Below are 57210 nucleotides of genomic sequence, written 5' to 3'. Positions count from 1 at the left end.
GACCGGCTGGCTACAAGCGGAGGCCGTCGCTGCCCGGATGAGCGAGGCGATAGCGCTGCTGGTGCCCAGCATCGTCGCCAAGGACGGTGACGCCGAAGGGCTGCCCAGCGTCGTCGCCGAGGCCATGGCACAGGGCTGTCCGGTCATCGGATCGGATTGCGGCGGCATTGCCGAGGCGATCCGGCCGGAGTGCTCCGGCCTGCTGGTTCCGCCAGGGGACGCGCTGGCACTGGCCGAGGCCATGCAGCGGATCGCACAGGACGCGGATTTGCGGCTGCGGCTTGGTGCGGCGGCTTTCAGCGATGCCGCTGTCAGGCTGAACGCGCGGATTCAATCGGCAAAACTGGAAGCGCTGCTGCTGCCATGACCCGGCCGTGTCAGGATTACCCCCGGGTCAGCCCTGGCGGCACTTCATGCGCGGGTTTCTCTTGTTGATCACGTAAACCCTGCCGCGGCGACGCACTACGCGGCAGTTCTTGTCGCGAACCTTAGCGGAACGCAGGCTGTTACGGACTCTCATGACACGCGCTATCTAAACCTGAACTGCCCGAGGACGGGGGTAACGGAAGGCGGGCTAGGTAGTTGGGCGTGCTGCCACTGTCAAGCGCAAGGGAACAGCGAGGGCGAGCCTGGGCGCCGGCCGCGGCGCTGCCGGCCAAGGCGCTGCCGGCAAAGCCGAGGGCGCGCGGGACGGTTCCTGGCGTCCTCTTGCTTTTCTCGCGCCGCGCCGCGAGGTTCTGATCCGCAACGGAGAGTGCGACACATGACAGCGCACAGCGCGATGGTCTTCATCGACGGTGAGTCCGGCACGACCGGGCTCGGCATCCGCGACCGGCTGGGCAGGATGCCCCGGATTACGTTGAAAAGCCTGGCGCCGGAGCGACGTCGCGACGCCGGCGCGCGGCGCGATATGATGGCGGCGGTTGACCTGATCGTGCTGTGCCTGCCCGACGATGCGGCGCGCGAGTCGGCTGCCATGGCGGCCTCGCTGGGCAACGCCGCGCCGAAGGTGTTGGACGCCAGTACCGCGCATCGGGTCGCGCCGGATTGGGTGTATGGTTTCGCCGAACTGGCGCCGGGCCAGGCGGAGCGGATCAGCGCCGCGCGCAAGGTGGCAAATCCGGGGTGCTATCCGACCGGCGCTATCGGGCTGATCCGCCCGCTGGTGGATGGCGGTCTGTTGCCGCCGGATTATCCGATCACGATCAACGCGGTCTCGGGCTACTCGGGCGGCGGCAAGGCGATGATCGAGGCGCACCAAGCGGCGCAGGGGCCGGCCTTCGAACTCTACGGCCTGGGGCTGGAGCACAAGCATATCGGCGAAACCGAACGCTATGGCGGGCTGACCCGGCGGCCGATCTTCGTGCCCTCGGTCGGGCACTATCTGAAGGGCATGCTGGTGTCGATCCCGCTGCACCTCGACACGCTGCCCGGCAAGCCGCGCGGCGCGGATCTCGGTGCCGTGCTGGCCGAACGGTATCGCGGCTGCGAGCTGGTGCGCGTGGTCGAGGCGGCGGCCGATGGCAAGCTGGAGCCGGAGGCGCTGAACGACACCGACCGGCTGGAACTGAGCGTGCATGCCAACGAGACGCACCGCCAGGCGGTGCTGGTGGCGCGGCTCGACAACCTGGGCAAGGGTGCCTCGGGGGCGGCGGTGCAGAACATCGCGCTGATGCTTGGTTTGCGTACCGGGGTCGGGGCACGGGAGATGGCGGATGCCTGAGCGTTACGGCAGCATTTTCTCATTGCACGGGGTCACCCCGAGGATCGCGGACGATGCCTGGATCGCGCCGACCGCGGCGGTGATCGGGGATGTGGTGATCGGGTCGCAGAGCGGCGTCTGGTTCCACTGCCTGGTGCGTGGCGATCTGGGCGCGATTCGCATCGGCGCGCGCACCAACATCCAGGACGGCAGCGTGATCCACATCGATTCCGGCGGACTGGACACCCATATCGGCGATGATGTCACCGTCGGCCACAACGCGGTGATCCATGCCTGCACGCTGAAAAACCGGGCGTTTGTCGGCATCAGCGCAACCGTGCTGGACGGCGCGGTGATCGAGGAAGGCGGCATGCTGGCGGCTGGGGGCCTGCTGACGCCGGGCAAGGTGATCGGCCCGAACGAGATGTGGACCGGGTCGCCGGCCAAGCTGCGCCGGGTGATGGAGGCCGAGGAACGGGCCAGGTTCGACCGCAACGCGGTGGTGTATCGGGATCTGGCGGAGCGGTTCCTGTCCGGACTTAAGGTCGTGGCCTGAGGCTGCGACGTGGCCTGAGGCTGCGACGTGGCCTGAGGCTGCGACGTGGCCTGAGGCTGCGACGTGGCCTGAGGCTGCGACGTGGCCTGAGGCTGCGAGGTGGCCTGAGGCTGCGAGGTGGTGGGCGGGTCATGTCACTGCGTCGCGTGGGGGTCGCAGGCCCGGTGTCAGCGGCAAGGCGGCGGCGCAGAGCACTGCCATGACCCAGAAGCCGGCGGCGCCAAACTGGGCATACAGCGTGCCTGACGCCACCGTCAGCAGCGCGGTCGCCGCGCCGACGGCCACCGTGCTGTAGAAGGCCTGGGCGGTCGAGGCCAATTCCGCCGGCACCAGGGCGCCGATCAGCCGCATGCAAGCGAGGTGCTGCAGGGCGAATGTCAGCCCGTGCAGCGGCTCGACCAGCGCCGAGGCCAGGATCGAGGTGGTCTCGGCCAGCACTGCCCAACGCACTACGCCAGCGGCGGCGGCCAGCATGGAGGCTCGGGCCGGGGTCAGCCGGTCGAGCAGCCAGGGGCCGATGAGCAGGAACACCACGACCTCGGCGGCGACCGATTCGGACCACAGCAGGCTGATGGTCGCATCGCCGATGCCGAGGCTCTCCCAATGGATGACGATGAAGCCGTCGTGCATCGCGTGGCTGCCCTGGATCAGCGCCGCCACCAGCATCAACCGGCGGAATGCCGGCAGCCGCAGCAGCAATCGGACTCCGCCGGACCGAGTTGGCGCGGCGAGCGGTGCTGGCGCCACGAGCATTGGGACCTGGGCGGGATCGGACACGCGATGCGCGCACCAGGCGGCGAGGCCGAGCAGCAGGCCGTTGAGCCAGATGATGGCGTTCAGCCCGAACCGGGCGACGGCGGGGCCGGACAGCAGCGTGCCCAGGATGAACGCCGCTGACCCGGCACCGCGGACCCAGCCGTATTCGAAGCGTCGGCGCGAGGGGTCGGGCGACCCTGGCTCCGGCGTCGGAACGCCAATGGGCGGCTGTGCGGTCCGGTCGTCGAGTGGTGTCACCGGCATCGGGTTGGGAGGTGCGGCTTCCGCCATCGGGTCGCCGACTGCCGCCGGTGCGGTCCAGTTGCCGATTGGGGCCACCGTCGGGCGGCCGATCGCGGCGTGCAGCGTCAGGGCGTCGGCGATCGGATTGATCGGCGCTAGCACCGAGGCGTGCGCCACGCTGACCAGCAGCAGCAGCCAGACGCCCTGCGCCGGCAAATAGAGGAACGCGATGCAACAGGCAGCGGTTATAAAACCCACCAGAACGAGCCGTGGCGCGGCCAGCCGATCGGCCAGCCGAGCGCCGAGCGGGCCGGCGAGCAGACGCACCGCGGTGCCGGCAGCGAGTACCAGGCCGATCACCTCTGGCCCGAGCGCTCGGCCGGCCAGGAACGCGGCGAAGAACGGCGAGGCCACTCCGAAGGCTGCGAACAAGGCGCCATACAACGCCAGGAAGCGCGGCAAGGCCCCGGCCTGGCGGGTCATGGCGACTGGCTGGTCATGGCGACTGGCTGGTCATGGCGACCGGGTGGTCATGGGGCTGGGTTGGTCATGCGGCAAGTGGGCGCATCGCGTGGCGGGCTCTGATCCGGGGACGGCGAGGCCGTTGCGAAGCCGCCATTGATTTCGTGGCACCGCGCACTGACATGGGAGGGCGAGAACGGAGATCGCCTGCATGGACTTCGCAGCCACCGGAAATGTCTTCACCGCGTCCGACACCGCCGCCCGACTGGGTCGGCTGCGTCGCCTGGCGTGGCTGATCGACGGCGCCTTCGGAGTGCCGGGCACTCGGTTCCGGTTCGGCCTGAACAGCGTGATCGGGCTGCTGCCGGTCGGCGGCGACGCGGTGCTGGGGGCGTTGTCGCTTTACATCATCTACGAAGCGGCCAGGCTTGGCTTGCCGAAGCACAAGCTGGCGCGGATGCTGGCCAATGTCGGCGTCGAGGTGTTGGGCGGCAGCGTGCCGATCATCGGCGACCTGTTCGACATGGCGCTGAAGGCCAATCTGCGCAATCTGGCGATCATCGAGGACCACTTGCGCGGGCCGCACTGGCGCTGACGCCAGGGAGCTTTCACGAGGCCGATTTTTCGCCGTTCTCGCCATACCTCATGCCCTCCAGCTTGAGACCGTCGGGGTCGAGAAAGAACACCGCGTAGTAATCCTCGTAGTATTCCCCGGCGGGATCCACGATCTCGGCCTTGAGGTCGTCGCGCAGGAACGCATCCAGGTCATCGACGTCCTTGCGGCTGCGCAGCCGAAAAGCGTAGTGATGCAGCCCGACCTCACCGATCTGATACTTCCGCTTGCGGGCGCTGGGCTCGGCCTGGCCGATCCAGAACAGGGTTTGGCCATTGGTCCATCCGGTGGCTTCGGGATAGTCCGCCTCGACCTTGAAGCCGAGAAACGTCAGCAGCCGGCCGTAAAACTGCTTCGACTTTTCGTAGTCGCTGACCCTGATCGACAGGTGATCGATTCCGACGACGCGTGCCATGTTCTGCCTCTTGCGGTTTGCCGCAAGCACAACGCCTGACCCGGCGGTCTGTTGCCGCGTCCCGATCATGGTGAGCCGGTTCGAGCCGGCAGGTTCGGATGTCTGGCGCTAGTATCGCGCGCCAGTGCGGCGCGATACGTCGCTGTTTGTTCGAGTATCCGATTCACGCGCCAAATTGCGGACGCTTCGCGTCTCGCGCTTCTCTGCAATCGGATACTAGGCGTGCCGGGCGACGGTGGCTGTCTCGGGTTCCCCGGCCAGTCGTTCGCCGGTCAGTCGCCCGACCAGTTCCTCGAGTTGGAAAAGGTCGCGGAACTGGATGCTGAGTTCGCCGCCGCCTTTGCGCGTGGTGCTGATCGTGACCCGGCTGCCGACCGCTTCGCTGACCCGGTGTTCCAGCGCGGCGACGTCGAGTTTTCTGGCCGGCGGCTGTCGCGGTTCACCCCGAGCGACGATGGCCTTGTTGACCAGTGCCTCGGTCTGGCGCACCGACATGCCGCGCTTGCGCACCTGCTCGGCCAGCGCCTCGGGGTTCGGGGCGTTGATCAACGCCCGCGCGTGGCCCGATGACAGCGATCCGGACCGGACATCGCGCACCACCGGTTCCGGCAGGCGCAGCAGCCGGATAGTGTTGCCGATATGGCTGCGCGACTTGCTGACCGCCAGACCCAGCGCTTCATGGGTAAGGCCGAAATCCACCAGCAGGCGCTGATAGCCCTCGGCTTCCTCGATGGCGTTCAGGTCCTGGCGCTGCAGGTTCTCCACCAGCGCCACCACCGCGGTATCGCTGTCGTCCATCTCACGCAAGATCGCCGGAATCTCGTTCAATCCGGCCTGAGTCGCGGCGCGGAACCGGCGTTCGCCGGCGACGATCTGATACCGGTTCGGTTCGGTGGGATGGGAGCGCACCAGGATCGGCTGCAAGACGCCCTGCACGCGGATCGATTCGGCCAGGCTTTCAAGCTCTTCAGGGTTGAAGTCGGCGCGCGGTTGGAATGGATTAGCATCGATCTGGTCGATCGGAAGAGTGGCGACCGAGACGGTCTTTTCGCCATTCACCGGCATCGCAACGTCGCCCAGCAGCGCGGCCAGGCCGCGACCCAACCTTGGCGGTGTGTTCTTGCTAGCCATCAGTGCCCACCTGGTCCGGCATTGCGATCTTTTCTTTCCTCAAAATCTCGGCTCCCAAATCGGTATAGGACAGCGCGCCCGCCGACTTCGGGTCGTAAACGATCACCGGAAGCCCGTGACTCGGAGCCTCGGAGACGCGGATGTTGCGCGGCACCGTGGTGTCGAACACCCAATCACCGAAATGGTCGCGCGCATCTTTTTCCACAAGGCCGGACAGGCTGTTGCGGCGGTCGAACATGGTCAGCAGGATGCCCGACAGCCGCAGGCCTGGATTGAATCGCCGGCGCACCGCCTCGATCGTGTGCATCAGGCTGCTGATGCCCTCCAGCGCGTAGAATTCACATTGCAGCGGAACGATCACGCCGCCCGAGGCGACCAGCGCGTTCAGGGTCAGCAAACCGAGTCCCGGGGGGCAATCCAGCAGGATGACCCGAAACGGCGCGAACGCCGGCAGCGCGGTCAGCGCGGCCTTGAGGCGAAATTCGCGCTTTTGTTCCGGCACCAGTTCGATCTCGGCGCCGGCGAGGTCGGAATCAGAGGCGATCAGCGACAGGTTGGGCAGCGCGGTGGGGCGCAGCGCATCGCCCGCCAGTTCGCCTTCCATTAAAAGATTGTAGGTGCCGCCATGACGGTCTGCCCGGCTGATGCCGAGCCCGGTGGAGGCGTTGCCTTGCGGGTCCATGTCGATCAGCAGGACGGCCAGCCCGGCATTGGCCAGCGCGGCGGCCAGGTTGACCGCCGTCGTGGTCTTGCCGACGCCGCCTTTCTGATTGGCGACGGCGAGAACGAGTGGCTTGGTGATGGCGGCCGCGGAGGTGTTCAGCGCACTGGTGTCCCGAGTCTGAGATCGTGCCGATTGAGATCGTGCCGACTAGGTGGCTGCCCGATTCGATGGCTGCGACGCGGCATTCGTAGCGCAATTTCGCGCGCTTCACCACGCATCGGCGTCGCGCGGCCGGGGAGCGGGCTGGCCGCCCTGATCATTCGGTCGAACCGACGACAGCGCCGGCTTCCAGCAGGGCAGCGATTTCGGACCGCGAATATCCGGCCTCGGCCAACACTTCCCGCGAATGTTCGCCCAGCCGTGGCGACTGCCGGTGGATGCCGCCGCGCGCGCGATCGGCGCCGAATTCAATCGGCAGCGCCGGCAGACCGACCTTCTTGCCCTCGGCACCGCCGATGCGGGAGATGAAGACATCGAGCAATCCGCCGGTCGCCAGCAGATGCGGGTCGGTGAACAGATCGCCCGGCTGACCGACCCTGGCCCAGGACACGTTGGCTCGCTGGCAGCGGGCTTCGACGACGGATTGGGGGATTTGCGACAGCACCTGGCGCAGTGCCGGAATCAGCCAGCTGCGTTCCCCCAGGCGAGCCAAGTTGGTGCCCAGGCGCGGGTCGGCGGCCAGTTCGTGCAGGGAGAATTCCTCGACGAAGCGCGCCCATTGTTGATCGGAGGTCACGCCGATGAACAGTTGGCCGTCGCCGGCGGTTTCGAACACCTCGTAGATTGCCCAGGCTCCGCGGCGGGCCGGCATCGGGCGGGCTTCCAGGCCGGTGGCGGTCATGCCGGCCATGTGGGTGCTCATGAGGAACGCCGCACTTTCGAACAGCGCGCTGCCAACGCGCTGACCCTTGCCGGTGTGTTCGCGTTCCCGCAGCGCGGCCTGGGCGGCGACCACGCCGAACACCGCGCCCAGGATGTCGATGACCGAGGCGCCGGCGCGCAGCGGCTGACCGACCGGGCCGGTCATGAACGCAAGACCGGTCTGGAACTGCACCACCTCATCCAACGCCGGGCGGTTTTCGTACGGGCCGGCGAGATAGCCTTTCAGCGCCAGATAGATCAGCCGCGGGTTCAGCGGCGCGAGCTGGTCGTAGCCGCAGCCCAGCCGTTCCATGGTGCCGGGTCCGTAGTTTTCGAGCACCAGATCGACGCTGGGCACCAGGCGGTGGATCACCGCCTGCCCGTCGGGGTGCTTCAGGTCCACCGCCAGGCTGCGCTTGTTGCGGCTGAACGCGGCGAAGAACCCGGCCGCGAAGCCGCCCAGGCCGCGGGTATGGTCGCCGTTCGGCGCGGGTTCGACCTTGATCACGTCGGCGCCGAGTTCGGCGAGGATCAGGCCGGCGGTCGGACCCATGACGGTGTGGCTGAATTCGAGCACGCGGAGGCCCGCGAGCGGCACCGCCGGCGTCATGGTTTCGTTACGGGATCAGGAAAGAACCGGTTCGGCGGTCTTGGCAACCCGAGGTTCTCCCGCAGGGTGCGGCCTTCGTATTCCTTGCGGAACAGACCACGGCGTTGCAGCTCGGGGACAACGAAGTTGACGAAGTCGTCGAGGCCGCCGGGAACATAGGGGAACATCACGTTGAAGCCGTCGCAGGCCTCGGTTTCCAGCCATTCCTGCATGCGGTCGGCGATCGATCCTGGTGTGCCGGTGAAGGCGAGCCCGCCATAGCCGCCGGCGATCTGGGCAAGCTGTCGCACCGTCAGATTGTCGCGCCTGGCACGATCGATCACCCGCTGGCGGCCGCTCTTGCTCTGGTTGGTTTCCGGGATCTCGGGCAGCGGACCATCGAGGTCGAAGCGCGAGGCATCGACACCGAGCGCGATCGACAACGAGCCGATGCCGCTGTCGGGATGGACCAGGCTATCGAGCAGGTCGCGCTTGCGCTGCGCCTCGACCATGGTGTCGCCGACGACGACCAGGGCGCCGGGCAGGATCTTGATGTGGTCGGGGTCGCGGCCCACTGCCCGGGCGCGCGCCTTGACATCGGCGTAAAAGGCCTGCGCGTCGGCCATTGGACCGCCGGCGGCGAATACCATTTCAGCGGTCTCGGCGGCGATCTGGCGGCCGGCCTCGGAGGCGCCGGCCTGGACGATGACCGGCCAGCCCTGTACCGGACGGGCAATGTTCAGCGGGCCGCGAACCGAGTAGTGCTCGCCCTTGTGGTCGAGCAGGTGCATACGTTCGGGATCGAAATAGATTCCGTTCTCGACGTCGCGGATGAAGGCATCGTCGGCCCAACTGTCCCACAGGCCGGTCACCACATCGTAGAACTCGCGCGCCATGGCGTAGCGTTCGCCGTGTTCGACGTGACTTTCCAGGCCGAAGTTGCGCGCCGCCTCGGGGTTCGAGGTGGTGACCAGATTCCAGCCGGCACGACCGTTGCTGATGTGATCCAATGAGGCGAATTTGCGGGCGATGTGGTACGGGTCATTGAAGGTGGTGGATGCGGTTGCGATCAGTCCGAGCCGTTCGGTCAGCACCGCGAGGGCGGGCAGCAGGGTGAGGGGATCGAACGAGGTGGTGGTCGCGCTGCGCTTCAGGGCGTTCATCGGCATGTTGAGCAAAGCCAGATGGTCGGCCATGAAGAAGGCATCGAACCTGCCGCGTTCCAACGTCTGAGCGAAGCGGGCGATGTCGCGGAAATTGAAGTTGGCGTCGGGATGGGCGCCGGGATAGCGCCACCACGCGGTGTGGATACTGACCGGGCGCATGAAGGCGCCCAGTCGCAATTTCCGCCGCTCGGTCATGGGTCCGGCTCCGATCTGTTACCCAGAGACTACCGGTTCAGCGCGCCGTTTCAAAGCCGGCGCACCCGGGGCATGATTTCGGCGGCAAAGCGTTCCATCTCGGCTTCGAACGGCTGGAACTGCAACATGAACAATTCGATGCCGGCGTCGGCGAATTGGCGGATGCGTAGGGCGACCTGATCGTAGCTGCCGACCAGGCCGGCGGCGGTGCCACCGTTGCTGCCCACCCGCGGGGTCTTCGACATGGTCCGTGCCATGACCGAGGCAGGATCGGTGTTGGCGCGCTGCAGCTCGCGGATCGGCGCGTCCAGTTTCGCCAGGTCGGCGAGGCGGACCAGCGCGGCCTGCGCGCGGGCCTCGGTGTCGCGGGCGATGACGAAGGCGGACAGCCCGAATTGCAGCGTCCGCCCGGTGCGCGGGCGCGCGCTGACATCGGCGATCAGGGTGCGCACATCGGCCAACGGCTGACCGTTGATGAACCAGACATCGCCATGGTCGGCGACCAGGGCGCGGGCCGGTTCCGATTCACCGCCGACATAAATTTTTGGTCGCGCGCGGAACGGATCGGCGGGACGCAAGGTGTAGTCATGGACGTTGAAATAGCGGCCGCGGAAGTTGACGGTCTCGCCGCGCATCAGCGGTTCGACCACCGCAATCCATTCCCGGCCGTAGCCGTAACGTTCGTCGTGCGGAGCGAACGGGATGCCGGCCTTTTCCAGCTCCGGCATGTTCCAGGCGTTGACCAGATTGAGCGCGAAGCGGCCGCGGCTGATGTGTTCGATCTGCAGCGCCATCTTGGCCAGCACGACCGGATGATAGAGATAGGGTTTGATGGCGGTTATGATCTCGATGCGGCTGGTCACCGCGGCCAGCGCGGCGGACGACGTCCAGGCCTCGAGCTGATCGTCCGGCGCGTGATGGGGGTTGATGGTGTGCTGCGCCACCAGCGTGCTGTCGAAACCCAGGCGCTCGGCCTGTTGGATCAGGGCCAGGTTGCGCTGCCAGGACGCGTCGTAGGGTTCTCCCGGATCCTGCAAGGCGCCGCGGCTGCCGTGAACCAGTGCCCAGATCCCGAAGCGCATTCCGCCGGCCTCCTGATTGGTCTGTAACCGAGCCGGGGCGGGCTGTCGAGCGAGCGGCGATGTGATAGGTCGGTGCGGTGCAGGAGGCGTTGCGATGGACCAGGAACTGCGACAACTTGCCGGCCTGATCGACGCCGCGGAGCGGATCGTGCTGTTCACCGGGGCCGGCATCAGCACCGAGTCCGGTATTCCCGATTTCCGCAGTCCGGGCGGCATCTGGACCAAGCAGACGCCGATCGATTTTGCCGATTTCATGGGCTCGGACGAAGCCCGCCGGGAGACCTGGCGCCGACGCTTCGCGATGCAGACGGTGCTGCGCCAGGCGGCGCCCAATCGCGGTCACCGCGCGGTGGCGGAACTGATCCGCGGCGGCCGGGCGGCGGCGGTGATCACCCAGAATATCGACGGGCTGCACCAGGATTCCGGCATCCCCGATGACAAGGTGATCGAGCTGCACGGCAACACCACCTATGCGCACTGCCTGGACTGCGGCACGCGTTACGAGATCGAGGCGTTGCGGGTCGATTTCGAAAGCGATCGGATCGTGCCGCATTGCGCATGCGGTGGCTGGGTCAAGATGGCGACCATCTCGTTCGGCCAGTCGATGCCGATCGAGGCGATGCGGCGGGCGGAGGACGAAACCCTGCGGGCGGATTTGTTCATCGCCATCGGGTCGTCGCTGGTTGTCTATCCGGCAGCCGGATTCCCGGAACTGGCGAAGCGCAACCGATCGGCCCTGGTGATCGTCAACCTGCAGCCGACCGGGCTGGATGATGTCGCCGACCTGGTGCTGAAGCGGCCGATCGGCGATGCGCTGGGGGCGGTCGTCGGGGTGGATTAATAGGACTTCGGCAGGTCCAGCACGCGTTCGGCCAGGTAGCTGAGGATCAGCTCGCGGCTGACTGGGGCGAGGCGCGGCAGCATGCTTTCGCGGAACAGGCGTTCGACGTGATATTCCTGGGCGTAACCCATGCCGCCATGGGTCAGCACCGCCTGTTCGGCGGCGTGATAGCCGGCCTCGGCCGCCAGGTATTTCGCGGCGTTGGCCTCGGCGCCGCATTCGCGCCCGGTGTCGTACAGCCAGGCGGCCTTGAAGGTCAGCAGATGGGCGGCTTCCAATTCCGCCCAGTTCTTCGCCAGCGGGTGCTGGATGCCCTGGTTCTGCCCGATCGGGCGATTGAACACCACGCGCTCCCGAGCATAGCGCGTCGCCTTGGCGAGGGCGGCGCGACCGATGCCGACGGCCTCGGCGGCGAGCAGCACGCGTTCGGGGTTGAGCCCGTGCAGCAGGGCGCGGAATCCCTCACCTTCCTCGCCGATGCGGTCCTCGACCGGGACCCGCATGTCCTCGAAGAACACCATGTTCGAATCGACCGCGTGGCGGCCCATCTTGTGGATCAGCCGCACCTCGGCGTGGGTCTTGTCGAGGTCGGTATAGAACAGTGTCATGCCGTGCGATTTGCGCTTCACCTTATCCAGCGGCGTGGTGCGCGCCAGCAGCAGGATCTTGTTGGCGACCTGGGCGGTGGAGGTCCAGATCTTGGTGCCGTTGATGCGGTAGTGGTCGCCGTGCAGGTCGGCCCGGGTTGTTATCTCGGTGGTGTTGAGACCGGCGTTCGGTTCGGTCACGCCGAAGCAGGATTTGTCCTTGCCCTCGATCAGCGGCGGCAGCATGCGCGCCTTCTGCGCCTCGGTGCCGAACACCACGACGGGGTTGAGGCCGAAGATGTTGATATGGATGGTGCTGGCCCCGCTCATGGCGGCGCCGGATTCGGCGACCGCCTGGGCCAGGATGGCCGCTTCGGTGATGCCAAGGCCGGCGCCGCCATAGGCCTCGGGCATGGCGATGCCGAGCCACTGGCCGGCGGCCATGGCGTCGAAGAAGGCGTCGGGGAAGGTCGCGGTGTTGTCGCGCTCCAGCCAGTAGGTGTCGTCGAACCGGGCGCACACGCGCAGCACCTGTTCGCGGATTTGCTGTTGCGCTTCGGTGAAGGCGAAGTCCATTGCGGCGACCCCTTTCAGGCTGCGTCGGCGAATGCGATCATAGCGCGCGACGTGATGTTTGGCGAAATTGGCGCGACGAAAGGAACCCGGGATGGGGCTGTTGGACGGATTGCGTGGCCGCGGCGCCGCGGCGTCATTCGACTGGGTGGAAACCGACGCGCTGCCCGCGCTGCTCGACAGTGCGTCCCCGCCGGTGCTGATCGACGTGCGGGAACCGGCGGAATTCAGCGGGCCGCTTGGTCATATCGAGACCGCGCGCAACATCCCGTTGAACGATGTCGCGGCGCGCACCGCCGATCTGCTAGCCGAACGACGACCGCTGGTGCTGGTTTGTCATACCGATAAGCGGTCCGCCGCGGCGGCGGAGCAACTGGTGCGGGCCGGGGCTACCAAAGTAGCGGTGCTGCGCGGCGGCATGGTCGGGTGGCGGTCTCGTCGGGCGGACTGATCGAGCGGCCTACTCATCGCCCAGCGCCGATCGCCAGTGCGCCAGACGGGCGTGCAATGCCTGGCGTTCCACGGCGGTCAATTTGCTCTGCGCGTCCCTGGAATAGGCCACCGCTTCGACCCGCCATTGGTTGCCGCTGGCGTGTTCCGCCGCGAGCGTCAGCCAGGTTGCTGCTTCCACCAGATCGTAGCTGCCGTCGAGGCCGATCATGATGGCATAGCCCAGCATACCGGCCGCCACCGGGTCCCCCGCCTCGGCTGCCTTGCGTTCCCACTGCAGCATCAGCGCATCGTCGGCTGGTGCGCCATCGCCGTTGGCGTAGGCGATGGCCAACTTGCGTTCGGCCGAGGCGATGCCGCGGTTGGCGGCGATGGCGTAATGTCGCACCGCCTCGGCGCGGTGGCGCGGCAGGACGGCGGAGCCCTGCCAGTAGAGGTCGCCGATCCTCTCCTCGGCCAGCGGTTCACCATGGTCGGCGGCCAGCCGATACCAGCGCAGCGCCACCAGGTCGTTGCGCGGCTGTCCCAGTTCGCCGTGTCTGGCGATGTCGCCAAGCCGCATCTGCGCGGCGGTGACGTTGCTGTTGCCGGCGAGTTGATACCAGGTCAGTGCCTCGTTGGCGTCGCGCGCCACGCCGGTTGCCTCGTCGTATGAACGGCCAAGCGCGAACCAGGCGGGCGGGAAGCCGAGTGCCGCGGATCGGCGATACCAGGCCAGCGCGTCCTGGCTGGATCGCTCGCCGACCCATCCGGTCGCGTAGCCTTCGGCCAGGTCGAACGCCGCCGATCCGACGCCGGCCGCGGCCGCCGTCCGATATAATTCTGTTGCGGTTACGTTATCGCGAGCTACGCCGTCGCCGCGATGATACATCCCGGCCAGTTGATTTGTAGCGAGGCCGCAACCATGATCCGCGGCGTGGCGCAACAGCGCGACCGCCCCGGCGGTGTCCCTGGCGAGGCCGGATCCGTGCAGCAGCAACATCGCAAGATGGAAGCGCGCGAGCGCCAGTTCGCGGCCGCGGTAGGTGGCGGGGTCCTCGGTCAGAAACGGCGCGTCTTTCCTGGCGGCGTCGATCGAGCCGCGTAGCCATTTCGCGGCCTCCGCCGGATTGGTGGCGACGGTCTCGATTCCCAGCTTTGCCGCGGCCAGCGCGTTGCCATGTTCGGCGGCGTCGAGCAGATAGTCGTGCGCCTGCCCAGGGTCGCGGGCCACTCCCCTGCCCTGGGTGTAGATTTCGGACAGCAGGTACATCGATTCGGCATCGCCATGGTCGGCCGAACGCTTGAGCCAGGCGGCCTGTTCGAGCGGATCGCGCGGCGTGCCGATGCCGTCGCCGAACGCCAAACCGAGCAGACGTTCCGCTATCGGGTCGTTCTGCTGGGCCGCCCAGACGTACAGGGTGAAGGCGCGGGCCGGATCGCGGTCGACGCCCAATCCCCGTTCATAGAGCAGGCCGAGACGGACCTGGGCCAAGGCGAAGCCATGATCCGCCGCCCTTCGGTACCAAGCCGCGGCCTGTGCCGGAGCCGCCGGCCCGGTTCGGCCGGTTTCCAGGAACAGCCCGAGATTGGCCTGTGCCCACGGGTTGTCCTGTTCGGCCGCGCGGCGCGACCATTCCACCGCCAGCGCCCAATCTTGCGGCAGTCCGTCGCCATAGGCATAGACCACGCCAAGTGCGGCCTCGGCCTCGGCGTCGCCCGCGTCCGCCGCCTGGCGCAGCAGCGACGCGGCGCGTTCGGGGTCCTTCTCGATGCCGTTGCCCCGCAGCAGCAACAGTCCGAGTTCCCGGCGCGCCGCGTCCGAACCGAGATCGGCGGCGCGGCCGAACCAGCGTGCCGCCTCCGCCGCGTCGGGCGGCGTGTCGATGCCGTCGGCGTACATCCGGCCGATCTCGGTCGCCGCCGCGGCGTCGCCGCTGATCGCCTGGTGCATCAGGTCGTTCCACTGCCGATAGACCACTGCCGGCCTTGGCGATTGCGGCAGCGCCGGGCCGCCGGCCGGTGAGGGGGATGCCAGTGCGGGGGAAGCCAGTCCGGCGGGGGCCCAGGCCGCCAGGGCGATGGCGACCGAGGCGCAGACGGCGCGATACATGCGTGATGACTCCTCACGATTTCGTGCATATCACCGCATGTTGGCACGAAAGTGAAGTTATTTCTGCCGCAAAATCGCCATCATCTTGGATACGTATCGTTACCGCTGGGCGAGCGCCGCCGACCAGGGCGAGGCGACATCGCTGATCCCGCAACGGGTTCCATCGGGTTCGACCACGATGACGTTCGGACAGGCGAAATTGATCGGCATGACGCCATGCTCGACCAGTTCGGTAGGGGCATCGGCGGCCAGCGCGGCGAGCACCTCGGGGTCCAGCCGCCGGTCTGCGGATACCCCGTCGGGATCGGACACATCGATGCGCGGGTGATGCGCGGCTTGTTGCGGATCCATGGCGAAATCGGTGAGGAACGCCAGCATCTGGCAGACCGAGGCGAGGATCCGCCGGCCGCCCGATGCGCCCCCCGCCAGGACCGGCCGGGCGTCGTCGCGCAGCAGGATCGGCGACATGTTGGTCAGCGGCCGCTTGCCGCCGGCGATCGAATTCGGCTGACCGGGGCGCGGATCGAACCACATGACGCCGTTGTTCATCAGCACGCCCGATTTGGGCAGCACCACCCGGCTTCCCATCGACGACAGCAGGGTGGTGGTCATCGCCACCATGGTGCCCTCGGCATCGCAGGTCGTCAGATGTGTGGTGCAGGTGTCCGCCGCTAGCGGATCGGCGTCGCCCAACCCTTCGAGGCGTTCCTTGTAGGCTTGCCTCATGGCCTGGGCGAAGGCCACGAACCACGCGGCATCCGGTTTGGCGCCGACCGGGACCGTGGCCATTTGCTCAAGCACGCGGATCATCGTCGGCGCCGCGGTCAGGCCGCCGGCGAGTTGCAGCGTGTGGTCGCGCCAGGGGAACTGGGTGGCCGGGCGCAGCACCGCCTGGCACGACCGCAGGTCGTCGGCGTCGAGCAATCCGCCCATCGCCTTGACGTCAGCGATGATCGCGCCGGCCAGATCGCCTTCGTACTGGTCGCGCAGGCCGTGACGGCCGAGATGGGCCAGCGTGTCGGCCAGCGCGCCGAGCCGGAAAAACCCCGGCGAGCCTTGATAGGGAGCCACCGGCGGCAGGCCGTCGGGCAGATAGATGCGGGCGCTTTCGGGGTAGCGGCGCAGCACTGATGCGGACGTGCCGACCTTCAAGGTGGTGTACCAGTCCTGCGGCAATCCGCGCCTGGCCAGGGCGATGGCCGGGGCGATCACCTCGGCCAGCGGCAGCTTGCCCCAAGTGCTGTGCATTTTCTCGTAGCCGGCGGTCGAGGACGGGATGGCGAAGCTGAGCGGGCCGTGGATGTTGGCGTCGTCCTGCACTTCCGGCCACGCGAACAGGTCGCGCTTGACCCGCCCGGTGAGCCGGAAGGCTGCCGGATCCAGCCGTCGCGGCGCGACGGGGCCGAAATCCACCACGTCGGCCATCGGCTGCCCGGCGCGATGCACCAGCGCGAAGCCGATGCCGCCGAGGCCGGAGTTCCAGGGCTCCACCGCCGCCAGGGCCAGCGCGGTTGCCACTGCGGCATCCACCGCGTTGCCGCCGGCGTTCAGGATCGCCACCCCGGCCTCGGCGGCGCTGCGCACCTGGGAGACGACGATGCCGCGGCGGCCGCGTGCCATCGGCTTCGAAACGATCCAATTCTGGGTGAAGTGGGGTGATGGGGCGTAGGTCATGCCTTGGGGCTCCGCAGGCGGTTGAAGGCGCGCATCCAGGGCAGCCGCCGGGTCGCGCCGAGTCAAGCCTGGGCGGCGGGGCATGCCGGCGGTGCAGGCCTGGCGGCGGGTTTGCCAAACCGAGGTCGCCTCGCCTATCCAGGCGCCGGCGCTTTTGCCGCAACCTGTTCAACATGCGCACGGCCAATGGCGCGCGTTGTCGCCCGGCACACCGGGTCTGGAAGTCCGCATGCGGCGTTTCGGTTCCGCGCATCTGCTATTGCCGTTCAGCCGCGCGGTCAGCCAGTTCGATGACCCAACGTTCCGCGGCGTGGTGGTGCTCAGCGTCGCCTGGTCGGTGGTGGGTTTCGTGGCCTTGCTGGCGGCCTCGATCGGGATCGTCCACCGCGTGCTGGCGCTGCATGGCTGGTGGGCCTGGGGCGCCGACGCGCTGGGTTCGATCGCCACCTCGCTGCTGGCGTTGTGGTTGTTTTTGCCGGTCGCGGCGGCGATCGGCACGCTGTATTTCGACCGCATCGCGGCCTCGGTCGAGCGTCGATTCTATCCGTGGCTACCGCCGCCGAACGGCGCCTCGCTGTTGGCCCAGGCCTGGGACGGCATCGCGGTCGCGCTGCGGGTGCTGGGGCTGACGCTGGTCGGCCTGGTGCTGGCGATCGGGCTGCCCGGCATTGGCCTGATCCTGGGTTGGATGGTCACCGCCTACGCTATCGGGCGCGGGCTGTTCGTCGCGGTGGCGATGCGACGGATGCCCCGCGAAGCCGCCGAGTCGCTGTATCGGCAGAATCGCGGCGTGGTGCTTTGCCAGGGCGCGATTCTGGCGCTGGCGGCCTATGTTCCGCTGGTCAATCTGTTGATCCCGATTCTTGGCGTGGCGGCCATGGTGCATGTGCTGGACATCGTGCTGACCGAGGCGGCGGCGTCCGGCCGATAATGATTCGCTACCGGTTTTATCGCACAACCCCTCATTGGATTGTTGTTTGCGCCGCATACACCATGCTAGGTATCGCGCTTCAATGATACGCGATACGTCGCTTTTTGTTTGAGTATCCGATTCATGCGCCGAATCGCGGACGCCCTGCGTCTGGCGTTTCCGTGGTCTGGCGCTTCCGTGCGATCGGATACGAAGCGAGGGTTGCGTCTCCAGTTTGGTAAGGTGCCGTGTTCAAACGTCGCAAACCCGACGAACCTGCTTCGGCAAGGATCGATGACCCGTTGCCGGCGGGACTGCCGGTCGGGCCGCAAGGCCCGATTGCAACAGATGCCGTGCTGATGACCGCGCCGCGACCGCCGCCAGATAGTGGTCTTGGTGTTCCTCCCTTCCGCCCCGCTCCGCCCGAGGATGCGCAAATCATGTCCCGACCGCCGTTTACACCTGCCCCCGCCACGCCCGCGACGCCCGCCGCCACGGCGCGACCCGCCGCGCCGACCGGGCGCCCCGGCGCGCGCGATGCGGCCGAACGCCGAACCCTGGTGGTGGGACGCGGCATCAGCGTGCAGGGCGTGGTGCAGGATGCCGAACGTCTTGTCGTCGAGGGCACGGTGGAGGCGACGATGATCCATGCCACCGAGTTGGCGATCGCGCCGGGTGGCATGTTCAAGGGCGAGGTCGAGGTCGAGGACGCCGAGATCGCCGGCACCATCGACGGCACGCTGACCGCGCGCGGCAGCCTGGTGGTGCGCAGCAGCGGCAAGGCGCTCGGCACCGCGCGCTGCCGGCGTCTGCAGGTCGAGGACGGCGGCCAGATCACCGGGCGGATCGAAATGATCACCGATCAGCCGAAGGCCGACCAGGCGCGGCCTGACCAGATGAGGACGGACCAGATGAGGACGGACCCAACCAGAACCGACGGGGCAAGAACCGAAGCGGCGAGGACCGACGGGGCGAGAATCGACGGGGCGGCCCGGCCAAGCTTCGAACCGGCGGGTTCGGTGTCTGTCGGTAACGGTTGAAACCGCTCACCAACCGGCGTGATCAGGCCATGACCGCCTGATACGCCGCGAGGCACGCCAGATCGACGATCTGGCTGGATGATGCATCCATCGCCACGATCTGCACCGGCTTTTCCATGCCCAGCAGCAGCGGCCCGATTGTCGATCCTGTTCCGATATGATTGGTCAACCGCGCGGCGATGTGGGCAGAATGCAGCCCGGGCATGACCAGCACATTGGCATCCCCGGTCAAGCGGCAGAACGGGTAAAGCGCGCGGATCGCGGGCTCCAGCGCGACGTCCGGACTCATTTCCCCATCGTATTCGAAATCCACTCCGCGCTGGTCCAGGATGGTGACCGCTTCGCGCATCGGCACGACCCGGTCATGCGGCGGGTCGCCGAACGTCGAGTATGACAGCAGCGCCACGCGTGGCTCATGCCCCAGATGGCGCGCCGCCGCCGCCGCGCCGACCACGATGTCGGCCATTTGCGTCGCGTCAGGCCGGAAGTTGACCAGTGTGTCCGCCAGGAAGATAGTCTTGCCGCGGGCACCCACCAGCAAGGTCAGGCCAAACGGAATGGCGCCCTTGGCCGGGCCGATCGCATGGCGGATATCGTGCAGGCAGACCGATGCCGAACGGGTCAGGCCGGTGACCATGGCGTCGGCGTCGCCGGTCGCCACCATGCAGGCGGCGAACACGTTGCGATCCTGGTTGACCATGCGCTGGATGTCGCGCTGCAGATAGCCCTGCCGCTGCAGCCGGCGATACAGGAAGTCCACGTATTTGCTGTTGGCGCTGGACAGCCGCGCGTTGTGGATCTCGATGCCCTCGATGTCGCCAAGCCCCAGGCCGGCCAGCGTGGCTTTGACCCGATCCTCGCGCCCGATCAGCACGGGTTGGCCGTAGCCGGCGTTGCGGAACGCCACGGCGGCGCGCACCACCTTCTGCTCCTCACCCTCGGCGAACACCACGCGGCGCGGGTTCTCGCGCACCATCTCCATCGTCGCGTCCAGCGCGTCGGCGGTCGGGTCGAGCCGCCCGGACAGGCTGCGGGCGTAGCGCCGCAGGTCTTCCAGCGGCTTGCGCGCCACGCCGGAATCGATCGTCGCCTTGGCCACCGCGGGCGGCACCCGCGCGATCAGGCGGGGGTCGAACGCGTTGGGGATGATATACTCCGGCCCGAAGCCCAGCCGGCGCCCGGCCGAGGCCGAGTGAACCTCGTCGGGCACGTCCTCGCGGGCGAGTTTGGCCAGTGCCTCGGCGGCGGCGATCTTCATCGCGTCGTTGATCGTGCTGGCGCGCACGTCGAGCGCGCCGCGGAAGATATAGGGAAAGCCCAACACGTTGTTGACCTGGTTGGGATAGTCGCTGCGTCCGGTGGCGATGATCGCGTGCGGGCTGGCGGCTCGGGCTTCCTCTGGGGTGATCTCGGGGTCGGGATTGGCCATGGCGAAGATGATCGGCTTGTCGGCCATCGAGGCGACCATCGGCTGGGTCAGCGCGCCCTTCACCGACAGGCCGAAGAACACGTCGGTGCCCTCCATCGCCTGGGCCAGCGTGCGGGCGCTGGTTTCGGCGGCGTGGGCCGACTTCCACTGGTTCATGCCGGCGGTGCGGCCGCGATAGACCACGCCCTTGGTGTCGCACAGGATCACGTTGTCCGGCCGCATGCCCATCGCTTTCAGCAACTCGACGCAGGCGATCGCGGCGGCGCCGGCGCCGTTGACCACCAGCCTGGTTTCCCGCAGCGACCGATCGGTCAGGTGGCAGGCGTTGATCAACCCGGCCACGGCGACGATCGCGGTGCCGTGCTGGTCGTCGTGGAACACCGGAATGTCCATCAGTTCGCGCAGCCGCTGCTCGATCACGAAGCATTCCGGCGCCTTGATGTCTTCCAGGTTGATGCCGCCGAATCCGGGGCCCAGGAAACGCACCGCGTTGACGAATTCGTCGACGTCCTCGGTGCCAACCTCGAGATCGATACCATCGACGTCGGCAAAGCGCTTGAACAGCGCGACCTTACCCTCCATCACCGGCTTTGACGCCACCGCGCCAAGATTGCCCAGGCCCAGCACTGCGGTGCCGTTGGAGATCACCGCGACCATGTTGCCCTTGGTGGTGTAATCGTAGGCCAGCGCCGGGTCGCGGGCGATGTGCAGGCACGGTTCGGCGACGCCCGGTGAATAGGCCAAGGACAGATCGCGCGCGGTGGCGATTGGCTTGCTGATGCGGATTTCCAGCTTGCCGGGCCGGCCGCTGGCATGCATGCGCAGCGCCTCTTCGGCCGAAATCCGCGCGGTTCTGGTGTCGATCGTTCCGTCGGCCATGGCCCGACTCCCCCCGGTTCGCGCGTTGTGTCGCGCGGCTTCGGAACGATTATGGGCCTGTCACGCGTGCAATGAAAGAGGCAGGGCCGCGGAAGGATGGGCGCGGGGCCATGGCGGGACGGCATGGTTCCGTGGCACAACGGGCGCCATGAGCACAGGGGCCATGAGCGAGCGGTTCGATGTCATCGTGGTGGGCGGCGGCCACGCCGGCTGTGAGGCGGCGGCGGCGGCGGCCCGGGTGGGCGCGCGCACGCTGCTGCTGACGCATGCGCTCCACACCATCGGGGAAATGTCGTGCAATCCCTCGATCGGCGGCATCGGCAAGGGCCATCTGGTGCGCGAGATCGATGCGCTGGACGGAGTGATGGGCCGCGCCGCGGATGCCGCCGGCATCCACTTCAAGCTGCTGAACCGCAGCAAGGGACCGGCGGTGCGCGGCCCCCGGGCGCAGGCAGACCGAACGCTATACCGCCGTGCCGTGCGCCGGTTGCTGCGGGAAACGCCGAACCTGACGTTGCGCGCCGGCGCCGCAATGGACCTGGAGATCGGCCGCGACGGGCGGGTCGCGGCGGTGATCGCCGAGGCCGGCCAGCGGATCGGCTGCGCCAGCGTGGTGCTGACCACCGGCACCTTCCTGCGCGGCGTCATCCATATCGGGGCCAGCCAGACCGCGGCCGGGCGCATGGGCGAGCCGCCGTCGGCCGGGCTGGCCCAGACCCTGCTGCGCCTGGGCTTGCCGCTGGGTCGGCTGAAGACCGGAACGCCGCCCAGGCTGGATCGGCGCAGCATCGACTGGGACGGCCTGGCGGCCGACCCCGGCGACGACCACCCGCAGCCGTTCAGCACGATGACCGCGCACCTGCTCAATCGCCAGATCGAGTGCCGGCTGACCCACACCACGGCGGAAACCCACGCGGTGATTCGCGACAATTTGCACCGTTCGGCGGTCTATTCCGGCCAGCTTGCCGGACGCGGGCCGCGCTACTGCCCCTCGATCGAGGACAAGGTCGTTCGCTTCGCCGACAAGGACCGGCACAACATCTTCCTGGAGCCCGAGGGCCTGGACGATGTCACGGTGTATCCGAACGGGATTTCGACCAGCCTGCCGCAGGAGGTGCAGGCGGCGATTCTGGCCACCATCCCGGGTCTGGGGCGGGCGCGGATGCTGCGGCCCGGCTATGCCGTGGAGTACGACTACGTCGATCCGCGCGCGCTGACCCGGGGGCTGCAGCTGCGGTCGCTGCCGGGGGTGTTCCTGGCGGGTCAGATCAACGGCACCACCGGGTATGAGGAGGCCGCCGCGCAGGGCCTGCTGGCGGGGGTCAACGCGGCTCGCGGCGCCGATGGGCAGGCCTCCGTTTGGGTTGATCGCACCGAGGGCTACCTTGGCGTCATGGTGGACGACCTGACCACCCAAGGGGTCGCCGAACCGTATCGGATGTTTACTTCGCGCGCCGAGTTCCGGCTCAGTCTGCGGGCCGATAACGCCGATCTGCGATTGACCGCGAAGGGCGTCGCCTGGGGCTGTGTCGGCAGCGCGCGGGGCCGAGCCTTCGGCGCGCACCAGGCCGCGCTGAACCAGGCAGTGCAGCGCGCTGGCAGCGAGACCCTGGCGGCGGCGGCGTTGGATCGGGTCGGTCTGGCGGTGTCGCTGGATGGGCGCAGCCGCACCGTGCTGGACCTGGCCGGCAACGACGAGGTCGCCTGGCCGCTGCTGTGCGCGGCGTTTCCGTGGCTTGCCGCGCTGCCCGCGCGGGCCGCCGAACAACTCCGCACCGATGCCCGCTATGCCGGCTATCTGCACCGCCAGCAGGCCGAACTGCGGCTGGTTCGGCGGGAGGAGGGCGTCGGCCTGGCGGGCATCCGGTTCGAGGATATCGGCGGTCTGTCGGCGGAAATTCGCGAGAAGCTGGCGAGCGCCCGGCCGGACTCGATGGGTGCGGCGGCCCGCATCCAGGGCATGACGCCGGCGGCGCTGGCCTCGATCGCCAGCTTCGCGCGCAAGCGCGCGGCGGCCCCGGCATGATCCTGGTGGGCACGATGGGGGCGGGCACGATGGGGGCGGGCAGGATCAGAGTGGGCATGATCGGGGCGCGCATGATGGTGGCAAGTGAAGCATCTGGCGGGGACAGGCGCATGGCCGCGGGCGGACCGTTCGGCGCGCGTGAACCATGCGACAGAACAATCCGCTAGAGCGTCCGCGGGGCGCCCAGGACCGCGCCGCACGTGGAGACCCCCAGACAGGCTTTGGCGCAAGCGCGGACCCGCCCGCCGATGCCGCCGGCGGGGTGGCTTCGGGCGGCGGGGTGCCCTCGGGCGCCGGGGCGACGCCGGCGATGGCGCAATGGTTCGCCGCCAAGGCCGATCACCCCGATGCCCTGCTGTTCTTCCGCATGGGCGACTTCTACGAGCTGTTCTTCGCCGACGCCGAGGCCGCCGCCGCCGCGCTGGATATCGCGCTGTCGCACCGCGGCGAGCACGCCGGCTCGCCGATCCCGATGTGCGGGGTGCCGCACCATGCCTCCGAGGTCTATCTGGCGCGGCTGATCCGGCGCGGCTTTCGCGTTGCCATCGTCGAGCAGACCGAGGACCCCAAGGCGCGCGATCCCAAGATCCGCGGTGGCAAGCTGCCGATCCGGCGCGAGGTGGTGCGCATCATCACCCCGGGCACGATCACCGAGGAGTCGCTGCTGGAGGCGGGGCGGCCGAACCTGCTGCTGGCGCTGGCCTTCGACAGTGCCGGCGGCCGTGCCGGACTGGGCGCCGCCTGGGTCGATGTCTCGACCGGGCTGTTTGAAACCGCCGCGCTGGCAACGGCGGAACTTCCGGCGCTGCTGGGCCGGCTGGAACCGGTGGAACTGCTGGCCCCCGACACGCTCGAGCTCGGCGAGCGTTCGGCGTTGCGCTCCCCGGCGCCGCTGGCGTCGCCGCCGCTGGTAGCCCGCCGCCGGCTGGCCGAGACGTTCGGCACCGCCAGCCTGGACGCCTATGGCGGTTTCAGCGACGCCGAGGCGGTGGCGGCGGCGCTGGCGGTGGACTACATCCGCACCACCCAGTCCGGTGCCCTGCCCCGGCTTGGCCGCCCCGAACCGCAGGGCCAGACCGGTGTGCTGCTGATGGATGCGGCCACCCGCTCCAGCCTGGAAATTCTGCGCTCAAGGGACGGCGGCACCGAGCACACGCTTCTAGCCGCGGTGCGGCACAGCGTGACCGCCGCGGGTGCGCGTCTGCTGGCGGCGTGGCTGTCGGCGCCGCTGACCGACCGCGCGGCGATCGCCGAGCGTCAGGATGCCTGGGGCTGGTGTGTGGCCGATTTCGAAGCGACCGAGCGGTTGCGGGCGATCCTGCGCGGTGCTCCGGATATGGCGCGCGCGCTGGGACGCCTGTCGCTCGACCGCGGCACGCCGCGCGACCTGGCGGCGATACGCGACGGGCTGAACGCCGCCTCGGCGATCGCCGGGATCCTTGTCCCGCCGCTGCCGAAGGCGCTGGCCCGCGTGAGGTCGGCGCTGCCCACCGATGCAGTGCCCGCCGATAAAGGGCTGGCCGTTACGGGGTTGGCCGTTACGGGGCTGGCAGATATCGGGCTGGCGCGGGCTCTGCCCGACGGGTTGGCGCGGGCTCTGCCCGACGGGCTGGCGCGGGCTCTGCCCGACGAGCTGGCGCGAGCCCTGGCCGACCCGGTGCCGGCGCGGCTGGACGATGGCGCCGCGATCCGCGCCGGGTTCGACGCCGAACTCGACGCGCACCGGACGCTGCGCGACGAAAGCCGGCGGGTGATCGCCGGGCTGCAGCTCGATTTTGCCCAGCGCTTCGGCGTCGCCAGCCTCAAGATCAGGCATCACGCGCAGCTTGGCTACATCATCGAGGCGCCGGCGGTCGCGGTGGAGAAGCTGCGCGGTTTCGCCGAACTGACCTTGCGCCAGGGGATGGCGAACGGGGCGCGGTTCACCACGGCGGAACTGTCGGAGCTGGATCAGCGAATCCGCGAGGCTGGCGAGCGCGCGGCCGGCCGCGAACGCCTGGTATTCGGCCATCTGGTTGGCGCGGTACTGGGTCAGGCCGAACGGATCGCGGGCTGTGCCGCGGCGCTGGCTGAACTGGATGCGGCGCAGTCCGCCGCCCGGCTGGCCCAAGGCGGGACCTGGGTGCGGCCGGTGCTGACCGATGCGGAAGACTTCCGCATCGAGGCCGGCCGGCATCCCGTGGTCGAAGCCGCTGTGGGCGGGCAGGCCGGCTTCGTGCCGAACCGCTGCGACCTGTCCCCCGAACAGCGGGTGATGCTGCTGACCGGCCCGAACATGGCGGGCAAATCCACCTTCCTGCGGCAGAACGCGCTGTTCGTGATTTTGGCCCAGGCCGGCCTGCCGCTGCCCGCCGAGGCGGCCGTTATGGGCATCGTGGACCGGCTGTTCAGCCGGGTGGGCGCCGCCGACGATCTGGCTCGCGGGCGTTCCACCTTCATGGTGGAGATGATCGAAACCGCGGCGATCCTGCACCAGGCCGGCCCGAAATCGCTGGTCGTCGTCGACGAGATCGGCCGTGGCACCGCGACGCTGGACGGCCTGGCGATCGCCTGGGCGGTGCTGGAGAGCCTGCACTCGGCGATCCGCTGCCGCACCATTTTCGCCACCCACTTCCATGAACTGGCCGAACTGGCCGACCGGCTGCCTCGGTTGCGGCCGCACACCATGCGGGTCAAGGAATGGAAGCGCAGCGTGGTTTTCCTGCACGAGGTGGCGGAAGGCGCGGCCGGCCGGTCGTGGGGGGTGCATGTCGCCGAACTCGCCGGCGTGCCGCACCCGGTGGTGCGGCGGGCGGCGGCGCTGATGGCGGCACTGGAACGCCATGGCGGCCCGCTTGGCAGAAGCGCCTCGCTGCAAGCGTTGCCGCTGTTCGCCGCGACCGCGGAGCAACCCGACCCGGTGGCGGCGGTGAACGAAGTCGACCCGCTGCATGACGCGGTTTGGGCAATAAACCCTGACGATTTGTCACCAAAACAAGCACTCGAGGCGCTTTATCGGCTCAAGATGCTGTTGCCGGGTTGCGCTGAAGGTCCCAGATAGTACGATCACCACGATGTTAACCCCGATCCCCTTGCCGCGCGCTCCGGAGGCCGCGGCGTCGCTGCTGTCGGACGCCCTGGCCGGCATTGCCGACGAAACCGGTTCGGTGTCGCGCGATGCCGCCGTCGGCGCGTTCCGGCGCCATCTGGCGCGCATTCAATCGTATGTGCAGCACGCCTTCGAGCACGAGCAGATCACCGGCCTGCAGGCGGCCCGGCTGCTGGGCGCGCTGATCGACGGCGTGGTGGCGGCGCTGTTCGAGCACACCACGACCAAGGCCGACCTGGGCGGGTTCGAGAACCTGAGCATCGCCGCGACCGGTGGCTACGGTCGCGGTGTGCTGGCCCCGTTCAGCGACATCGACCTGCTGTTCCTGACCGAAGAGCACCCGGCGCCGCAAACTCTTCGGGTGGTCGAATACATGTTGTATTTTCTTTGGGATCTTGGCCTGAAGGTCGGTCATGCGACTCGCTCGATCGGCGATTGCCTGACCGAAGGCGGCAAGGACACGACGATTTGCACGGCGCTGCTGGATGCCCGCTACCTGACCGGCGACAAGGCGTTGTTCGGTGATTTTCACCGGCGTTTCCGGGCCGCCTGCAAGCAGAATGGGGCGGCCGACTACATCGCCGCCAAGCAGGCCGAACGCGCGGTGCGGCACCGCCGCTACGGTGACAGCCCGTTCGTGGTCGAGCCCAACGTCAAGGAAGGCCGCGGCGGCCTGCGCGACCTGCAGACGCTGTATTGGATCGCGCGCTACATGTTCGATACCCAGACCATGGGCGAGCTCGCCGATCTGGGCGGCATCCTGACCCAGCAGGAAGCGCGCCACGGCAGGCGGGCGTGGGAGTTCCTGTGGACCGTGCGGTTCCATCTGCACTACGTCGCCGGCCGCGCCGAGGAGCGCCTGACCTTCGACCTGCAGCCGGTGATCGGCGCGCGACTGGGCTACACAAGGCACGGCCGCCAGGACGGCGTGGAACGTTTCATGCGTCACTACTTCCTGACCGCGCGCGAGATCGCCCGGCTGACCCGCATCCTGGAGCCGGCGATCCTGCGTTCGGCGCTGGGGCCGCCGGCGCTGGAGGCCGAGACCGATGACGCCCTGCTGGCGGCCGGGTTCGTGCTGGCGGAGGGTCAGTTGCTGCCGATCGCGGGACGCGACTTCGACGCCGAACCGATCCAGATGCTGCGCATCCTGCAGATCGCGCGCGATCGCGGGCTGGAGCTGCATCCGCTGGCGCTGCGGTCGTTCATCCAGAACGAACGCCGAGCGGTGTCGCTGCGCGGCGACCGCAAGGCGGCGGCGATCTTCATGGACCTGCTGTGCGGCAAGGAGCCTGATCGCCATCGCCCGGGCGGCCACGACCCCGACGGCGCGCACTGGCTTGGCATCCTGAACGAGACAGGGTTCTTCGGCCGCTACCTGCCCGACTGGGCGCGCATCGTCGGCCAGATGCAGTTCGACACCTACCATATTTTCACCGTCGATGAGCATACCATCGAGGCGGTGCGCATCCTGAACACGCTGGAGCGGGGCGAGTTGGCGGAGGTCGCTCCGATCGCCTCGGAACTGGTTGAGAACGTTCAGTCGCGGCGTTCGCTCTATTTGGCAATGCTGCTGCACGACATCGCCAAGGGACGCGGCGGCGACCACTCGGCGCTGGGGGCGGACGTCGCGCTGCAGGTCGGTCCGGCGCTGGGGCTGACCGACGAGGAGACCGAGACCGTCTCCTGGCTGGTGCTGCATCACCTGCTGATGAGCGCCACCGCGTTCAAGCGCGACATCGACGATCCGAAGACCATCCTGGACCTGGCCGACACCATCCAGTCCCCCGAACGGCTGCGGCTGCTGCTGATCGTCACCGTGGCCGACATGCGCGCGGTGTCGAGCAAGGTGTGGAACGGCTGGAAGGCGACGCTGCTGCGCGAGCTCTACGGCCGTGTCGCCGAGGTGCTGGCCGGCGGCCTGGCCACCACCGAACGCGACGTTCGGGTGTCGCGCGCCAAGCAGGCCGCGGGTGCGTTGCTGGACGGCTGGAGCGAACAGGAAATCGAGCATTTCGCCGCCCTCGGCTACGCCGGCTACTGGCTGTCGTTCGATCCGGAGACCCATGCCCGCCATGCCCGGTTGATGCGTGACGCGGAGCATCGCAACGCGCCGTTGACGGTCGATACCCAACCGCTGCCGGCGCGCGCGGTGACCGAGGTGACGGTGTACTGCGCCGACTACGCCGGGCTGTTCAGCAAGATTTCGGGTGCGCTGGCGGTGGCCGGCGCCTCGATCGTGGATGCGCGCATCCACACCATGACCAATGGCATGGCGCTCGATACGTTCTGGATCCAGGACACCGCCGGGGGCACCTTCGATGCGCCGCATCGACTGGCTCGGCTGTCGGTGCTGATCGAACAGGCGCTGTCGGGGCGGCTGCGGCTGGCGACCGAGATCCGCCGCGTCTCCAAGATCGTGCTGGGTCGGCGCATGCAGGCGATCCACGTGCCGCCGCGCGTGGTGGTCGATAACCGCGCGTCGAATACCCACACCGTGCTGGAGGTGAACGGCCGCGACCGCCCGGGGCTGCTGCACGACGTCACGGCTGCGATCAGCGGCCAGGGTTTGCAGATCGCCTCGGCGCACGTGACGACCTACGGCGTGCGCGCGGTGGACGTGTTCTATGTCAAGGATGTATTCGGGCTGAAGATCGAGAACGAGAGAAAGTTGAAGCAGTTGCGAAAGACGTTGCTGCAGGCGTTGGAGAATCCCGATGATGTCACTCCGCCAGTTGCCGTTACGCCCGTGAGGAAGCTGAAGCGTGCGGCCGGTTAAATACGGTCGTTCGGAGACGGGTTGGCATGATTGGTCCCGATGTTTCCGCTGATTTCTGGACTGGCGCGGGGGGGGGTGACGGGCTTGCGGGTGGGTGTGACCACGCCGGTTCAGGGTTGCGGTTCGCGCGCTTTTGGTATCAACACGAAGACACGATGACACGAGGTTTATGCCAGCCGGGCGGGTGCGGCGAGACTGCCGATATTCCTTTCTGACCTGGTTTGGACAGTGCGGCTTGCATCCGGCGCGGCCCTCGCGACGCTGAAAGGCAGGCCAGTGGTATCAAAATCGTGAGATCTTGTGGTTGCCGTTTCGCTTTCCTGCAAGCGATTGACAAAAAGACGCTATTTCGAGCAATCTGGCGCGCGCAACCGGAAGTGATCGGTTGGCGACGCGTTGGGCCAGCACCTGGATCGTTGTGGCGGAGTACGTCTTCAACCTCCCGAATGCCAATAAGGAGATCATAATGCTTAAAACCCGTTTGCTACAGGCGGTGTGCACCGTTGCAATGCTGGCGGCCGTGCCGGCGCTGGCGCAGACCACTGCGCCTGCCTCCACCGCCCCGGCCGATAGCACCGCGGCACCGGCCAGCCCGGGCCACGCCGCTGCAATGGAGGGTCACAAGATGCATCATTCGGCGATGGGTCACTCGCACGCCATGATGCACGGCCGCTCCGACACGTCACAAAACGCCGAGGTCGATCGGCTGAACGAGCAAAGCTATCAGGCGGCGCAGCAGGGTCAGACCTATGGCGGCGTCGGCGGCTCCGGCGCGATGATGGCGCCATCGAGCGGTGCGATGGCCCCCAGCGGATCGGGGATGATGCATAACAGCACCATGCCGAACAGCACGATGCCAAACAGCACCATGCCCAGCACAATGCCCAACAGCACGATGCCGAACAGCACCATGCCCAGCAGCACGATGCCGGCCGGCAGTGCCCCCGGCACCAAGCCGTAACGCCCATCCCGATGCGGCGTCGCCTCGCGCGGCGCCGCATCCCGCGGCCTTTTGCCGCCAGTGTAAGATGGATGCCAAGAGAAGGTGAATGACCGATGCCATCCGACGCGACGGATGGAGATCAATCGGTCAGCCCATCGTTGTTCCCGCCATCGTGGTGGGCGCGGATTTCGGGCCCAACGAACCGGCGTTGCCCACCCAACCAAGAACCGGAGGGAATACCAATGAAAGCGGCGATTTTTCACGCAGCCCACCAGCCCCTGACAATCGAGGACGTCGAAATCGAGAAGCCGAAGCGGCGCGAGATCCTGCTGCGCACCGCCTATGCGGGCCTCTGCCATTCCGACCTGCACTTCATGGAGGGCCTCTACCCGTTCCCGGCTCCGGCGGTGCTGGGGCATGAAGGCGCCGCCGTGGTCGAGGCGGTGGGTGAGGACGTCACCTACGTCAAGCCCGGCGACCACGTCATCACCTGCCTGTCGGTGTTCTGCGGCGAGTGCGAGCAATGCACCACCGGGCACACCAACCTGTGCGACAACCCCGAGGTCAAGCTGCTGCCCGGCGTCGCCCGCCGGCTGAAATGGAAAGGCCAGGTGCTGAACCAGGCGTTCCAGTTGTCGGTGTTCGCCGAACAGATGCTGGTGCACGAACATGCGGTGGTGAAGATCAACCCGGAGATCCCGCTGGATCGCGCCGCCCTGGTCGGCTGTGGCGTGATGACCGGCGTCGGCGCGGTGTTCAACGCCGCCAAGGTAGAACCCGGCAGCACGGTCGCGGTGATCGGCTGCGGCGGGATCGGACTGTCGGCGGTGAACGGCGCGGCGCTGGCAGGCGCATCACGGATCATTGCAATTGATACCAACGCCTCGAAGCTTGAGAAAGCCCGCGAGATGGGCGCCACCGAGACGATCAACGCGTCGAACGTCGATGTGGTCGCCGCGGTCAAGGACATGACCGAGGGTAAGGGCGTGCCGTATTCCTTCGAGGCGATCGGATTGAAGGCCACCGCGGAGCAATCGTTCTCGATGCTGCGGCCCGGCGGGGTCGCAACCATCATCGGCATGATCCCGCTGGGCACCAAGATCGAGCTGCACGGCGCCGACTTCCTGCGCGACCGCAAGATCCAGGGCACCAGCATGGGCGGCAACCGGTTCCGCGTTGATATGCCCCGGCTACTGGAACTGTGGCGGCAAGGGCGCTTGAAGCTGGACACGCTGATCTCGGGCCACGTCAAGCTGGACCAGATCAACGAGGGTTTCGCAATGCTAAAGTCCGGCGCTCCGGTGCGCAATCTTATCGACTTCGGCGTGGTCTGAACGCCGGGCGGGCAGCCCTGACGCCGGTCTTGGGCGGCCCCGCCGTTCGCCAAGCCGGCGGCAGCGCTGCATGCAGAACTGGGCCGACGCCCGGGTTATTCGTCTTCCAGCCTGAAGCCGGCTTTGATCGTCACCTGGTATTGCGCGACCTTGCCATCCTCGATGTGACCACGCACCTGGCATACCTCGAACCAGCCGAGATGCCTCAGGGTGACCGCGGCCTTGGCGATGGCGCTGTCGATTGCCTTGCTGACGCTTTCCTCGGAAGAGCCGACGAGTTCGACAAGCTTATAGACGTGGTCCGCCATTTTGGTTCTCCCCGCGATTGGTGGCACTGGGAGACAACGCAATGGCTGCGGCAATTCGATACCGCCTGGATGACACGAACGCGCGATCCCGATTCAGTCGAACTCGGTGGCCAGGCCGGGGTCTCGCCAATGCGCGAACATCCGACTGATCTGACTTGGCAGGGTGCGCCGCAGCGACAGCTCGGCCGGCACGTCGGCTTCGGCGAACCAGCCGATTTCGCTGGTTTCCAGGCTGGTGGTTGCCGATCCGCCTTGCAGCGCGCAGACGAAGAACATCCGCACCACCGAAAACAGCGTCGGCGGCTGCGCCTGGCGGGCGCGATCCCACACCGCGGCGAGCTTCACCGGGCGGACGTGGTAGCCGGATTCCTCGAACACCTCCCGGGTCACCGACTGGGCCGGAGTCTGATTGGTCTCGGCCCATCCACCGGGCAGTGTCCAGCGGTGGTCGTCGGCGGTCTCGCGCACCATCAGGATGCGGCCTGAGGCATCGAACACGGCCGCGCGCACACCGACCTTTGGCGTGGCGTAACCGGCTTCCGCGTCGAACAGGGTTTCGATCCGCCCGAGCTCGGCGCCGGTGTGTTCGGCCATGATCCGCACGGCGAGGCGGCGCAGCGTGGCAAAGCGGTCGAGGTCGTAGGGATCCTTGCTGAACGCCAGGCCGGTCTGCGCGATCGCCTGGATTTCGCGCCCCCAGGACAGCCAGGCCGGATCGGATTTTGGTGGGTCGGACTGGGGTTGGTCGGGCTGGGGTGGGTCGGACTGGGGTTGGTCGGACTGGGGTGGGTCGGACATGCGCCGGTCAGGCCCGACGGTGCTGGCGATCAATCCACCGGTTCCGACACCATCGCCGTCTCGGCGGCGGAATCGCCAGCTGCGCCATTGGCCGCCTCGGCCTCGGTCAGCATCCGCCAGGTTCCGTTCACCAGCACCTCGCTGGGGCGGAACCGAGCCTTGTAGGCCATCTTGCGGCTTTCGGGCACCCAATAGCCGAGATACACGTAGGGCAGCCGCAGCGCCCGGGCGCGTTCGATCAGCCACAGGATGGCGTAGGTGCCCAGCGAGCGCTTTTCCAGCCCTGGGGCGAAGAAGCTGTAAACCGCGGACAGGCCGTCGGCCAATTTGTCGCCGAGGCAGGCGCTGAGCAGACGGTCCTGGTCGTCGCGGAACTCGATGATGAAGGTTTCGATCGGCGTGTCTTCGACCATCGCGCGATAGTCGTAGAAGCTCATGCTGGCCATGTCGCCGTTGCCGTGGCGCGCCTGCTGGTATCGCTGGAACAGTTGGAACTGTTCGGCGGTGGCGCGCGACGGGGCACGGAATCCTTCCAGCGCGGCGTTGGCCTTGGCAATCTTGCGCAGCGTGCGGTCGGGCTGGAAGGCGTCGACCGGGATGCGGATCGGCACGCAGGCCTGGCAGGACGGGCAGACCGGGGCGTAGGCGATATTGTGGCTGCGACGGAAGCCGGCGCGCGACAGCCGGTCGTGCAGTGCCTCGGCGTCCGGCCCGATGATCTCTGTGACCACCTTACGCTCGATGCGACCCGCCAGGTACGGGCAGGGCAACGGGGCGGTGGTGTAGAAGAATTGCGGGCGGCGCGGCGGTTTGTACAGGCTCATGAGGCGAACGTTCCCCCCGGCATGTTCCAGCTTCCACCGGTTTCGGTCAACGTCCGCATCGCTGCCACGCGTACCACGACCAGCCCGCTGACCAGGTCGTGCAAGGTGCGGTGTCGGCGGGTCACCAGCGCCACCACCAGCAGCACGCCGGAGGTCGCCAGCGTCAGGTAGAACGCCAGCACCGAGATCAGCGCCTGCATCGGCATCGGCGGTCCCAGGTCGTAATCGCGGCGCACCGTCAGTCCGGTCATCTGCTGTCCCGGCGTCGCCGTGGACGACCCCAGCAGCGACAGGAAATGGTAGCAGAACGGCACCACCGGCAGGATGGTGACGGCGCCGAAGCCAAGCCCCAGGGTCAGCACGCCGAACATCATCAGGATCCACCACAGCACCCAGACCAGCACAGCGATCAGGAAGATGTCGAACAGCCACGCCAGGCAGCGGCGGCCCAGCACCCCGCTGGTCAGGAAGTGGTCGTCCAGTGGCGGGTTGGCATAGCTCATGGCGACACCCTCATGGGTTCAATCGGACCGTGCCGGAGACGCTGGAGGCTGTCGGCCCGAGGGTGATGGTAGCACCGTCTCGCCAGCGAATGGCAAAATCCCTGGCGTGGGCGCTGAACGGGTTGCCGGACTGACCGGGGGTGATCATGAACAGGCTGCGATCGAGGTCGGCCAAGTCATACACGCCGCGGTAGGCCGCGCCGTGCACGGACTGCAAGGCCGCGTTGGTGCCGCCGCGATCCAGCGTGCTGTCGTCGCCCGGGCTGGGCAGGCTGATGGTGGTGAACGGCCCGAGCAGCGGAATCGCGCGCAGGATGGGGTTGGCGAAGATCGCCTGGTGCGCCACGCCCCAGCGCCACGCGGCGGGATCGTCGCCGAACCGCGCGGCCAGACGCTTGACCGCCGCGACCAGCGAGTCGCGCAGCATCGGCCGGCAATCGCCGCCGCACCAGTGTTCGCCCCCCGGCGCCAGCACCGAGGCGACAAAATCCGTGACCGGCGCGCCGATCCCGTGATCCAGGCCGGCATGGCGCAGCACGGCGGCATGGAACGCGTCGATCCAGGCGTTGAAGATCAGCGGGGCGGGGCTGTCCATCACCGCTGATGCGTCCCAGCCGCGCAGCAGGTCCAGCGCCTTTGCCGCCGTGCCGGTGGTGCCCGGCACCGCAAGCAGCACCGGCAGGACCTGGGCAGCGAAATCGTCGCGGACGTCGGCCTGCATGGCGGCGAAGTCGGCGGCGGTGTGACGGTCCGATTGCTTCAGCAATTCGCGGATCCGCCGGGCGCGCCAATCGCCGAACGTGTCGCGGCCCATGAAGATGGGAAATCCGGGCGGCCAGACCGGTTCGTTGGCGTTCACCAGGCGGCCGCTGGCGGGCGCCGTCTCGTGCGGCAACTGATCGCCCGCGGCCCAGCCGATCCAGTCGTGCGATCCGTCCCCGGGCACCGGAGCGGCCCCGTCGCCGGCCTTGCGGATCGGCACCCGTCCGGTGACGAACAGGCCGATCGTCTTGGCGTCGGCGACCAGCAGGTTTTGCACCGGCGAACTGATCTCCTTCGCCGCCGCCTGCGCCTGGCCCACCGTCGTCGCTCGGTTCAACGCCAGCAGGCCCGAGGCCGCGGTATCATTCGGGGCGAGGTTGCCCATCGCCACCGCCATGATCGGACCGTCGGCGCGATCGAGGTCGCTGATCACCGGGCCGTGGCGGGTCTCGCGCACCGTCAGCACCTGATCGGGGCGGCCACGGACCTTGATGCGTTCCTCCCGCACCGTGAACGGTTGCGGGCCGGTCGGGGTCTGATACTCGTTGGGCCCGGCTGGGGTCTCGATGAAGATGTCCTGCACGTCGGCACCGGTGGTGGTGAAGGTCCAGGCAATCTTGGCGTTATGGCCAAGCACCAGGAACGGCACGCCGGGAGCGGTGGCTCCAGCCAGCACGCGGTTCGGCGTGTCCACCCGCACCAGGTACCAGATGCCGGGGAAGCTGAACGCCAGGTGCGGATCGCCGGCCAGCAAGGGCGCGCCGGTGGCGGTGTGGCGGCCATCGACCGCCCATTCGTTCGATGCGCTTGGCGGCAGGGTGTAGGGGCCTGGAAACTGCGGCAGCACCGCTGCCAGCCGCGACGCCGCGGCGGCGAACCGCTCGGGCAACGTGTTGGCGGCATCCGGCGGCTCCGCGCCGGGCTGGGCCGGCCACAGTTGATCGAGCAGGGCGGCCGGCACCCGCCCGGCCAGGGCCTGACGCGCCAACTCCTGGCGCCAGTTCATCGACAGCCACAGCCCCATGGTCTTGGCCCATAGCAGGCTGTCGGACGGCTGCCAGGGTTCCGGCGCCCCCAGCACCAGAAACTCGGGGGCGGCGAAGCGGCCCTTCAGCCTGATCCAGGCGTTCACGCCCCTGGCGTAGGCATCCAGCATCGCCCGCGTGTCGGGCGGCAGCGCGGCGAGGTCGGCGACCGCGTGCTGGCGCAGCCCCAGCGTGCGCATCATCCGATCGAGCGGCAGGGTTGCCGCCCCGGCGATCTCCGACACCCGCCCCGAGGCGACGCGGCGCATCAGTTCCATCTGGAGCATCCGGTCGCGGGCGTGAACGAAGCCGATCGCGGCGGCGGCGTCGAGCTCCGACCCGGCGTGGATGCGCGGCACCCCGTCGGTGTCGTAGGTGATGTCCACCGGACCGGTCAGGCCGGGGATCGATGCGGTCTGGCGTGCGCCGGGCAGCGTCAGCCACACCGCGCCGACGACCAGCGCGGCGGCCAACAGGACAAGCAGGCCGATCGCTGCCAGCACGCGGGCGATACCTCGAAACAGAGGGTTCATGGCCGCAGGGTGGCGGCATCGGAACGCTGTGGGAAGAGACGAAATCATGACCGCCGCCGGCGGGTTCCAATTTTGCCCGGCCGGGCCGCCGGATGCGGTGAGACGGGACGGCGGAGACCGGGAACGCGATTTTTCGGCTTGCGGGAGGGCCAATACGCAATAAGATTAAAGACTATGCTTGGTCCTGCGCCTGGGAAACGTCTGTTCAAACAATAAATGAAATCATCCCACTCAGAAACCCCGATCACGCTGGACGCGATCGATCGCCGCATCCTTGCCTCGCTGCAGGAAGATGGCCGGATGACCAACGTCGATCTGTCGAAGCGGGCGGGCATCTCGGCGCCGCCCTGCCTGCGCCGAGTGCGGGCGCTGGAAGAGGCTGGCGTCATCCTGGGCTATCATGCCGACACCGACGCGCAGAAGCTGGGCTGGGAAATTACCTTTTTCGCGATCGTCGGGCTGGACAGCCAGAAAGAGACGGTGCTGGCGGCGTTCGAACAACTGGTCGGCGGCTGGACCGAGGTGCGGGAGTGTCACATGATCCGCGGCGGCGGCGATTTTCTGCTGAAGCTGGTGGCGCGCGACACCGCGCACGAGAATCAGTTGACCCAGAAGCTGACCGGATCGCCCACGGTCAGCCGGGTGCAGACGCTGCAGACCATCCGCACCAGCCGTTGCCTGGCGGGGGTGCCATTCGGATCATAGCGCGGCGGAATTTGGCCTTATGACGCCAGCGCCTGCCAGACTTTCGCCGGCGTCAACGGCATCTGCAGACGCTGGCCGGCGTCGGCGTGGCCGGCGCGCACCAGCGCATCGACCACGGCGTTGACCACCGCCGGGGTGGCGCCGATGGTGCCGAGTTCGCCGACCCCCTTTACCCCCAGCGGATTGTTCTTGCACGGGATCGACTGATCCAGCAGGTGGACGAAGCCGCTTGTGCCGATGATGTCCGCCCGCGGCATGAAATAGTCCATCATGGTGGCGGTCATCACCTGCCCCGATTCCGTTTCGTAGCGCATGTGCTCGCCCAGCGCCTGGCCGATGCCCTGTACCGCGCCGCCATCCAACTGGCCGCGCACGATCATCGGGTTGACCACGCGGCCGACATCGTTAACCGAGGCGTACGACACGATCTCGACCGCGCCGGTCTCGGGATCGACCTCGACCTCGGCGATGTGGGCCGCGTTCGGCCAGCTTGGCCCGTTCACCGAGCTGGTCGCATCGACATAGATCCGGTTGTCGGGCTGGCGGGCGGCCAGGTCGAACAGGTCGATGCCGCGGTCGGTGCCGGCGATGCGGAAGCGGCCCTCGGCGTATTCGATATCCACCGAAGCCGCCTCCAACTGGTCGGCGGCCAGCGCGCGGCCGTTCGCCAACGCGGTCTCCGATGCGTGATGGATCGCCGATCCGGCGGTGAACAAGGACCGCGATCCGGCGCTGCCGAAACCCTGGCCGCGGTCGGTATCGCCCATCACCAGCCTGATCCGTTCGATCTCCACCCCGAACACATCGACGACAAGCTGGGCGTAGGAGGTAGCGATCCCCTGCCCCATCGGCATGGTCGAGGCGTAGACCTCGATCTCGCCGTCGCCGCGCACCGCGACGGTGACGCGCTCTTCGAACACGTTGCCGCCGGTCCATTCAAGAAACGATGCCAGGCCGCGGCCGCGCAGCTTGCCGGCCGCGCGCGACGCTGCCTCGCGGGTGGCGAAGTCGTCCCACTTCGCCAATCCAAGCGCCTGGCTGAGGATGGAGCCGAAATTGCCGGAATCGTATTGCTGGCCCATGGCGTTGGTGTAGGGCATCTGCTCCGGCCCGATCAGGTTGCGGCGGCGGATCTCGGCCGGGTCGAGGCCCAGCTTGCGGGCGGCTGCATCGAACAGCCGCTCGATCAGATAGATCGCTTCCGGGCGCCCGGCGCCGCGGTACGCCGCGGTCGGCGCGGTATGGGTCAGCACCGCCTGGAAGTCGAAATCGATGGTGCGGATGTCGTAGATGCTGGTGGACACCCAGGGACCGATCAGCAACTGGATGATGATCCCGGTGGTGCCGGCGTAGGCGCCGACATTGGCCAACGAGCGCACCCGGTAGGCCAGCACCTTGCCCGCTTCGTCCAGCGCCAGTTCGGCGTGGGTCTCAACGTCGCGGCCGTGCGTCGCCGACAGGAAGTCCTCGATCCGCGCGGGCGTCCATCTCACCGGACGGCCGACCTGGCGGGCGGCATGGGCGACGACGATGTCCTCGGGGTAGAGGCCGGTCTTCATGCCGAAACCGCCGCCGACGTCGCCGACCACGACGCGGATCTTCTCCGCCGGCAGGCCCAGCGCGGCGCACAGCGAATCACGCGCGCCGGATGGCATCTGACTGGACAGACGAAATGTCAGACGGTCGTCGTTGGCATCGTAGCTCGCCAGCGCACAGCGCGGTTCCATCGAGGTCGGCGCCAGCCGCTGGTTGACCAGGTCGAGCGCGACGACATGGGCGGCGGTGGCGAATGCGGCATCGGAGGCGGCGGCATCGCCATGTTTCATCTGCGCGGCGATGTTGCCGGTGGCCGCCGGCCAGACCAGCGGCGCGTCACGGGCGGTCGCCTCGGCCAGTTCGGTCACCACCGGGCGTTCGTCATACTCGACAAGCACGGCTTCCAGCGCGTCCTTGACCTGGTCTGCGGTTTCGCCGACCAGCGCGACCACGGCCTCACCCACGAAGCGGACGTATTCGACCGCCAGGGCGGGGCGCAGCGGGCTGGCCCCGGGCGAGCCGTCCGGGCGCTGGAACATCGGCGCCAGCGGCAGCGGCTGCACCCCGGCAGCCGCCAGGTCGGCCCCGGTCAGCACCGCCAGTACGCCCGGCATGGCGCGCGCGGCGGCGACATCGATCGAGGCAATCCGCGCATGGGCGTGCGGCGAGCGCAAGAAACCAAGCTGGGTCAGCCCCGGGGGCGAGAAATCGTCGGTGAAATGGCCGCCACCGGCCAGCAGCCCGGCATCTTCGATGCGGCGCACATCACGGCCGCTGCCGAACCGCCCGATCGTCGATAGGTCGTTCATTCGATCTCTCTGTATTCGTGATGGTATGGACATGGGACCCAGACGGGATGCCCGCAAGGGATGCCTCGGCCGGGGCTGAGAGCGCCGGCTGGGCGCGGACGATGTCCTCGATGATGGCCTGGCCATGGCGCAGCAGAAAGCCGCGCAGCCGAAGCTGCAGCGGCAGCAGCGGCAGGCTGCGCCGCTGCACCACGAACCACGATCGCATCAGCGGAAATCCGTCCACTGCCAGCGGCACCAGCAGGCCCAGCGAAAGCTCCAGGCTGACGGTGTGCTGCGAGATCAGCGCCAGCCCCATGCCGGCGATGACCGCCTGCTTGATCATCTCGTTGCTGGAGGACTCCATCGCGATCCGAGGCAGGAACCCCGCCTTGCGGAAGAAGCCATCGGCCAGCAAACGGGTGCCGGAACCGTCCTCGCGGGTAATAAACCATTCCTGCGTCAGAATCGATGGATCGAGCCGCGATCCTTCGGCCAATGGATGCGAAGGCGGTGCGACGATCACCGAGGGGTGCGGCGCGAAGCGGGCGGCGATCACATCGGCACCCTCGGGCGGCTGGCCCATGATGGCGAGTTCGACCTCGCCGCCGGTCAACATGGCGAGCACGTCGCTGCGGTTGCCCTCGCGCAGCGACACCCGCACCTCCGGGGCGCCGGCACGAAACCGGGCGATCATGTGCGGCACGATGTATTTCCCGGTGGAGACCAGACCGAGCCGGATCCGGCCGCCGCTGACGCCGTTCAGCGCGGTCATCGCCTCGTCGGCATCGTGCAGCGAGCGCAGCACCATGCGGGCGTAGCCCAGCAGCACCTGGCCGGGTTCGGTGAGCTGGACGCGCTTGCCGATGCGCTCGAACAGGGCGAACCCGCTCTGGCTCTCGATCCGCTTGATCTGGAACGACACCGCCGATGGCGTCAGGTGCAGCCGTTCGGCGACCCTGGCCAGCGACAGGCTGTCGGCGGTGGCGACGAAGATCTGCAACTGCCGGACGGTGACGTTGCGCATGAGGGATCCCTTATGATTACCGCAAATTTATTTTGCTTTTCCTTCACTGTCCACCGGGCCACCTATGGACGATTGGTAAGGGGAGTGAACCATTGGACAGTCCAGTCGACACCAAGATCACCGACATGAAGCAACGCTACACGTCGGGCGTGCTGAAATATCGCCAGATGGGTTACTGGGAGCCGGACTATGAGCCGAAGGACACCGACATCCTGGCGGTGTTCCGCATCACTCCGCAGGACGGCGTCGATCCCGAGGAGGCGGCCGCGGCGGTGGCCGGCGAGTCGTCCACCGCGACCTGGACCGTGGTGTGGACCGACCGGCTGACGGACAGCGAGTATTACCGAGCCAAGGCCTATCGGGTGGATCAGGTTCCGGGCAATCCGGAGCAGTATTTCGCCTATATCGCCTACGACCTCGATTTGTTCGAGGAAGGCTCGATCGCCAACCTGACCGCCTCGATCATCGGCAACGTGTTCGGCTTCAAGGCGCTGAAGGCGTTGCGGCTGGAGGACATGCGGATCTCACCGCATTACCTGAAGACGTTCCAGGGGCCGGCGACCGGCATCGTCGCCGAACGCGAGCGGCTGAACATCTACGGCCGCCCGCTGCTGGGGGCGACGATGAAGCCCAAGCTGGGGCTGTCGGGGCGGAACTATGGGCGGGTGGTGTACGAGGCGCTGAAGGGCGGACTGGATTTCACCAAGGACGACGAGAACATCAACTCGCAGCCGTTCATGCATTGGCGCGATCGCTACCTCTATTGCATGGAGGGGGTGAACAAGGCGATGGCGGAGAGCGGGGAGGTCAAGGGCACCTACCTGAACGTCACCGCCGCGACGATGGAAGACATGTATGAACGCGCCGAGTTCGCGCGCGACCTGGGCAGCGTGATCGTGATGATCGACCTGGTGATCGGCTACACCGCGATCCAGTCGATGGCGAAATGGTGCCGCAAGAACGACATGATCCTGCATCTGCACCGCGCCGGGCATGGCACCTACACGCGGCAAAAGAGCCACGGGGTGTCGTTTCGGGTGATCGCCAAGTGGATGCGGATGGCGGGGGTGGATCACATCCACGCCGGCACGGTGGTGGGCAAGCTGGAAGGTGATCCGAACGTGGTCGCGGGCATCTATGATACCTGCCGGGAGATCCATGTGCCGGCCGATCCCAGGCACGGGATTTTCTTCGACCAGCCCTGGGCCAGCCTGAAGAAGATGATGCCGGTGGCGTCGGGGGGGATCCACGCCGGTCAGATGCACCAGTTGCTGCACTATCTGAAGGACGACGTGATCCTGCAGTTCGGCGGCGGCACCATCGGTCATCCGCAGGGCATCCAGGCCGGTGCGCAGGCCAACCGGGTGGCGCTGGAAAGCATTGTCAAGGCGCGCAACGAAGGTCGCGACATCTGGAACGAGGGGCCGGAGATCCTGACCCAGGCGGCGCGCTGGTGCCAGCCGCTACGTGCCGCGCTGGATACCTGGAAGGATGTGACGTTCGACTTTGCCTCGACCGATACGGTCGATGTGGTGGCGACGCCCACGCCGGCCTAGCAAATCGGCCGCGGAAAGCGCCTGGCGCGGGGCGTCCGCGAACCGCTGCGCGAACCGGCTATCCGACCCAAAACCGACCTGCCGCGCTGCGTCCGATGCGCGACACCACAAGGGAGACAGGCGATGAAGATCACGCAAGGGCAATTTTCGTTTCTGCCCGACCTGACCGACGAGGAGATCGGCAAGCAGATCGAGTATGCGCTGGACAATGGCTGGGCGCTGGCGGTGGAGCACACCGACGATCCGCATCCACGCAACGCTTACTGGACGATGTGGGGGCTGCCGATGTTCGACCTGAAGGACCCGGCCGGTGTGCTGATGGAAGTCAATGCCTGCCGCCGGGAGCACCCGGATGATTACGTCAAGGTGCTGGCGTTCGACAACAGGAAGGGCCACGAGACCATCCGCATGTTCTTCATGGTTCAGCGCCCCGAGTATGAACCGGGGTTCGAGGTGGTGCGGGCGGCGGGCCGCGGGCGGACTGTCAACTACACGCTGCGCAGCTACGCCACCGAACGGCCGCCGGGCCGGCGCTATCGCCGCGGCGCCGAACAGTGAGGCGGCGACGGGGAATCAAGTCATGAATACCACCGTCGCATTCACCGAGGATCGTATCGACCTGGGTGACCTCTACGACCAATCCAACATCGCCGAGGTGCTGGCGCTGCTGGACAGCGACCTTGTCGGGCTGGTGCCGGTGAAGACCCGGATCCGCGAGATCGCGGCGCTGCTGCTGGTCGAGGCGGCACGGCGCGGCATGGGCATCCAGGCCGACCCGCCGTCGCTGCATATGTCGTTCACCGGCAATCCCGGCACCGGCAAGACCACGGTGGCGAAGCGGATGGCCGACGTGCTGCACCGGCTGAAGTATATCCGCCGCAACCACGTGGTGACGGTGACGCGCGACGACCTGGTCGGTCAGTTCATCGGTCATACCGCGCCGAAGACAAAGGAAATCCTGAAGAAGTCGATGGGCGGCGTGTTGTTCATCGACGAAGCATACTATCTGTACCGGCCGGAGAACGAGCGCGACTACGGGCAGGAGGCGGTGGAGATCCTGCTGCAGATGATGGAGGATCATCGCGACGACCTGGTCGTCATCCTGGCCGGCTACAAGGACCGGATGGACACCTTCTTCCGCAGCAATCCGGGGATGGCCTCGCGAATCGCACATCACATCGACTTCCCGGATTATTCCGCCGAAGAACTGTTCCAAATCGCCCAGATCATGGCCGGTACGATGCATTATCGTTTCGATACCGATGGGGCGGCGGCACTGCGGGAATATATCGCATTGCGGATGCGCCAGCCGCGATTCAGCAACGCGAGATCGATTCGTAATGCAATCGATCGCTCGCGGCTGCGGATGGCCAACCGTCTCTTCGCCGAACGTGGCCGCGCACTGGACCGCTCGGCGTTGGAGACCATCACCGCCGACGATGTCCGCGCCAGCCGGGTGTTCACTGAGAAGCTGGAGGCATAGCGCGATGCCGTACAGCCGCACCACGCTGTCCAAATTCATCATCGAGGATCAGCGCCGGTCCGGCGCGACGCAGCCGGACCTGTCCTCGCTGCTGAACGACATCCAGACCGCCTGCAAACTGATCTCGCTCGCCGTGTCACGCGGCGTGCTGGACAAATCGGCGGCCGGCGGGTCCGGGGGGTCCAGGCTCGACGGCATCGCCGATGCGATCATGCGGGAAACCTGTGAATGGGGCGGCCAGTTGCGCGGCATGGCCTCACGGCGGCAGTACGAGCCGTACAAGATCCCGCCGCCGTATCCGCGCGGACGCTGCCTGCTGGTGTTCGATCCGCTGGAAGGGGCGGACAATATCGACGTCAACGTCCCGGTGGGCACGCTGTTTTCGGTGCTGCGCTGCCCCGATGGCGTGGCCGAACCGGCGACCGCCGATTTTCTCCAGCCGGGCACCGAACAGGTCGCCGCCGGCTACGCGATCTACGGTCCGGTGGCGATGATCGTGCTGACGCTGGGGGCCGGGGTGCACGGGTTCACCCTGGATCGCGACATCGGCGCCTACACGCTGACCCATCCCGATATGCAGATCCCGGCGGCGACGCACGAATGCGCCATCAATAGCGCGAATCAGCGGCTCTGGCCGGCGCCGGTGCGGCGTTATGTCGAGGAGTGCATCGAGGGCAGTGCCGGGCCGCGCGGCGAGGACTTCTCGCTTCGCTGGATCGCCTGTTCGGTGTCCGAGGTGCATCGTATCCTGTTGCGCGGCGGGTTGCTGATCGATCCACCCGGAGAGTCGGACGGGCTGCGGCTGCTGCACGTGGCCAATCCGATGGCGATGCTGGTGGACCAGGCCGGCGGAGCGGCGTCCACCGGGCACGAACCTATCCTCGGCATCCAGCCGAAGGCGATGGATCAGATGATCCCGGTGATCCTCGGATCGCGCGACGAGGTCGAGCGGCTGATTGCCTATCACGTCGAACACGAGCGCGGCGAGGAACCGGCGTTCACCACGCCGTTGTTCAACGTGCGATCGCTGTTCACGAGAGCCGGCTGATGTCACGCAAGCACCCGATCGTTTCGATCACCGGGTCATCGGGCGCCGGGACAACGACGGTTACCACGACGTTCGCGCAGATCTTTCGCCGCGAGGGCATCAACGCCAGCATCGTCGAGGGCGACGCGTTCCACCGTTACAACCGCGTCGAAATGCGCAACTTCATGAAAACGGCCAGCGAGCACGGCAATCATCACGTAAGCCATTTTGGACCAGAATCGAATTTATTCGAGGAGCTGGAGGCGCTGTTTCGCAGCTATGGCGAAACCGGCACCGGCAAGACCAGGAAATACCTGCACAACGACAAGGAGGCAGCCCCCTACGCGCAAGACCCGGGCACGTTCACCGATTGGGAAGACGTCCCCGAGGGCACCGATATGCTGTTTTACGAAGGCCTGCACGGCGGCGTGGTGCATGGCGACGTCAACATCGCCCGCCATGCCGACCTGCTGGTTGGCGTGGTGCCGATCATCAACCTGGAGTGGATCCAGAAGCTGCACCGCGACAAGCAGGCCCGCGGCTACACGCAGGAAGCCGTGGTCGATACCATTCTGCGCCGGATGCCGGACTATGTGAACTACATCTGCCCGCAATTCGCCGAAACCCATGTGAACTTTCAGCGGGTTCCCACGGTGGACACGTCCAATCCGTTCATCGCCCGCGACGTGCCCAGCGCGGATGAAAGCATGCTGGTGATCCGGTTCCGCAATCCGAAGGGGATCGACATGCCGTATCTGCTGTCGATGCTGCACGACAGCTACATGTCGCGGGCCAACACCATCGTTTGCCCGGGCGGCAAGATGCCGCTGGCGATGCAGTTGATCTTCACGCCGATGATCCTGCAGTTGATGGACCGCAAGAAGCGCCACGGGTAACGCGGACCGTTACGACGCAGCGACCCGTTTCCTCAGGTCGGTGTGCGGCCGAGCGCCGTAGTGGCTGATGATCTCGGCGGCGGCGATGCTGGCGATGCGGCCACAGCGGGCGAGGGTCTCGCCGGCGGTCAATCCGGCGAGGAAGCCTGCGGCATAGGCGTCTCCGGCGCCGGTACTATCGACCAGGCTGGTGGGTTCGACGGCGATCGGCAGGGTTTCGTGTCCTTGCAGGATCAGGCTGCCGGCCTCGCCGCGGGTCAGCGCCACCAGCGCCGCATCGGCTCGGGCGGCTTCGGCGGCTTGCTCGAAGCTGTTGCGCTGATACAGCGCGGTGATTTCTGTTTCATTGGCGAACAGAATGTCCACGTGGTTGGCAACCAGGTCGAGAAACGCCTCGCGGTGGCGATTGACGCAGAACGCATCGGACAGCGACAGCGCGACCTTGCGGCCGGCGGCGTGCGCGGCGGCGGCCGCCTTGCGGAACGCGGCCTGGGCGGCGGGGGGATCGAACAGGTAGCCCTCCAGGTAGGTCACGGCGGAGGCGCCGACCAGGGCGGGATCGACATCGGCCTCGGTCAGGCTGACGCAGGCACCAAGGAACGTGTTCATGGTGCGCTGCCCATCCGGCGTGACCAGGATCAGGCATTGCGCGGTGGGGGCGCCGTCCGATAACGGGCGCGTCGGAAAGTGGACGCCGATAGCATTGATGTCGTGGCGGAACACCCCACCGAGCTTGTCATCGGCGACCTTGCCGATATAGGCGACGCGCGACCCGAGGCCGGCGGCGACGGCGCAGGTGTTGGCGGCCGACCCGCCGCTGCTTTCCTGCCCCGGCGGCATGGCGGCGTAGATCGCATCGGCGGTGGCGGCATCGATCAACGCCATCGCGCCCTTGTGCATGTCGTGGCGCGACAGGAAGCTTTCCTCGGCGCTGGCCACGACATCGACGATGGCGTTGCCGATGCCGAGGATGTCGTAGGTGGGTTCTGTCATCGTGTTCCTTTCGGCGGTGCGCCCTGACGGCGGCTTGGTTGATCTCGACGCCCCTGCCAGGGCGGTCAGATCCTCGTTCTCCACCAATGGCCGGTTGATGAAAAGCTCACCGCGCTGGCGGCGACGCGCTTTGCCCCACCAGAGCGGAACGTTGTTGTTTTTTCATGATATCGTGGTAAATACGTTGCAGCCTTGTAACCCACCGCCAGCGCTGTCTCGCCTGGCGGAAACCCGATCCTTGTCGGAGATTTTCATGCTATTCGCCCTCACCCGTCACGACCGGCCCGGCAGCCTGGCGCTGCGGCTCTCGGAACGACCGATCCACCTGAAATACCTGGAGACGGTGCTGGGCAAGATCGTCTATGGCGGCGCGCTGCTGGGCGATGACGGCAAGCAGCTGGGTTCGATCCTGATCATCGACGTGGCCGATGAAGCCGCAGCGACCGCATTCGCCGATGCCGACCCCTATGTTGCCGCCGGTCTGTTCGCCAGCACGGTGATCCGGGCGTTTCGCCCGGTGTTCAAGGACGGCGCCTGGCTGTAGCGCACTGTCCGGCGCCACGACCGCTCCGGCGAACCACGGTCAGACCGCTATCCCCTGGGTCATCGGCTGCTCGAAATACTCGATGATCTCGCGCAGCGGCCGCGGCACGCTGAACAGATAGCCTTGCGCCTCGCTGCAGCCGGCGGCGCGGACGTGGTGCAGTTGGTCGGCCGTCTCGATGCCTTCCGCGGTCGTGACGATGTTCAACTTGTTGGCCAGATCGACGATCGAGCCAACGATCGCGGCGCAATCGGGCCGGGTGACCATCTCGCGCACGAACGACTGGTCGATCTTGATCTTGTCGAACGGGAAGCTGCGCAGATAGCTCAGCGACGAGTAGCCGGTGCCGAAATCGTCCAGCGCGATGCGCACGCCCAGGGCGTGCAACTGGAACAGCAATGACCGGTTGTTGTCGTTGTTCTTCAACAGTGTCGTTTCGGTGATCTCGAGTTCCAGCCGGCTCGCCGGCAGGCCGGCCGATTGCAGCGCCGCCGTCACCACGCCGACGATGTCGCCGCTGTCGAACTGGGCCGCCGACAGGTTCACCGCCACCCTGGTGTGGGCGGGAAATTGCATCGCATCGGCGCAGGCCTTGTTGACCACCCATGCGCCGATCGATCGGATCAGCCCGCTTTCCTCGGCGATCGGAATGAACTGGGCGGGGGAAATCAAGCCTCGCCAGGCATGATTCCAGCGCAACAAGGCCTCGAAGCCGGCGATGCGATCGTTGCTCAGGTCCCAAAGCGGTTGATAAAGCAGCTCCAGCTCCTGGCGTTCCAAGGCTTGGGCCAGATCCTCCTCAAGCGCCAGCCGGACCAGTAATTGCCGTTCCATGTCCGGCTCGAACAGGCTCAACACACCGCGTCCCTTGGCCTTCGCCTGGTACAGCGCCATGTCGGCGTTCTTCAGCAGGGTATCGGCATCGGCGTGACAGTCGGTGGCGACGGAAATGCCGATACTGGTGCCGACGGTGACGGTGTGCCCGGCCAGGTGATACGGTTCACTGAGCGAATTGATGATGCGTCTGCCGAGTTGTTCGGCGGCCTCCGGCACGTCGTCGGCCATATAGGCAACGGCGAATTCATCCCCGCCCAGACGGGCGACGACGTCGCAGCTTCGCACGCAGCGCAGCAGCCGCCGGCCGGCCGCCTCCAGCAGAGCGTCGCCCACCGGATGACCCAGCGTGTCATTGACGTGCTTGAAGCGGTCCAGATCGAGATACAGCAGCGCCAATCCCATCTGCCGACGGGTCAGCGAACCGATCATTTCGTCCAGCCTGACGCGGAACAGCACCCGATTGGGCAGCTTGGTCAGCGCGTCATGGTGCGCGGCAAACCTGATATTCTCCTCCGCTCGGCGCTGTTCGGACACGTCCTCATAGGTGGCGACCCAGCCGCCGCCCGGGATTGGTTGCTGCGACACCGCGACGGATTGGCCGTCGCCGCCGGTGACGACGAAGGTGCCGGACTGCACCGCGTCGGTCAGGTGACGGTGCTTGATGGAGAGTTCATCGACCATCCTCGCCGGCAGCCCGCCGATGGCCTTCAGCCGCTCGAACAGGTCGCCGATCGGCAGACCCGGTGTCAGGGCGGACGCATCGACCCCGAACAGTGTCAGGAAGCGGCTGTTGTTGACGATCAACTGGTGGTCGCCATCGGTCATCAGCAGGCCCTGCGACATGTTGTTCAGGGCCGCGTTGAACAGCACGTTCTGGACCTGCAACGCACGGTCGCCGTCGCGCAGCGCGGCGTTCTGCAACTGGACCTCTTCCATCGCCTGGCGAGCCCGCTCGTTGGCGGCTTCCAAATTGGCCAGCGCCTGCTTCAGATCGGTGATGTCGGTACGAATGCCGACGCGACCACCACCCGGTATCTTGCGTTCGGTGACCAGCACCCAACGCCCGTTCGGCAGCCTTCGCTCCATCGGCCCGGCATTGTTCATGTGCCATTGCACGGTGGTGCTGATAAAGCCTTCGACGTCGTCTTCGGCCTCGGGATACTGGCCGAGCTGGGCGCCGTTGCGGATGATATCCTCGAACCGTTCGCCAGGGCGGATGAACCCGGCGCTGATCTTGTAAAACTCGCGATATTGCTGGTTGCACAGGATCAGCCGGCTGTCGCTGTCCCACATGACGAAACCGTCCGACATCGACTCGATGGCACCCTCGAGCACGGCGCGCGCTTTGCTGCGTTCGCGGTCCGCGCGATCGCGCTCACGGCGCGCCGCCATCAGCGTCAGGGCCAGCGCCGACAGCAGTATAACCGCCACCGCCACCACGCCGATCAAGCGGTCCCGATCCCGTCGCCAGTCGGCTGTCGCGGTATCCAGATCGAGCGTCAAGGCAATCATCAGGTCGGGGTAGAGGCTGGCCCGCGAGATGCCCAGCGTGGGGGCCTCGGTAAGCTTTCTCGGCACCATGAACGGCCGCTCGTCCGGCGCGATCGGACTGAGCGCGTCGCGTCGCCGCTTACCGATCGCAACCTCGTCGTAGGGCCGGCTGATCACCAGTCGCCCATCGTGACGTTCCAGCGCAATGCGCAGCCCGGGGACTTCGGCAACCGCTGAAAACAGCACCGTCACCAAGGACAGCGGAACCTCCGCCACCGCGTTCAGCACGCCGACGCCGGGCAGCGCCAGCGGGCGTACCAGCAGCACGTCCCAGTCACCGGTGACCGGGTTGCGAACCGGGCCGGCAAGCGCCGCCGGATCGCCCGGCGCAGCGGTCAGGTAGGGCAGCAGATCGGCCGGCAGTCTGCCATTCCAGGGATTGGGTCGCGCCGATGCCCAGATCTGGCCGTCGCGGCGCACCAGCAAAATATCCCTGAAGTCGAAGGTCTGGTAATTGAATGCGCGCAGGATACGGCTGGCGGACGCGGGATCGAGCTTCTGTCCGTCCTGCGCCGCTGTCGCGAACAGTTCCGGCAGGTTCACCAAGGCGCCGTCAACCTGCAGCAATTGGCGGTTCACCACGCGCTCAACCATCAACGCGGCGTTCTGCAGCGTTACATTGGCGGCATGCAAGCTGGTCTCTCGGGTGCGTTCCAACAAGAACCAGCAGCCGCCGATCAGGGTGGACAGCACCAGCCCGATGCAGCCGGCAATGCCGATCGCGAGCAGGCGATGACGGTTCATCCGGCTACCGCGCACCACGCCGAGGCGTGTGGGGTCGGCCCAACCCGTAAGCCCCGCCGGCACTGATCCAAGCGAGCGATTCGGCTGCGCGACGGCATCGGCTAAGCACCCTTGCAGTCGCTGGAAGCCGTGGCCGGGCACGCTGAAGCCCCGATCATGCAGGCAGCCGCCCGCGGCTTCAAAACCCCGTCCTGAATTGCGAAGTCGCTAACCAACTTGCGTGGCCCTACTGATCTCATCGGTAAATGTGCAGAGCTAAATGCTAATAAATCGTGAAGGGCCGAGGATCGCGGCCAAAAATGCCTATAATGTTACCGTGGCTGGCGCCCGCGCGATGGCGGCAATCCTCGCCGGGGCCGGCGATTTTCCGACCTTGGGTCACTCGGGCTTCGGCATCGCCCCCCCGGCCCGTTGCTCAGGAACAGACGCCGCCTGGATTGGCGCGACGCGAATTCGCAACGGACCCGCCAGCGTATCGTTCCAGGCGGTGACGCAGTTGTCGCCGCAGCGGCGGATCCATTGCGGCAGGATCGTTTGCGTCAACAAACGCCTGCGCAAGGTCTCATCGGCGGCGGTGATCGGCACCAGCGTCATATGATATTCCTCGCCGTCGCCGCATGCGTCCGAGCCGATCTCACAGGCGAGTCCCTTGGCGGTTTCCTGATCCGCCGCGTTCCAGATCGACTGCTCCAGCGAATGGATGCCGTCACGCAACTCGCCGCGGATATCGGGCGGCAATCGTTCCCACGCCAGTTTGTTGGCGCCGAAGAAGGACAGCCCCCAACTGATCGCCAAGGGTGAGATGTATGACGTCACTTTCGGCAGCCCGATTTCGCCACCGCTCATGGTGCCGGTGATCGCGCAGTCCACCGTTCCGGTCTTGACCGATCTTACGATGTCGGAAAACGGGATCACGGTTGGAATCGCACCGAGCGCCGACATCATCTCGGACTGACCCACCGATGAAGTGCGGACCTTGAGCCCGGCCAGGTCCTTCAGGCTGTGAAACCGCGGCGCGCAATAGAGCACCTGGGCCGGGTAGGCATAAATCCCAAGCAATTCAACGCCATATTTCTGCAGCAGAAGCTGGTGCAGATGGTCGCGATACAGTTCCACCGTCCTGCGCAGCGACGCGAAATCAGGGTTCAGGGTGGGAAGATCGACCGCGTTCAGTTCCGGTTCGTCGCCCGAGACCAACGCCAGCAGCGCGGTGCCGAACGGCACCACGCCAAGACGCATAAGCTGCAACATTTCCTGCCCCGGCAGGCCGCTGCCGTCGAACGGGTGGATCTCGGCGCGGACTCGGCCATTGGTCAATTGCGGGACCCGTTGCGTCCAGAACGGCTGTTCCAGCTTCGTGTACTGGCTGACGCCGGCCAGACCGCCGACGATTTTCAACTGAATCGGCCCGTCCGCCGCCCGCGCGTGAACCGCGATCGACAGGCTGACCAGCAACCCCAGGCGGCAGGATAGCCGGACGATAGAGCACGGTGACGATGCAAGCTTAGTCGAAAGGCGCATGGACGATGGGACCCCGGGCCGCTGGTTTCTTCGCTGTGCTAAACACGTTATCGCAACGTGATCCCGACTTCCAATGGTTTGTCGTGCCGCCAATCGTCGGCGCTCGCGGCAAATCACGTCTGAGGAACAACCGTGGGTTGCGACTTCGCAATATCGCTGGTAGCATTACGCATCGGCATCAAGGAGCCGTCATGTCGGCGATCCAGATCGAACAGCCAGGCAGCAACGGATCGTCATCCGATCGATCGGCACGGGATCGATCGGCGCCGGGTGAATCGCGAAATCGGCTCGTTGGCTTGACTTTCGTGGTGATGACCGCGCTGGGCTGGGGTCTCAACTGGCCGGCGACCAAGTTCCTGGTGAGAACCTGCCCGCCGCTGTCGGCGCGCGCCATCTCCGGCCTGGCCGCGGCCTGCGTGCTGTTCGGGCTCGCCCTGCTGCGTGGCGAGAGACTTACGGTGCCCGCCAGGCTGTGGGGGCGGCTTTCGCTCGCCTCGGTGCTGAACGTCAGCGCCTGGATGGGCCTGACCAGCGCGTCCCTGCTGTGGCTGGCCGCGGGTCAGGCCGCGACATTGGCCTATACGATGCCGGTCTGGGCGGCGCTGCTGGCCTGGCCGATCCTGAGCGACCGGCCCGGGTTGCGCCAGATCGTGGCGATTCTGCTGGGCATCGGCGGGATCGCCATCCAGGTCGGGGTCACCGGCCTTTACCTCGACGAGACCCGGCTGCCGGGCGTCGCGCTGGCGCTGTCCGGAGCGGTGCTGTTCGCGCTGGGCACGGTTGTGTCCAAGCGGATGCCGATCCCGCTGCCGCGGCTGGCATTGACCGCCTGGCAGGTGTTGCTGGGTTCGATACCGCTGCTTGGCGCCGGCCTGTGGTTCGAACATCCGCGGTTCCACACCCTGCCGCTGATCGCATGGCTGTCGCTGGCCTACACCGCGCTGGTCTCGATGGGGCTGTGCTACGTGCTGTGGTTCGCCGCGGTTCGCCGGCTTCGGGCTTCACAGGCCGCGATCGGCACCTTGCTCACGCCGATCATCGGAGTCACCGCGTCATCGCTCACGCTCGGCGACCCGCTGACCCTGGGTCAGGCCGCGTCACTCGCGCTGGTGGCGGCAGGCATCGTGCTTGCGGTCAAGGACTGACCCGTCGGGGGCGGTGATGCCGTCGCGCAGCCATTCGGTCTTGCCGTTCAGGTCTTCCAGCGCAAGCCGGTAGTAGGTCCGCGCCAGTACCCGCGCGCCGCAGGATTCATACATTTGCCGAGCTGCCGCGTTGCCGGTCTCGGTGGTCCAGTCAAGGGCGGAGAATGTCTGCGAATAGGTCAGCCGAGCCGCCGCCTTCACCAGCGCCTGTCCCACGCCCAATCGGCGCATCGACTGCCTGACATAAAGATCGCGAATGTACAGTGCGCGACTCAGTTCGAAGGCCGGGAACGTCACATTCAACACAATGGACCCGGCGATCGCCCCCGCGACTTCGGCCAGCAGCACCCTGGGGTCGAAGGTGGCGCGAACCGGTTGGCAGGCCAGCGTCGCCGCCTCGATCGCCTGCTGATGCGACACCGGGCGGCGGTAATGGCGTTGCATCTCGGCGAACAGATCCGCCAGGGCGCGAATGTCGGACCCGGTGGGCGCTCGCACCGCGATCTCGGGCAGATCGGTCGCCAGATCGGCGACGGTTTCCCCCGGCAGCGAGTCCATCATGCGCCAGTCCCAGGGTGCCGTGGCAGGCGGATCGGGCCGCCGATCGCGGGCTTCGTCGGGATGGCGAAACAGACGGGGCTCATGCTGCGGACCTTTGATATCACGGCGCGATCTTGATTGTTGTCGACAGTCTGGCACCGGGAACATAACAACAAGTTAACGGTAAAGCCAGTGTTATCGTGCCCAAGCGCGTCAGCCGTTCCGTCCGCTACTGCTGCAGTTGCAACTGACGTCGCAACCGCCGTGATGGATCGGTCTGACCGGACGGCCCCAGATTGTTCAGGAAGCCAGGCACCGCCGCGGCATTGATCAACTGGTCCCGCAGATCCTCGGTCAACGCCCGCGCATCGCGTTGGTCATGCACCACGTGCGGGGTGATCAGGATCAGCAGCTCGGTCCGCTGGCGAGTGTTGTTCTGGTTGCCGGCCAGCAGCCCCAGCAACGGTATGTCCTTCAGCCAGGGGATCCCCTGGTTGCCCACCGACGCGGTATCGGTGATCAACCCCGCCAGGCCGATGGTCTGTCCGTCCTGCACCACCACCCGGGAACTGACGTTGCGTTCGTTGAAGGTCGGCGAATTGACGCCGGGCGTGGTAATTCCCGCCGCGACGCTGCTGACATCCTGCATCACATCCAACGTCACCAGGCCGCCGCTGTTGACCCGCGGCGTGACCTCCAGGATGACGCCGGTCTGCTGGTAGTTGATCGAACTGACGATCGGCGCGTTGCTCGAGATGGTGCTTTGTGAAGACTGACTTTGATACGGCACCACGGCGCCGACCTGAAGCCGCGCCGGTTGATTGTCCAGCACCATCAGTTCCGGGGAGGACAGCACGTGCACTTTTGTGACCTGCTGCAGCGCCTGGATCGCGAACGGCACGCCACCAGCGCCACTGCCGCCAAGGAAGAAACCCGGGAAGCTCAGGTTCAAGGCGGCCGCCGATGGGCTGGCGACGTTCGCAGTGTTCGGCTGGGTGTTTAGGATTCCGTTGATACCGCCCGATTTGAAGAAGAACTGCGTGCCGTACTGCAAGGCGTCGTCCAGCGTAACCTCGGCGATCACGGCATCGATCCGCACCTCCAGCGGAAGAATGTCGATCTTGCGCAGCATCGCATCGATCGTCGCGGTTTCCTGCCCCGTGCCATACACCAGAACCGAGTTGTTCTGGTCGTCCGGTATCACCCGCAGCGTCTCGGTCCCCTGATCGCCGCCGCCCTGCTCCAACCCGCCCAGCAGCGGATTGGCACCAGCCGCCGGCGGCGCCTGACCTCCGCCCCCGGTCGCCGTTTGCCCCCCGCCGGACTGTCCCAGGCCAGACTGTCCGAGGCCAGACTGCCCGACGCCCGATTGCCCCAGACCCGATTGCCCGCCGCCTGATCCGGTGATGCCGCCCGACAGGCTGCCTCGACCCAAGGAGCCGGCGGATCCGCTGCCCAGGCCGGCACCGCCGCCGCCATTGCCGCTCAAACCGCCGCCGCTGGACGATTGCCCGTTCTGTGACCGCTGGTTGGCGGTCGGCTGCGCCGTCACGTTGTTGGGCGTGAACGCCTGCTGCAGCACATACGCCACGTCTTCGGAATGACTGTTCTGCAGATAATACACGTGCCAACTGCGGATCGTCCGCTGCCGCGCGCGGTCGATCAATTCATACACCCGCCGAGCGTCTTCGATGTAACGCTGCTGCGGCGACACCACCAGCACTGCATTGATCCGCGCCAATGGAATGACCCGCACCAGCCCCGACAGCGCGCCATCCTTCTGTCCTCTGAACGCGTCCTGCAGCGCCTGCGCAAAATCCTTCACGTCGCCGCTGCTCACCGGCAGCACGGCGTAGGACTGCTTGGCCAGGACATCGACGTCGAACGCCTTGACCAGGTCGATCAGGCCCTCACGCGCCGCCGGTTCGCCCGAGATCAGCAAGGCGTTTCGTCCCGGATCGGCGGCGATCTTGCCGCCCTGGCCGACATAGGGCTGCAGCACCTTGGCCAGACCCTCGGCCGATGCGTATATCAGCGGCACCACTACCGCGCCGGCCGTCCCGCCGGCACTGCCCGCGACCGCAAGCGCCTGCGCGATCGGCACCACCCGGTACAATCCGCCGGAACTGGTCAGCGCAGCGCCGTTCTGCGCCAGCAGAGACTCCAGCGTCGGCACCAACTGGGACCGGTTCAGCGGCCGTACCGTATGCAGCGTCGCGGTGCCATGAACCGCCGGATCGATCGTGTAGTTGACCTTCAGCAGGCTGCCCAGGATCTGCGCGGCAACTTCGCGAATGTCGGTGTCGGCGAAATCCAGACTGATATCGCCGGGTCCCGACGCAGCCGCCGGGGCCGCCGCCGGCGGCGCGCCCTGCTGGCCAAATGCAACCTCCGGCGGGGGCAGCGCGTTGGGCGACCCAATAGCACCGTTTACCCGCGGCGGCGCTGTGGTTCCGCCATTCGGAAGTTCCCTGAGTGCCGAGATCGCCGGTGGAGATGGGCGGTTGCATCCGGTCAATTGCGTCAGACCAAGCAGGACCACAAGCGCCCCGCATGAACGCTGCTTGCGAACGGTGTGTTGTCGCATTCTTTCGGTCTGCCCCGCCCTTATGCTGGCGCACTGATGGACCGGACCGCCGACGCTATGCGACGCAATCCCTTGTGATCCCGCGCTTCAACAACGTGATTAACGTTAACTAATAGCAATAAAAAGCCGCCGGTTCTCGTTGACATGGGCAATACCCTTCGATCTCACGAGATGCCGCGTAACGGATGGTCGATCTTCCGGCACCGACCAACTGCGTGTGGGGGCCACACTGTGGCAGCGATGCAAGCCTCGCCGCCGCTTGCCGGGCAACCCGCGCGCCGGCGATCGCGCTCGGCCGCCCGTTCGAGACACTATTCCGACGCGACCGCGGATCCGGCGCCGCGAACCGAGGCCACCGCCGGAGCGCTGACCGCATCGACGCGGTGGCGCAGCAAAATATTCACCCGTGGCGATGCGTTGCGAAAGTTGGCGGAGGCCACGACCACGATCGAATAGCGCGACGATTGCGGCCCCACCGCGGTGGCGTGAATACGCAGCATTTGGTCATCGGTCCGCGCCGTGGCCGTGGCCTGCGAGGTGGCCGCGTCGTCGGCCACGCCGGACGCATCGCTCAATGCTCTGGCCACCACCGGGTCGCGGGTCGACATGTCGGGATCGTCCTCGGACAGCACCGTCAGGTGCGGCGCCAGCCGGGCATACAGCTCCGCCGTCATACCCAGGACGTAAGTCAACTCGTGGACGCTCTGGAATGGCGTCCCGGGCGGCCCGTAGTTCCGCCCCGCCGCCCGATAGTCCGATGCCTTGGCGCCCCCCTGCCGCGGATTGGCGTTCTCGGTGTGCCAATCCAAAATGGCGGCGGCAAGCCGCTCGGCCACGGCGGGCGGACCGCCGACCTCGATGATCAATGATTTCAGCAGGTCGCCCGAAGCGGTGTTCAGGTTCACCCGGTCGGCCTCGTTCTCGATCCGAACCAGAACCACGGTTTGACCGATCCGCACCCGGTGCACCACGCCATCGGCGCGCAGTCGAGGGTCCGCCGCCGCCTGCATGTGGAACATCACGTCGGCGACCGCGCCGTCGGCCGCCGCCGCCAACACCGCCGCCTGCTTCAGATTGTCCGCCAACTGGGTATCCGACCGCCCGGCGGCGACGATCTGTGTGCCCAGCAGCGCCAGCAGGCCCATGGTCCAAAGCACGATCAGCAAGGCGAAACCGCGCTGGCGCTGGGTCATGGCCGCGACAGCATCGGCGCGACGACGATATCGGGCCAGCGCGGCGGCTTGGAACCGGCGAACAGCACGCGAAGCCGCACCAGCAAGGGCGGATCCGGTTCGTGCCATTGCGACACCCAGACCCCGGGTCGGCGCCAGTATTCGATCGCCAGCCGAGCGACGCCGCCGACCAGATCGGTCTCCGACGGCTTGGGCGGCGGCCCGAACGGCATCGTATGTGGATCCGGCCGCCAGCGCAGCACCAGCCGGTTGCCCGACACCGCCAGCCCGGCTTGCACCCGCTCCGACCGCAGTCCGGACCCGGGCAGCCGTATCCGGGTCACCCCGGTCAGGGTATTGGCCGACCCGTCGATCGAGGGCCTCGCCGGATCCTCGTCCGGGATCAGGTTCTCGACCACCGAACGCAGCACGCGGTCCACTGCCTCGAGGTCGGTCTTGCCGTCCGACATCCGCGCATCCTGGCGCCAGGCGGTCAGACCGAACCGCACGGTCTGGCTGAGCCCGACCAGCAGGAAGCCGAACACCGCTAGCGCGACGATGATCTCCAGCAGGGTGAAGCCCGCCTGGCCCGCCGTCTTGCGCCCCGTCTTGCGCCCCGTCTTGGGCCCCGTCTTGGGCCCCGTCTGGCGCCGCGTCATCCGCCG

The 57210-nt window shown here is 67.1% G+C and carries 48 protein-coding genes (2 of these 48 cut by a window edge); 21 read left to right on the top strand and 27 right to left on the bottom strand.

Annotation, left to right across the window (positions count from 1 at the left end):
* Positions 1-367, top strand: the end of a protein-coding gene (locus ACQY4Y_RS13700) for a glycosyltransferase (protein ID WP_428491168.1). It extends 722 nt beyond the left edge of the window; the window shows 367 of its 1089 coding nt (coding positions 723-1089); the start codon falls outside the window, past its left edge; its stop codon occupies positions 365-367.
* 27 nt (positions 368-394) lie between these two features.
* On the opposite strand, the gene ykgO is transcribed toward ACQY4Y_RS13700, so the two are convergent.
* Positions 395-520, bottom strand: coding sequence for a type B 50S ribosomal protein L36 (gene ykgO, locus ACQY4Y_RS13695; RefSeq protein ID WP_428491167.1), 126 nt, complete (start codon positions 518-520; stop codon positions 395-397).
* A gap of 243 nt (positions 521-763) precedes the next feature.
* Between ykgO and argC the strand changes: the two genes are divergently transcribed.
* Positions 764-1723 carry an N-acetyl-gamma-glutamyl-phosphate reductase gene (argC, locus tag ACQY4Y_RS13690; protein WP_428491166.1) on the top strand — a complete coding sequence of 320 codons (960 nt, stop codon included), beginning with the start codon at positions 764-766 and terminating at the stop codon, positions 1721-1723.
* Entirely contained in the window at positions 1716-2258 is a 543-nt protein-coding gene (locus ACQY4Y_RS13685) for a gamma carbonic anhydrase family protein (RefSeq protein WP_428491165.1), read from the top strand. Before argC ends, ACQY4Y_RS13685 begins: the two co-directional genes overlap by 8 nt.
* A 129-nt stretch (positions 2259-2387) precedes the next feature.
* On the opposite strand, the gene ACQY4Y_RS13680 is transcribed toward ACQY4Y_RS13685, so the two are convergent.
* Positions 2388-3740, bottom strand: a complete 1353-nt coding sequence (locus tag ACQY4Y_RS13680; RefSeq protein ID WP_428491164.1) for an MFS transporter — start codon at positions 3738-3740, stop codon at positions 2388-2390.
* A gap of 190 nt (positions 3741-3930) precedes the next feature.
* Between ACQY4Y_RS13680 and ACQY4Y_RS13675 the strand changes: the two genes are divergently transcribed.
* Positions 3931-4314: a DUF4112 domain-containing protein gene (locus tag ACQY4Y_RS13675; protein ID WP_428491163.1), complete on the top strand. Its 384-nt coding sequence runs from the start codon at positions 3931-3933 to the stop codon at positions 4312-4314.
* A 13-nt stretch (positions 4315-4327) separates the two neighbouring features.
* Here ACQY4Y_RS13675 and ACQY4Y_RS13670 read toward each other — a convergent pair whose 3' ends face one another.
* The 6 genes from ACQY4Y_RS13670 to ACQY4Y_RS13645 form a co-directional block, all read right to left on the bottom strand.
* A complete protein-coding gene (locus ACQY4Y_RS13670; protein ID WP_428491162.1) occupies positions 4328-4747 on the bottom strand; it encodes a VOC family protein in 420 nt (139 codons plus the stop codon).
* 216 nt (positions 4748-4963) lie between these two features.
* Positions 4964-5878, bottom strand: coding sequence for a ParB/RepB/Spo0J family partition protein (locus ACQY4Y_RS13665; RefSeq protein WP_428491161.1), 915 nt, complete (start codon positions 5876-5878; stop codon positions 4964-4966).
* A complete protein-coding gene (locus ACQY4Y_RS13660) occupies positions 5871-6701 on the bottom strand; it encodes a ParA family protein (RefSeq protein WP_428493639.1) in 831 nt (276 codons plus the stop codon). Before ACQY4Y_RS13660 ends, ACQY4Y_RS13665 begins: the two co-directional genes overlap by 8 nt.
* A gap of 157 nt (positions 6702-6858) precedes the next feature.
* The gene (locus tag ACQY4Y_RS13655; protein WP_428491160.1) at positions 6859-8061 is read right to left on the bottom strand and encodes a CaiB/BaiF CoA transferase family protein; all 1203 of its coding nucleotides are present in this window, start codon (positions 8059-8061) and stop codon (positions 6859-6861) included.
* 8 nt (positions 8062-8069) lie between these two features.
* Positions 8070-9413: an LLM class flavin-dependent oxidoreductase gene (locus ACQY4Y_RS13650; RefSeq protein WP_428491159.1), complete on the bottom strand. Its 1344-nt coding sequence runs from the start codon at positions 9411-9413 to the stop codon at positions 8070-8072.
* 50 nt (positions 9414-9463) lie between these two features.
* Entirely contained in the window at positions 9464-10495 is a 1032-nt protein-coding gene (locus ACQY4Y_RS13645; RefSeq protein ID WP_428491158.1) for an LLM class flavin-dependent oxidoreductase, read from the bottom strand.
* Between the two features lie 94 nt (positions 10496-10589).
* On the opposite strand from ACQY4Y_RS13645, the gene ACQY4Y_RS13640 reads away from it, so the two are divergent.
* Complete coding sequence (locus tag ACQY4Y_RS13640; protein WP_428491157.1) at positions 10590-11336, top strand: SIR2 family NAD-dependent protein deacylase; 747 nt, start codon at positions 10590-10592, stop codon at positions 11334-11336.
* Here ACQY4Y_RS13640 and ACQY4Y_RS13635 read toward each other — a convergent pair.
* On the bottom strand, positions 11333-12499 hold the full coding sequence (locus ACQY4Y_RS13635) for an acyl-CoA dehydrogenase family protein (RefSeq protein ID WP_428491156.1): 1167 nt from the start codon (positions 12497-12499) through the stop codon (positions 11333-11335). The two genes, ACQY4Y_RS13640 and ACQY4Y_RS13635, sit on opposite strands and share 4 nt — an antisense overlap.
* Before the next feature lie 91 nt (positions 12500-12590).
* Between ACQY4Y_RS13635 and ACQY4Y_RS13630 the strand changes: the two genes are divergently transcribed.
* Positions 12591-12947, top strand: a complete 357-nt coding sequence (locus ACQY4Y_RS13630; protein ID WP_428491155.1) for a rhodanese-like domain-containing protein — start codon at positions 12591-12593, stop codon at positions 12945-12947.
* Between the two features lie 9 nt (positions 12948-12956).
* On the opposite strand, the gene ACQY4Y_RS13625 is transcribed toward ACQY4Y_RS13630, so the two are convergent.
* Together ACQY4Y_RS13625 and ACQY4Y_RS13620 are read right to left on the bottom strand one after the other, a co-directional pair.
* Positions 12957-15038, bottom strand: coding sequence for a tetratricopeptide repeat protein (locus tag ACQY4Y_RS13625; RefSeq protein WP_428491154.1), 2082 nt, complete (start codon positions 15036-15038; stop codon positions 12957-12959).
* 99 nt (positions 15039-15137) lie between these two features.
* Entirely contained in the window at positions 15138-16712 is a 1575-nt protein-coding gene (locus tag ACQY4Y_RS13620; protein WP_428491153.1) for a gamma-glutamyltransferase, read from the bottom strand.
* Positions 16713-16941: 229 nt separating this feature from the next.
* On the opposite strand from ACQY4Y_RS13620, the gene ACQY4Y_RS13615 reads away from it, so the two are divergent.
* Together ACQY4Y_RS13615 and ACQY4Y_RS13610 are read left to right on the top strand one after the other, a co-directional pair.
* Positions 16942-17643 (top strand): EI24 domain-containing protein, encoded by a 702-nt coding sequence (locus tag ACQY4Y_RS13615; protein WP_428491152.1) that lies wholly within the window; start codon positions 16942-16944, stop codon positions 17641-17643.
* A gap of 419 nt (positions 17644-18062) precedes the next feature.
* Positions 18063-18662 carry a bactofilin family protein gene (locus tag ACQY4Y_RS13610; protein ID WP_428491151.1) on the top strand — a complete coding sequence of 200 codons (600 nt, stop codon included), beginning with the start codon at positions 18063-18065 and terminating at the stop codon, positions 18660-18662.
* Positions 18663-18684: 22 nt separating this feature from the next.
* On the opposite strand, the gene ACQY4Y_RS13605 is transcribed toward ACQY4Y_RS13610, so the two are convergent.
* On the bottom strand, positions 18685-20970 hold the full coding sequence (locus tag ACQY4Y_RS13605) for an NADP-dependent malic enzyme (protein ID WP_428491150.1): 2286 nt from the start codon (positions 20968-20970) through the stop codon (positions 18685-18687).
* A gap of 163 nt (positions 20971-21133) precedes the next feature.
* Here ACQY4Y_RS13605 and mnmG point away from each other — a divergent pair, with 163 nt between their 5' ends.
* From mnmG to ACQY4Y_RS13580, 5 genes are all read left to right on the top strand, one after another.
* A complete protein-coding gene (mnmG, locus tag ACQY4Y_RS13600; RefSeq protein WP_428491149.1) occupies positions 21134-22996 on the top strand; it encodes a tRNA uridine-5-carboxymethylaminomethyl(34) synthesis enzyme MnmG in 1863 nt (620 codons plus the stop codon).
* Positions 22997-23306: 310 nt separating this feature from the next.
* Positions 23307-26036 carry a DNA mismatch repair protein MutS gene (gene mutS, locus ACQY4Y_RS13595; RefSeq protein ID WP_428493638.1) on the top strand — a complete coding sequence of 910 codons (2730 nt, stop codon included), beginning with the start codon at positions 23307-23309 and terminating at the stop codon, positions 26034-26036.
* Positions 26037-26049: 13 nt separating this feature from the next.
* Positions 26050-28863, top strand: a complete 2814-nt coding sequence (locus tag ACQY4Y_RS13590) for a [protein-PII] uridylyltransferase (protein WP_428491148.1) — start codon at positions 26050-26052, stop codon at positions 28861-28863.
* 466 nt (positions 28864-29329) lie between these two features.
* Positions 29330-29824 (top strand): hypothetical protein, encoded by a 495-nt coding sequence (locus tag ACQY4Y_RS13585; protein WP_428491147.1) that lies wholly within the window; start codon positions 29330-29332, stop codon positions 29822-29824.
* 224 nt (positions 29825-30048) lie between these two features.
* Complete coding sequence (locus ACQY4Y_RS13580; RefSeq protein ID WP_428491146.1) at positions 30049-31140, top strand: Zn-dependent alcohol dehydrogenase; 1092 nt, start codon at positions 30049-30051, stop codon at positions 31138-31140.
* Positions 31141-31235: 95 nt separating this feature from the next.
* On the opposite strand, the gene ACQY4Y_RS13575 is transcribed toward ACQY4Y_RS13580, so the two are convergent.
* From ACQY4Y_RS13575 to ACQY4Y_RS13555, 5 genes are all read right to left on the bottom strand, one after another.
* Positions 31236-31448 carry a dodecin gene (locus ACQY4Y_RS13575; RefSeq protein WP_428491145.1) on the bottom strand — a complete coding sequence of 71 codons (213 nt, stop codon included), beginning with the start codon at positions 31446-31448 and terminating at the stop codon, positions 31236-31238.
* A gap of 93 nt (positions 31449-31541) precedes the next feature.
* Positions 31542-32246: an NUDIX hydrolase gene (locus ACQY4Y_RS13570; RefSeq protein WP_428491144.1), complete on the bottom strand. Its 705-nt coding sequence runs from the start codon at positions 32244-32246 to the stop codon at positions 31542-31544.
* A 29-nt stretch (positions 32247-32275) separates the two neighbouring features.
* The gene (locus ACQY4Y_RS13565) at positions 32276-33070 is read right to left on the bottom strand and encodes an arginyltransferase (protein ID WP_428491143.1); all 795 of its coding nucleotides are present in this window, start codon (positions 33068-33070) and stop codon (positions 32276-32278) included.
* Entirely contained in the window at positions 33067-33573 is a 507-nt protein-coding gene (locus ACQY4Y_RS13560) for an RDD family protein (protein WP_428491142.1), read from the bottom strand. Before ACQY4Y_RS13560 ends, ACQY4Y_RS13565 begins: the two co-directional genes overlap by 4 nt.
* Positions 33574-33583: 10 nt before the next feature.
* Positions 33584-35893 (bottom strand): penicillin acylase family protein, encoded by a 2310-nt coding sequence (locus tag ACQY4Y_RS13555; protein WP_428491141.1) that lies wholly within the window; start codon positions 35891-35893, stop codon positions 33584-33586.
* Positions 35894-36109: 216 nt separating this feature from the next.
* Here ACQY4Y_RS13555 and ACQY4Y_RS13550 point away from each other — a divergent pair, with 216 nt between their 5' ends.
* Positions 36110-36598, top strand: coding sequence for an Lrp/AsnC family transcriptional regulator (locus tag ACQY4Y_RS13550; RefSeq protein WP_428491140.1), 489 nt, complete (start codon positions 36110-36112; stop codon positions 36596-36598).
* A 17-nt stretch (positions 36599-36615) separates the two neighbouring features.
* On the opposite strand, the gene ACQY4Y_RS13545 is transcribed toward ACQY4Y_RS13550, so the two are convergent.
* Together ACQY4Y_RS13545 and ACQY4Y_RS13540 are read right to left on the bottom strand one after the other, a co-directional pair.
* The gene (locus ACQY4Y_RS13545) at positions 36616-38943 is read right to left on the bottom strand and encodes a xanthine dehydrogenase family protein molybdopterin-binding subunit (protein ID WP_428491139.1); all 2328 of its coding nucleotides are present in this window, start codon (positions 38941-38943) and stop codon (positions 36616-36618) included.
* Positions 38900-39949, bottom strand: coding sequence for a LysR family transcriptional regulator (locus ACQY4Y_RS13540; RefSeq protein ID WP_428491138.1), 1050 nt, complete (start codon positions 39947-39949; stop codon positions 38900-38902). Before ACQY4Y_RS13540 ends, ACQY4Y_RS13545 begins: the two co-directional genes overlap by 44 nt.
* 92 nt (positions 39950-40041) lie before the next feature.
* Here ACQY4Y_RS13540 and ACQY4Y_RS13535 point away from each other — a divergent pair, with 92 nt between their 5' ends.
* The 5 genes from ACQY4Y_RS13535 to ACQY4Y_RS13515 all read left to right on the top strand — a co-directional run bounded on the left by ACQY4Y_RS13535 (position 40042) and on the right by ACQY4Y_RS13515 (position 44911).
* Positions 40042-41505, top strand: coding sequence for a form I ribulose bisphosphate carboxylase large subunit (locus tag ACQY4Y_RS13535; protein ID WP_428491137.1), 1464 nt, complete (start codon positions 40042-40044; stop codon positions 41503-41505).
* Positions 41506-41628: 123 nt separating this feature from the next.
* Positions 41629-42063 (top strand): ribulose bisphosphate carboxylase small subunit, encoded by a 435-nt coding sequence (locus ACQY4Y_RS13530; RefSeq protein WP_428491136.1) that lies wholly within the window; start codon positions 41629-41631, stop codon positions 42061-42063.
* 22 nt (positions 42064-42085) lie between these two features.
* Positions 42086-42988 (top strand): CbbX protein, encoded by a 903-nt coding sequence (cbbX, locus tag ACQY4Y_RS13525; protein WP_428491135.1) that lies wholly within the window; start codon positions 42086-42088, stop codon positions 42986-42988.
* A gap of 4 nt (positions 42989-42992) precedes the next feature.
* On the top strand, positions 42993-44036 hold the full coding sequence (locus tag ACQY4Y_RS13520; RefSeq protein WP_428491134.1) for a class 1 fructose-bisphosphatase: 1044 nt from the start codon (positions 42993-42995) through the stop codon (positions 44034-44036).
* Complete coding sequence (locus ACQY4Y_RS13515) at positions 44036-44911, top strand: phosphoribulokinase (RefSeq protein WP_428491133.1); 876 nt, start codon at positions 44036-44038, stop codon at positions 44909-44911. The genes ACQY4Y_RS13520 and ACQY4Y_RS13515 overlap by 1 nt, the downstream gene beginning before the upstream one ends.
* 9 nt (positions 44912-44920) lie before the next feature.
* Here the strand turns inward: ACQY4Y_RS13515 and ACQY4Y_RS13510 are convergent, their stop codons facing one another.
* Positions 44921-45904, bottom strand: a complete 984-nt coding sequence (locus ACQY4Y_RS13510) for an adenosine kinase (protein ID WP_428491132.1) — start codon at positions 45902-45904, stop codon at positions 44921-44923.
* A 253-nt stretch (positions 45905-46157) separates the two neighbouring features.
* Between ACQY4Y_RS13510 and ACQY4Y_RS13505 the strand changes: the two genes are divergently transcribed.
* The gene (locus tag ACQY4Y_RS13505) at positions 46158-46448 is read left to right on the top strand and encodes a YciI family protein (RefSeq protein ID WP_428491131.1); all 291 of its coding nucleotides are present in this window, start codon (positions 46158-46160) and stop codon (positions 46446-46448) included.
* 39 nt (positions 46449-46487) lie between these two features.
* Here ACQY4Y_RS13505 and ACQY4Y_RS13500 read toward each other — a convergent pair whose 3' ends face one another.
* Positions 46488-49580, bottom strand: a complete 3093-nt coding sequence (locus ACQY4Y_RS13500) for an EAL domain-containing protein (protein WP_428491130.1) — start codon at positions 49578-49580, stop codon at positions 46488-46490.
* Positions 49581-49958: 378 nt separating this feature from the next.
* Positions 49959-51101: a TRAP transporter substrate-binding protein gene (locus ACQY4Y_RS13495; protein WP_428491129.1), complete on the bottom strand. Its 1143-nt coding sequence runs from the start codon at positions 51099-51101 to the stop codon at positions 49959-49961.
* 305 nt (positions 51102-51406) lie between these two features.
* Between ACQY4Y_RS13495 and ACQY4Y_RS13490 the strand changes: the two genes are divergently transcribed.
* On the top strand, positions 51407-52246 hold the full coding sequence (locus ACQY4Y_RS13490; RefSeq protein ID WP_428493637.1) for a DMT family transporter: 840 nt from the start codon (positions 51407-51409) through the stop codon (positions 52244-52246).
* Here ACQY4Y_RS13490 and ACQY4Y_RS13485 read toward each other — a convergent pair.
* From ACQY4Y_RS13485 to ACQY4Y_RS13465, 5 genes are all read right to left on the bottom strand, one after another.
* Positions 52199-52807 (bottom strand): N-acetyltransferase family protein, encoded by a 609-nt coding sequence (locus ACQY4Y_RS13485; protein ID WP_428491128.1) that lies wholly within the window; start codon positions 52805-52807, stop codon positions 52199-52201. The two genes, ACQY4Y_RS13490 and ACQY4Y_RS13485, sit on opposite strands and share 48 nt — an antisense overlap.
* A gap of 208 nt (positions 52808-53015) precedes the next feature.
* Positions 53016-55373, bottom strand: coding sequence for a type II secretion system secretin GspD (gene gspD / locus ACQY4Y_RS13480; protein WP_428491127.1), 2358 nt, complete (start codon positions 55371-55373; stop codon positions 53016-53018).
* A 311-nt stretch (positions 55374-55684) separates the two neighbouring features.
* Positions 55685-56566 (bottom strand): general secretion pathway protein GspK, encoded by an 882-nt coding sequence (locus ACQY4Y_RS13475; RefSeq protein ID WP_428491126.1) that lies wholly within the window; start codon positions 56564-56566, stop codon positions 55685-55687.
* Positions 56563-57204: a PulJ/GspJ family protein gene (locus tag ACQY4Y_RS13470; RefSeq protein ID WP_428491125.1), complete on the bottom strand. Its 642-nt coding sequence runs from the start codon at positions 57202-57204 to the stop codon at positions 56563-56565. Before ACQY4Y_RS13470 ends, ACQY4Y_RS13475 begins: the two co-directional genes overlap by 4 nt.
* On the bottom strand, positions 57201-57210 hold the final stretch of the coding sequence (locus tag ACQY4Y_RS13465; protein WP_428491124.1) for a type IV pilus modification PilV family protein. The gene runs 419 nt beyond the window's last position; only the last 10 of its 429 coding nucleotides appear in the window; its start codon lies beyond the right edge, outside the window; the stop codon is at positions 57201-57203. The genes ACQY4Y_RS13470 and ACQY4Y_RS13465 overlap by 4 nt, the downstream gene beginning before the upstream one ends.

This window comes from Rhodopila sp. (genome assembly GCF_965277165.1).
In the GTDB taxonomy this organism is placed as follows: domain Bacteria; phylum Pseudomonadota; class Alphaproteobacteria; order Acetobacterales; family Acetobacteraceae; genus Rhodopila.
This window is presented reverse-complemented; position numbering and strand designations above follow the sequence as displayed.

Excerpts from the sequence above, each read along its gene's own strand:
- cbbX (WP_428491135.1), top strand. The coding sequence starts at position 42,086 with ATGAATACCACCGTCGCATTCACCGAGGATCGTATCGACCTGGGTGAC.
- ACQY4Y_RS13605 (WP_428491150.1), bottom strand. The coding sequence starts at position 20,970 with ATGGCCGACGGAACGATCGACACCAGAACCGCGCGGATTTCGGCCGAA.
- ACQY4Y_RS13550 (WP_428491140.1), top strand. The coding sequence starts at position 36,110 with ATGAAATCATCCCACTCAGAAACCCCGATCACGCTGGACGCGATCGAT.
- ACQY4Y_RS13540 (WP_428491138.1), bottom strand. The coding sequence starts at position 39,949 with ATGCGCAACGTCACCGTCCGGCAGTTGCAGATCTTCGTCGCCACCGCC.
- ACQY4Y_RS13565 (WP_428491143.1), bottom strand. The coding sequence starts at position 33,070 with ATGAGCCTGTACAAACCGCCGCGCCGCCCGCAATTCTTCTACACCACC.
- ACQY4Y_RS13555 (WP_428491141.1), bottom strand. The coding sequence starts at position 35,893 with ATGAACCCTCTGTTTCGAGGTATCGCCCGCGTGCTGGCAGCGATCGGC.
- ACQY4Y_RS13580 (WP_428491146.1), top strand. The coding sequence starts at position 30,049 with ATGAAAGCGGCGATTTTTCACGCAGCCCACCAGCCCCTGACAATCGAG.
- ACQY4Y_RS13470 (WP_428491125.1), bottom strand. The coding sequence starts at position 57,204 with ATGACGCGGCGCCAGACGGGGCCCAAGACGGGGCCCAAGACGGGGCGC.
- ACQY4Y_RS13510 (WP_428491132.1), bottom strand. The coding sequence starts at position 45,904 with ATGACAGAACCCACCTACGACATCCTCGGCATCGGCAACGCCATCGTC.
- ACQY4Y_RS13665 (WP_428491161.1), bottom strand. The coding sequence starts at position 5,878 with ATGGCTAGCAAGAACACACCGCCAAGGTTGGGTCGCGGCCTGGCCGCG.
- ACQY4Y_RS13575 (WP_428491145.1), bottom strand. The coding sequence starts at position 31,448 with ATGGCGGACCACGTCTATAAGCTTGTCGAACTCGTCGGCTCTTCCGAG.
- ACQY4Y_RS13675 (WP_428491163.1), top strand. The coding sequence starts at position 3,931 with ATGGACTTCGCAGCCACCGGAAATGTCTTCACCGCGTCCGACACCGCC.
- ACQY4Y_RS13610 (WP_428491151.1), top strand. The coding sequence starts at position 18,063 with ATGTCCCGACCGCCGTTTACACCTGCCCCCGCCACGCCCGCGACGCCC.
- gspD (WP_428491127.1), bottom strand. The coding sequence starts at position 55,373 with ATGCGACAACACACCGTTCGCAAGCAGCGTTCATGCGGGGCGCTTGTG.
- ACQY4Y_RS13570 (WP_428491144.1), bottom strand. The coding sequence starts at position 32,246 with ATGTCCGACCCACCCCAGTCCGACCAACCCCAGTCCGACCCACCCCAG.
- ACQY4Y_RS13505 (WP_428491131.1), top strand. The coding sequence starts at position 46,158 with ATGCTATTCGCCCTCACCCGTCACGACCGGCCCGGCAGCCTGGCGCTG.
- ACQY4Y_RS13520 (WP_428491134.1), top strand. The coding sequence starts at position 42,993 with ATGCCGTACAGCCGCACCACGCTGTCCAAATTCATCATCGAGGATCAG.
- ACQY4Y_RS13630 (WP_428491155.1), top strand. The coding sequence starts at position 12,591 with ATGGGGCTGTTGGACGGATTGCGTGGCCGCGGCGCCGCGGCGTCATTC.
- mutS (WP_428493638.1), top strand. The coding sequence starts at position 23,307 with ATGGCGCAATGGTTCGCCGCCAAGGCCGATCACCCCGATGCCCTGCTG.
- ACQY4Y_RS13545 (WP_428491139.1), bottom strand. The coding sequence starts at position 38,943 with ATGAACGACCTATCGACGATCGGGCGGTTCGGCAGCGGCCGTGATGTG.
- ACQY4Y_RS13500 (WP_428491130.1), bottom strand. The coding sequence starts at position 49,580 with ATGAACCGTCATCGCCTGCTCGCGATCGGCATTGCCGGCTGCATCGGG.
- ACQY4Y_RS13615 (WP_428491152.1), top strand. The coding sequence starts at position 16,942 with ATGCGGCGTTTCGGTTCCGCGCATCTGCTATTGCCGTTCAGCCGCGCG.
- ACQY4Y_RS13495 (WP_428491129.1), bottom strand. The coding sequence starts at position 51,101 with ATGCGCCTTTCGACTAAGCTTGCATCGTCACCGTGCTCTATCGTCCGG.
- ACQY4Y_RS13680 (WP_428491164.1), bottom strand. The coding sequence starts at position 3,740 with ATGACCCGCCAGGCCGGGGCCTTGCCGCGCTTCCTGGCGTTGTATGGC.
- ACQY4Y_RS13650 (WP_428491159.1), bottom strand. The coding sequence starts at position 9,413 with ATGACCGAGCGGCGGAAATTGCGACTGGGCGCCTTCATGCGCCCGGTC.
- ACQY4Y_RS13475 (WP_428491126.1), bottom strand. The coding sequence starts at position 56,566 with ATGACCCAGCGCCAGCGCGGTTTCGCCTTGCTGATCGTGCTTTGGACC.
- ACQY4Y_RS13560 (WP_428491142.1), bottom strand. The coding sequence starts at position 33,573 with ATGAGCTATGCCAACCCGCCACTGGACGACCACTTCCTGACCAGCGGG.
- ACQY4Y_RS13530 (WP_428491136.1), top strand. The coding sequence starts at position 41,629 with ATGAAGATCACGCAAGGGCAATTTTCGTTTCTGCCCGACCTGACCGAC.
- ACQY4Y_RS13485 (WP_428491128.1), bottom strand. The coding sequence starts at position 52,807 with ATGATGGACTCGCTGCCGGGGGAAACCGTCGCCGATCTGGCGACCGAT.
- ACQY4Y_RS13685 (WP_428491165.1), top strand. The coding sequence starts at position 1,716 with ATGCCTGAGCGTTACGGCAGCATTTTCTCATTGCACGGGGTCACCCCG.
- ACQY4Y_RS13640 (WP_428491157.1), top strand. The coding sequence starts at position 10,590 with ATGGACCAGGAACTGCGACAACTTGCCGGCCTGATCGACGCCGCGGAG.
- ACQY4Y_RS13635 (WP_428491156.1), bottom strand. The coding sequence starts at position 12,499 with ATGGACTTCGCCTTCACCGAAGCGCAACAGCAAATCCGCGAACAGGTG.
- ykgO (WP_428491167.1), bottom strand. The coding sequence starts at position 520 with ATGAGAGTCCGTAACAGCCTGCGTTCCGCTAAGGTTCGCGACAAGAAC.
- ACQY4Y_RS13670 (WP_428491162.1), bottom strand. The coding sequence starts at position 4,747 with ATGGCACGCGTCGTCGGAATCGATCACCTGTCGATCAGGGTCAGCGAC.
- argC (WP_428491166.1), top strand. The coding sequence starts at position 764 with ATGACAGCGCACAGCGCGATGGTCTTCATCGACGGTGAGTCCGGCACG.
- ACQY4Y_RS13585 (WP_428491147.1), top strand. The coding sequence starts at position 29,330 with ATGCTTAAAACCCGTTTGCTACAGGCGGTGTGCACCGTTGCAATGCTG.
- ACQY4Y_RS13590 (WP_428491148.1), top strand. The coding sequence starts at position 26,050 with ATGTTAACCCCGATCCCCTTGCCGCGCGCTCCGGAGGCCGCGGCGTCG.
- ACQY4Y_RS13515 (WP_428491133.1), top strand. The coding sequence starts at position 44,036 with ATGTCACGCAAGCACCCGATCGTTTCGATCACCGGGTCATCGGGCGCC.
- ACQY4Y_RS13620 (WP_428491153.1), bottom strand. The coding sequence starts at position 16,712 with ATGACCTACGCCCCATCACCCCACTTCACCCAGAATTGGATCGTTTCG.
- mnmG (WP_428491149.1), top strand. The coding sequence starts at position 21,134 with ATGAGCGAGCGGTTCGATGTCATCGTGGTGGGCGGCGGCCACGCCGGC.
- ACQY4Y_RS13625 (WP_428491154.1), bottom strand. The coding sequence starts at position 15,038 with ATGTATCGCGCCGTCTGCGCCTCGGTCGCCATCGCCCTGGCGGCCTGG.
- ACQY4Y_RS13645 (WP_428491158.1), bottom strand. The coding sequence starts at position 10,495 with ATGCGCTTCGGGATCTGGGCACTGGTTCACGGCAGCCGCGGCGCCTTG.